This window comes from Neobacillus niacini (genome assembly GCF_000759675.1).
Lineage (GTDB): Bacteria > Bacillota > Bacilli > Bacillales > Cytobacillaceae > Neobacillus > Neobacillus niacini_A.
Map to the genome: position 1 here is coordinate 230,686 of NZ_BAWM01000004.1, position 57,671 is coordinate 288,356.

58 protein-coding genes, 1 pseudogene and 1 riboswitch (2 of these 60 only partly in view) are annotated in these 57,671 nt (G+C 36.7%); of the genes and pseudogenes, 14 read left to right on the plus strand and 45 right to left on the minus strand.

Annotation, left to right across the window (positions count from 1 at the left end; all coding sequences use genetic code 11):
• A protein-coding gene (gene rnjA, locus TR08_RS02210; RefSeq protein WP_045515447.1) for a ribonuclease J1 crosses the window boundary here: on the plus strand, positions 1–467 show its final stretch. It extends 1,201 nt beyond the left edge of the window; only the last 467 of its 1,668 coding nucleotides appear in the window; the start codon falls outside the window, past its left edge; it ends in the stop codon at positions 465–467.
• 259 nt (positions 468–726) lie between these two features.
• Here the strand turns inward: rnjA and TR08_RS02215 are convergent, their stop codons facing one another.
• From TR08_RS02215 to TR08_RS02285, 15 genes are all read right to left on the minus strand, one after another.
• Positions 727–1,386 (minus strand): potassium channel family protein, encoded by a 660-nt coding sequence (locus TR08_RS02215; RefSeq protein ID WP_045515448.1) that lies wholly within the window; start codon positions 1,384–1,386, stop codon positions 727–729.
• A gap of 70 nt (positions 1,387–1,456) precedes the next feature.
• A complete protein-coding gene (locus TR08_RS02220) occupies positions 1,457–2,362 on the minus strand; it encodes a DUF4349 domain-containing protein (protein WP_045515449.1) in 906 nt (301 codons plus the stop codon).
• Between the two features lie 284 nt (positions 2,363–2,646).
• On the minus strand, positions 2,647–4,467 hold the full coding sequence (locus tag TR08_RS02225; protein WP_045515450.1) for an ABC transporter ATP-binding protein: 1,821 nt from the start codon (positions 4,465–4,467) through the stop codon (positions 2,647–2,649).
• A gap of 11 nt (positions 4,468–4,478) precedes the next feature.
• A complete protein-coding gene (locus tag TR08_RS02230) occupies positions 4,479–6,233 on the minus strand; it encodes an ABC transporter ATP-binding protein (RefSeq protein WP_045515451.1) in 1,755 nt (584 codons plus the stop codon).
• Between the two features lie 155 nt (positions 6,234–6,388).
• Positions 6,389–6,844 carry a TlpA family protein disulfide reductase gene (locus tag TR08_RS02235; protein WP_045515452.1) on the minus strand — a complete coding sequence of 152 codons (456 nt, stop codon included), beginning with the start codon at positions 6,842–6,844 and terminating at the stop codon, positions 6,389–6,391.
• A 68-nt stretch (positions 6,845–6,912) separates the two neighbouring features.
• The gene (locus tag TR08_RS02240; RefSeq protein ID WP_045515453.1) at positions 6,913–7,461 is read right to left on the minus strand and encodes a peroxiredoxin; all 549 of its coding nucleotides are present in this window, start codon (positions 7,459–7,461) and stop codon (positions 6,913–6,915) included.
• 277 nt (positions 7,462–7,738) lie between these two features.
• The gene (locus TR08_RS02245; protein ID WP_045515454.1) at positions 7,739–8,857 is read right to left on the minus strand and encodes an N-acetyldiaminopimelate deacetylase; all 1,119 of its coding nucleotides are present in this window, start codon (positions 8,855–8,857) and stop codon (positions 7,739–7,741) included.
• 65 nt (positions 8,858–8,922) lie between these two features.
• Positions 8,923–9,633 carry a 2,3,4,5-tetrahydropyridine-2,6-dicarboxylate N-acetyltransferase gene (gene dapD / locus TR08_RS02250; protein WP_045515455.1) on the minus strand — a complete coding sequence of 237 codons (711 nt, stop codon included), beginning with the start codon at positions 9,631–9,633 and terminating at the stop codon, positions 8,923–8,925.
• 77 nt (positions 9,634–9,710) lie between these two features.
• On the minus strand, positions 9,711–10,592 hold the full coding sequence (locus TR08_RS02255) for a LysR family transcriptional regulator (protein WP_045515456.1): 882 nt from the start codon (positions 10,590–10,592) through the stop codon (positions 9,711–9,713).
• A gap of 111 nt (positions 10,593–10,703) precedes the next feature.
• Positions 10,704–12,212: an MDR family MFS transporter gene (locus TR08_RS02260; RefSeq protein ID WP_045515457.1), complete on the minus strand. Its 1,509-nt coding sequence runs from the start codon at positions 12,210–12,212 to the stop codon at positions 10,704–10,706.
• 51 nt (positions 12,213–12,263) lie between these two features.
• The gene (cbpB, locus tag TR08_RS02265) at positions 12,264–12,716 is read right to left on the minus strand and encodes a cyclic-di-AMP-binding protein CbpB (RefSeq protein ID WP_045515458.1); all 453 of its coding nucleotides are present in this window, start codon (positions 12,714–12,716) and stop codon (positions 12,264–12,266) included.
• 112 nt (positions 12,717–12,828) lie between these two features.
• Positions 12,829–13,065 (minus strand): YkuJ family protein, encoded by a 237-nt coding sequence (locus tag TR08_RS02270; protein ID WP_045515459.1) that lies wholly within the window; start codon positions 13,063–13,065, stop codon positions 12,829–12,831.
• A gap of 196 nt (positions 13,066–13,261) precedes the next feature.
• Positions 13,262–13,765 (minus strand): DUF3993 domain-containing protein, encoded by a 504-nt coding sequence (locus TR08_RS02275; RefSeq protein ID WP_052427320.1) that lies wholly within the window; start codon positions 13,763–13,765, stop codon positions 13,262–13,264.
• Between the two features lie 152 nt (positions 13,766–13,917).
• Entirely contained in the window at positions 13,918–14,157 is a 240-nt protein-coding gene (locus tag TR08_RS02280; RefSeq protein ID WP_045515460.1) for a hypothetical protein, read from the minus strand.
• A gap of 68 nt (positions 14,158–14,225) precedes the next feature.
• Entirely contained in the window at positions 14,226–15,437 is a 1,212-nt protein-coding gene (locus tag TR08_RS02285; RefSeq protein ID WP_045515461.1) for an EAL domain-containing protein, read from the minus strand.
• Positions 15,438–15,594: 157 nt separating this feature from the next.
• Between TR08_RS02285 and TR08_RS02290 the strand changes: the two genes are divergently transcribed.
• The 5 genes from TR08_RS02290 to TR08_RS02310 all read left to right on the plus strand — a co-directional run bounded on the left by TR08_RS02290 (position 15,595) and on the right by TR08_RS02310 (position 19,890).
• Entirely contained in the window at positions 15,595–16,380 is a 786-nt protein-coding gene (locus TR08_RS02290; RefSeq protein WP_045515462.1) for a C39 family peptidase, read from the plus strand.
• 314 nt (positions 16,381–16,694) lie between these two features.
• Positions 16,695–17,573: a metallophosphoesterase gene (locus TR08_RS02295; RefSeq protein ID WP_045515463.1), complete on the plus strand. Its 879-nt coding sequence runs from the start codon at positions 16,695–16,697 to the stop codon at positions 17,571–17,573.
• Positions 17,574–17,722: 149 nt separating this feature from the next.
• Positions 17,723–18,199, plus strand: a complete 477-nt coding sequence (locus TR08_RS02300) for a YkyB family protein (protein ID WP_045515464.1) — start codon at positions 17,723–17,725, stop codon at positions 18,197–18,199.
• 164 nt (positions 18,200–18,363) lie between these two features.
• Positions 18,364–18,564: a hypothetical protein gene (locus TR08_RS02305; RefSeq protein ID WP_045515465.1), complete on the plus strand. Its 201-nt coding sequence runs from the start codon at positions 18,364–18,366 to the stop codon at positions 18,562–18,564.
• 171 nt (positions 18,565–18,735) lie between these two features.
• Positions 18,736–19,890 (plus strand): aminotransferase A, encoded by a 1,155-nt coding sequence (locus TR08_RS02310; protein ID WP_045515466.1) that lies wholly within the window; start codon positions 18,736–18,738, stop codon positions 19,888–19,890.
• A 36-nt stretch (positions 19,891–19,926) separates the two neighbouring features.
• On the opposite strand, the gene TR08_RS02315 is transcribed toward TR08_RS02310, so the two are convergent.
• The 7 genes from TR08_RS02315 to TR08_RS02345 form a co-directional block, all read right to left on the minus strand.
• The gene (locus tag TR08_RS02315; RefSeq protein WP_045515467.1) at positions 19,927–20,106 is read right to left on the minus strand and encodes a hypothetical protein; all 180 of its coding nucleotides are present in this window, start codon (positions 20,104–20,106) and stop codon (positions 19,927–19,929) included.
• Positions 20,107–20,173: 67 nt separating this feature from the next.
• Positions 20,174–21,052, minus strand: coding sequence for an NAD(P)-dependent oxidoreductase (locus TR08_RS02320; protein WP_045515468.1), 879 nt, complete (start codon positions 21,050–21,052; stop codon positions 20,174–20,176).
• Positions 21,053–21,209: 157 nt separating this feature from the next.
• A complete protein-coding gene (locus TR08_RS02325; protein WP_045515469.1) occupies positions 21,210–21,683 on the minus strand; it encodes a hypothetical protein in 474 nt (157 codons plus the stop codon).
• Positions 21,684–21,772: 89 nt separating this feature from the next.
• Positions 21,773–22,558: an SDR family oxidoreductase gene (locus TR08_RS02330; RefSeq protein ID WP_045515470.1), complete on the minus strand. Its 786-nt coding sequence runs from the start codon at positions 22,556–22,558 to the stop codon at positions 21,773–21,775.
• A 114-nt stretch (positions 22,559–22,672) separates the two neighbouring features.
• Entirely contained in the window at positions 22,673–24,385 is a 1,713-nt protein-coding gene (gene ptsP, locus TR08_RS02335; RefSeq protein ID WP_045515471.1) for a phosphoenolpyruvate--protein phosphotransferase, read from the minus strand.
• Entirely contained in the window at positions 24,385–24,651 is a 267-nt protein-coding gene (locus tag TR08_RS02340; RefSeq protein ID WP_045515472.1) for a phosphocarrier protein HPr, read from the minus strand. Before TR08_RS02340 ends, ptsP begins: the two co-directional genes overlap by 1 nt.
• A gap of 311 nt (positions 24,652–24,962) precedes the next feature.
• The gene (locus TR08_RS02345) at positions 24,963–25,157 is read right to left on the minus strand and encodes a hypothetical protein (protein WP_045515473.1); all 195 of its coding nucleotides are present in this window, start codon (positions 25,155–25,157) and stop codon (positions 24,963–24,965) included.
• Between the two features lie 230 nt (positions 25,158–25,387).
• Here TR08_RS02345 and TR08_RS02350 point away from each other — a divergent pair, with 230 nt between their 5' ends.
• Positions 25,388–25,576 (plus strand): YkvS family protein, encoded by a 189-nt coding sequence (locus TR08_RS02350; protein WP_045515474.1) that lies wholly within the window; start codon positions 25,388–25,390, stop codon positions 25,574–25,576.
• A 45-nt stretch (positions 25,577–25,621) separates the two neighbouring features.
• Here the strand turns inward: TR08_RS02350 and TR08_RS33015 are convergent, their stop codons facing one another.
• On the minus strand, positions 25,622–25,735 hold the full coding sequence (locus TR08_RS33015) for a DUF6254 family protein (RefSeq protein WP_238579055.1): 114 nt from the start codon (positions 25,733–25,735) through the stop codon (positions 25,622–25,624).
• Between the two features lie 150 nt (positions 25,736–25,885).
• Between TR08_RS33015 and TR08_RS02355 the strand changes: the two genes are divergently transcribed.
• The gene (locus tag TR08_RS02355) at positions 25,886–26,497 is read left to right on the plus strand and encodes a CPBP family intramembrane glutamic endopeptidase (protein ID WP_045515475.1); all 612 of its coding nucleotides are present in this window, start codon (positions 25,886–25,888) and stop codon (positions 26,495–26,497) included.
• Positions 26,498–26,539: 42 nt separating this feature from the next.
• Here the strand turns inward: TR08_RS02355 and TR08_RS02360 are convergent, their stop codons facing one another.
• The gene (locus tag TR08_RS02360; RefSeq protein ID WP_045515476.1) at positions 26,540–27,592 is read right to left on the minus strand and encodes a YkvI family membrane protein; all 1,053 of its coding nucleotides are present in this window, start codon (positions 27,590–27,592) and stop codon (positions 26,540–26,542) included.
• A 202-nt stretch (positions 27,593–27,794) separates the two neighbouring features.
• On the opposite strand from TR08_RS02360, the gene TR08_RS02365 reads away from it, so the two are divergent.
• Entirely contained in the window at positions 27,795–29,939 is a 2,145-nt protein-coding gene (locus TR08_RS02365; RefSeq protein WP_045515477.1) for an ATP-dependent Clp protease ATP-binding subunit, read from the plus strand.
• 42 nt (positions 29,940–29,981) lie between these two features.
• Here the strand turns inward: TR08_RS02365 and TR08_RS02370 are convergent, their stop codons facing one another.
• The 3 genes from TR08_RS02370 to TR08_RS02380 form a co-directional block, all read right to left on the minus strand.
• On the minus strand, positions 29,982–31,676 hold the full coding sequence (locus TR08_RS02370) for a M3 family oligoendopeptidase (RefSeq protein WP_045515478.1): 1,695 nt from the start codon (positions 31,674–31,676) through the stop codon (positions 29,982–29,984).
• Positions 31,677–31,772: 96 nt separating this feature from the next.
• Positions 31,773–32,213: a MarR family winged helix-turn-helix transcriptional regulator gene (locus TR08_RS02375; RefSeq protein ID WP_045515479.1), complete on the minus strand. Its 441-nt coding sequence runs from the start codon at positions 32,211–32,213 to the stop codon at positions 31,773–31,775.
• Positions 32,214–32,494: 281 nt separating this feature from the next.
• A complete protein-coding gene (locus TR08_RS02380) occupies positions 32,495–33,484 on the minus strand; it encodes a phosphotransferase enzyme family protein (RefSeq protein ID WP_045515530.1) in 990 nt (329 codons plus the stop codon).
• A gap of 148 nt (positions 33,485–33,632) precedes the next feature.
• Between TR08_RS02380 and TR08_RS02385 the strand changes: the two genes are divergently transcribed.
• Positions 33,633–34,871: an MFS transporter gene (locus TR08_RS02385; RefSeq protein ID WP_045515480.1), complete on the plus strand. Its 1,239-nt coding sequence runs from the start codon at positions 33,633–33,635 to the stop codon at positions 34,869–34,871.
• 25 nt (positions 34,872–34,896) lie between these two features.
• Here the strand turns inward: TR08_RS02385 and TR08_RS02390 are convergent, their stop codons facing one another.
• Positions 34,897–35,415, minus strand: a complete 519-nt coding sequence (locus TR08_RS02390; protein ID WP_238579056.1) for a hemerythrin domain-containing protein — start codon at positions 35,413–35,415, stop codon at positions 34,897–34,899.
• A gap of 202 nt (positions 35,416–35,617) precedes the next feature.
• Here TR08_RS02390 and TR08_RS02395 point away from each other — a divergent pair, with 202 nt between their 5' ends.
• Complete coding sequence (locus TR08_RS02395; protein WP_052427321.1) at positions 35,618–35,965, plus strand: hypothetical protein; 348 nt, start codon at positions 35,618–35,620, stop codon at positions 35,963–35,965.
• A gap of 181 nt (positions 35,966–36,146) precedes the next feature.
• On the opposite strand, the gene pdxK is transcribed toward TR08_RS02395, so the two are convergent.
• The 8 genes from pdxK to TR08_RS02435 all read right to left on the minus strand — a co-directional run bounded on the left by pdxK (position 36,147) and on the right by TR08_RS02435 (position 44,630).
• The gene (pdxK, locus tag TR08_RS02400; protein ID WP_370576253.1) at positions 36,147–36,980 is read right to left on the minus strand and encodes a pyridoxine/pyridoxal/pyridoxamine kinase; all 834 of its coding nucleotides are present in this window, start codon (positions 36,978–36,980) and stop codon (positions 36,147–36,149) included.
• A gap of 5 nt (positions 36,981–36,985) precedes the next feature.
• Positions 36,986–38,374: an amino acid permease gene (locus TR08_RS02405; protein ID WP_081954320.1), complete on the minus strand. Its 1,389-nt coding sequence runs from the start codon at positions 38,372–38,374 to the stop codon at positions 36,986–36,988.
• A gap of 213 nt (positions 38,375–38,587) precedes the next feature.
• Positions 38,588–38,956 (minus strand): RidA family protein, encoded by a 369-nt coding sequence (locus tag TR08_RS02410; RefSeq protein ID WP_045515483.1) that lies wholly within the window; start codon positions 38,954–38,956, stop codon positions 38,588–38,590.
• Between the two features lie 177 nt (positions 38,957–39,133).
• Entirely contained in the window at positions 39,134–40,570 is a 1,437-nt protein-coding gene (locus tag TR08_RS02415) for a tryptophanase (protein WP_045515484.1), read from the minus strand.
• A gap of 595 nt (positions 40,571–41,165) precedes the next feature.
• Entirely contained in the window at positions 41,166–41,450 is a 285-nt protein-coding gene (locus TR08_RS02420) for a ferredoxin family protein (RefSeq protein ID WP_045515485.1), read from the minus strand.
• Complete coding sequence (locus tag TR08_RS02425; RefSeq protein WP_045515486.1) at positions 41,450–42,745, minus strand: FAD-dependent oxidoreductase; 1,296 nt, start codon at positions 42,743–42,745, stop codon at positions 41,450–41,452. The genes TR08_RS02420 and TR08_RS02425 overlap by 1 nt, the downstream gene beginning before the upstream one ends.
• Positions 42,729–43,769, minus strand: coding sequence for an electron transfer flavoprotein subunit alpha/FixB family protein (locus tag TR08_RS02430; RefSeq protein WP_045515487.1), 1,041 nt, complete (start codon positions 43,767–43,769; stop codon positions 42,729–42,731). The genes TR08_RS02425 and TR08_RS02430 overlap by 17 nt, the downstream gene beginning before the upstream one ends.
• 33 nt (positions 43,770–43,802) lie before the next feature.
• On the minus strand, positions 43,803–44,630 hold the full coding sequence (locus TR08_RS02435; RefSeq protein ID WP_045515488.1) for an electron transfer flavoprotein subunit beta/FixA family protein: 828 nt from the start codon (positions 44,628–44,630) through the stop codon (positions 43,803–43,805).
• 343 nt (positions 44,631–44,973) lie between these two features.
• On the opposite strand from TR08_RS02435, the pseudogene TR08_RS02440 reads away from it, so the two are divergent.
• A pseudogene (locus tag TR08_RS02440) lies at positions 44,974–45,701 on the plus strand (ZIP family metal transporter).
• Positions 45,702–45,716: 15 nt separating this feature from the next.
• On the opposite strand, the gene TR08_RS02445 reads toward TR08_RS02440, so the two are convergent.
• From TR08_RS02445 to TR08_RS02470, 6 genes are all read right to left on the minus strand, one after another.
• Entirely contained in the window at positions 45,717–45,953 is a 237-nt protein-coding gene (locus tag TR08_RS02445; RefSeq protein WP_045515489.1) for an aspartyl-phosphate phosphatase Spo0E family protein, read from the minus strand.
• 252 nt (positions 45,954–46,205) lie between these two features.
• Positions 46,206–46,739 carry a 1,2-dihydroxy-3-keto-5-methylthiopentene dioxygenase gene (locus TR08_RS02450; protein WP_045515490.1) on the minus strand — a complete coding sequence of 178 codons (534 nt, stop codon included), beginning with the start codon at positions 46,737–46,739 and terminating at the stop codon, positions 46,206–46,208.
• A 25-nt stretch (positions 46,740–46,764) separates the two neighbouring features.
• Positions 46,765–47,394 (minus strand): methylthioribulose 1-phosphate dehydratase, encoded by a 630-nt coding sequence (locus tag TR08_RS02455; protein ID WP_045515491.1) that lies wholly within the window; start codon positions 47,392–47,394, stop codon positions 46,765–46,767.
• 8 nt (positions 47,395–47,402) lie between these two features.
• Positions 47,403–48,062 (minus strand): 2-hydroxy-3-keto-5-methylthiopentenyl-1-phosphate phosphatase, encoded by a 660-nt coding sequence (locus TR08_RS02460; protein WP_045515492.1) that lies wholly within the window; start codon positions 48,060–48,062, stop codon positions 47,403–47,405.
• A complete protein-coding gene (gene mtnW / locus TR08_RS02465; protein WP_045515534.1) occupies positions 48,063–49,265 on the minus strand; it encodes a 2,3-diketo-5-methylthiopentyl-1-phosphate enolase in 1,203 nt (400 codons plus the stop codon).
• A gap of 72 nt (positions 49,266–49,337) precedes the next feature.
• Positions 49,338–49,446, minus strand: a riboswitch (SAM riboswitch).
• A 76-nt stretch (positions 49,447–49,522) separates the two neighbouring features.
• Positions 49,523–50,701 carry a pyridoxal phosphate-dependent aminotransferase gene (locus TR08_RS02470; RefSeq protein WP_045515493.1) on the minus strand — a complete coding sequence of 393 codons (1,179 nt, stop codon included), beginning with the start codon at positions 50,699–50,701 and terminating at the stop codon, positions 49,523–49,525.
• Positions 50,702–50,817: 116 nt separating this feature from the next.
• On the opposite strand from TR08_RS02470, the gene TR08_RS02475 reads away from it, so the two are divergent.
• Entirely contained in the window at positions 50,818–51,600 is a 783-nt protein-coding gene (locus TR08_RS02475; RefSeq protein WP_045515494.1) for a carbon-nitrogen family hydrolase, read from the plus strand.
• Positions 51,601–51,639: 39 nt separating this feature from the next.
• Here the strand turns inward: TR08_RS02475 and TR08_RS02480 are convergent, their stop codons facing one another.
• The 3 genes from TR08_RS02480 to TR08_RS02490 all read right to left on the minus strand — a co-directional run bounded on the left by TR08_RS02480 (position 51,640) and on the right by TR08_RS02490 (position 56,291).
• On the minus strand, positions 51,640–52,800 hold the full coding sequence (locus TR08_RS02480; protein ID WP_238579057.1) for a PAS domain-containing sensor histidine kinase: 1,161 nt from the start codon (positions 52,798–52,800) through the stop codon (positions 51,640–51,642).
• A 183-nt stretch (positions 52,801–52,983) separates the two neighbouring features.
• Positions 52,984–55,278, minus strand: a complete 2,295-nt coding sequence (locus tag TR08_RS02485; protein WP_045515495.1) for a thiamine pyrophosphate-dependent enzyme — start codon at positions 55,276–55,278, stop codon at positions 52,984–52,986.
• The gene (locus TR08_RS02490) at positions 55,278–56,291 is read right to left on the minus strand and encodes a 2-oxoacid:acceptor oxidoreductase family protein (RefSeq protein ID WP_045515496.1); all 1,014 of its coding nucleotides are present in this window, start codon (positions 56,289–56,291) and stop codon (positions 55,278–55,280) included. The genes TR08_RS02485 and TR08_RS02490 overlap by 1 nt, the downstream gene beginning before the upstream one ends.
• A 306-nt stretch (positions 56,292–56,597) precedes the next feature.
• Here TR08_RS02490 and TR08_RS02495 point away from each other — a divergent pair, with 306 nt between their 5' ends.
• Positions 56,598–57,671, plus strand: the 5' portion of a protein-coding gene (locus TR08_RS02495) for a B12-binding domain-containing radical SAM protein (protein ID WP_045515497.1). 669 nt of this gene lie beyond the right edge of the window; only the first 1,074 of its 1,743 coding nucleotides appear in the window; it begins with the start codon at positions 56,598–56,600; its stop codon lies beyond the right edge, outside the window.

Genomic DNA, 57,671 nt, shown 5'->3' on the forward strand with positions numbered 1-57,671 from the left:
AACTTGCAGTTGACTGTGGTGTTGATGAAGAAAATTGTTTTATTATGGACAACGGTGAAGTATTAGCTCTTTCCGAAAACAGTGCGCAAGTAGCAGGGAAAATACCTTCTGGTTCTGTTTATATTGATGGAAGCGGTATTGGCGACATCGGAAATATTGTTTTACGTGACAGAAGGATCCTTTCTGAAGAAGGATTGGTTGTTGTCGTGGTTAGCATTAACATGAAAGATTTCAAAATAGCTTCAGGTCCTGACCTTATTTCCAGAGGATTTGTCTATATGAGAGAATCAGGTGATTTAATTAACGATGCTCAAAACCTGATTACTAAGCACTTAAATAAAGTTATGGAACGAAAAACAAGTCAATGGTCAGAAATTAAAAATGAAATTACGGATACATTAGCACCATTCCTTTACGAAAAAACAAAACGCAGACCGATGATTTTACCAATCATTATGGAAGTATAAGAAAAGGAAGCGACTCTTTGAGCGCTTCCTTTTTCTATTGTCTAGCTTCAGCGCCTAGGGGCTCGGGGTCATAAGACAATCCGTCAAGAAGGTAAAGAGCAACCTTCTCGCCGGCTCGTCGTATGCCTGTCGCCCTTGGGCAAGGCGCTTCCGCTTTTCTTATTGTCTAGCTTCACAAGAATAAGCTTCGGAAGCATTAAATCGCACGAAAGAAAAGCGTTAGCTTTTCTGAGGAGCGCCTAGGGGCTTCCGCTTTTCCTTATTGCATAACCTTCCGCTCAAAACGATCGATGTCTTCATCTGTACCAATAACAATCAATACATCGTTCGGTCGGATATCTTCATTTGCCTTTGGAGAAACGATGATATCCATACCTCTTTTAATGGCTACAATATTTAATCCATATTTCTTTCGAATGTCTAAATCAATGATTGTATTACCGCTTATCTTACTATTAGCTCCGATTTCAACAATACTATGTTCATCAGACAACTCTAGATAATCTAACACACTGCTTGAAGCCATATTGTGAGCAATTCTTCTTCCCATATCCCTCTCAGGATGTACCACCTTGTCAGCGCCAATTTTCACAAGCACTTTCTCATGATAATCATTTTGCGCTTTAACGGTAATATGTTTAACTCCTAGCTCCTTTAAAATCAAGGTGGTTAATATACTAGATTGAATATCATCACCAATTGCCACAATCACGTGATCGAAGTTACGTATGCCAAGACTCTTTAGCACTGCCTCATCCGTTGTATCTCCCACAGCAGCATGAGAGGCAATCATGGCATATGCATTGACTCTTTCTTCGTTCTTATCTATTGCCAGTACCTCAAAACCTTCATCAGAAAGAGTACGACAAATACTCCCGCCAAAACGACCCAGTCCTATTACTGCAAAATTTTTCCTCACTAAAACTCCCCCAGCAAAATCAATTAACCATTTTCATTTTAGCATATCCAAATTAGATGAATATACTTATTTATTGGTTGCCATTCCTTTTAAGCACCTTCTTGATAAAGAGGTAAATAAAAACGGCAGCCAAGGCTAGGATTACTAAAATAGGCAAATTACCGACCAGAAATACAACTAACCCTGAAATTGCTGCTAATAGCATGTTTATGCTATTCATGAATTGTTTTTTAGTTTTATCCCAAGTATTAAAATCTTTATCTTCAAGATTTGGTACAATGACTTTATTTTCAAAAAGTGATATATGAATCGTCGATAGTGAGGTCTGATTTTCTAAATATTTCATTCTTCCTTGAATTCTTTCAATTTCCTCTTGTACTGCAGCGAGATCAGCTGAAATTTTTAAAAGATCTTCTGTTTTCAGAGCAGATTGCATAAATGAAGTTAATCGTTCTTCCACTACTCTTTTTGACTTTAGTCTTGAGTCAAGGTCGACATACTCTTCCGTAACATCTGTTCCAGTAATATTTCTTTGCAGAACCTCAGCTGCCTGACCCTCTGCGTCATGCATAAAGGCTTGGAAATTCTTTTGGGGAATTCGAACAGTGATTCGTCCACTTACTTGTTCAATTCCATCCTTAGATACATTGGACTCAGAGATATAGCCTCCATATTTGACTATTTGTTCTTCTAGCTTTTGTAAGGTTTTTTCAAATCTCTTAACACGTAGCTGTAAATCTGCTTGATAAATAACCATTTGGTTAGGGACTTCTAATTCCGTTGGAGCAGCTTCCTCCTGTTTAGTATTATTATCCAAAAAATTTTGCGACTTTTCTACTATACCAACCTGACCTGAATCCAATCCAGCACTACTGTCACTGCTCATTTTCGCTTCTTCACTTTTACTGTTTGAACTGCAAGCAGCTAGAAAAAGAATCAGTGATATCAAAGTAATTAATCTGACCACTTTTTTCATAACGCTAACCCCCTAATTTCTATTTATTAATACCGACGATAAAAATTTAGGATGGTTACAAAAAAAATAGGCTCTGTTAAACTTAGTTATTGATTTCCGTTCCAGGCACTTCGCTTTCCGCGGGCGACCGCCGAGCCTCCTCGACACTGCGCGTCTGCGGGGTCTCGCCTGTCTCGCTTCTCCCACAGGAGTCTTCGTGCCTTCCACTGCAATCAACGAGTGGTCAAAAATCAATATTATTCTTTAACAAAGCCAAAAAATAAAAAACAGTCTAAGACTGTTTTTTACCCAGCGTTTAACATATTGAATTGAGCTTTAACCAGCCTGTAATAATAACCGTTTTGCTCCATCAACTGTGAATGGCTGCCTCTTTCTAAGATTTCGCCATGTTCTAAGACAATAATTTGTTCAGCATCCCGAATGGTCGAGAGTCGGTGGGCGATAATAATTGCCGTTCTGTCGTTTAAAAGGGTCTTTAATGCGTGTTGTATTTGCATTTCAGTCTCCGTATCAATGCTCGCGGTTGCTTCATCCAATATTAGGATTCGTGGGTTCGCAAGCAAAGCTCTGGCGAAGGATAGGAGCTGTCGCTCTCCAACTGATAGGATATTCCCCCGCTCTTCAACCTCAGTATGATAACCATTTGGCAGCTTTTCAATAAACTTATGTGCTCCTACTGACTTTGCTGCCTCCATTACTTCTTCATCTGTTGCATCTGGTCTTCCAAAGCGGATATTTTCGATTATGGTACCGGAAAAAATAAATGTATCTTGTAAAACAACACTAATTTGTTGTCGTAAGCTTTTAAGTGAAATATCTTTAATATTATGATGATCAATGATTACCTCGCCTGAGGTTGTGTCATAAAATCGACTGATAAGGTTAGCAATGGTAGACTTTCCTGAACCTGTATGGCCGACAAGAGCCGCAGTTTGACCTGCTTTAATTTCAAAATTTATTGCATTTAGTGCTGTCCTGTTTTCATCATAAGAGAAGGACACATTTTTAAAGATTATTTCTCCTCTGATTTCTCCAATATCGGTCGCCTTTTCACCTTCCGATACAATTGGCTTCTCATCAAGAAATTCAAAAATACGCTCTGATGAAGCCATCCCCATTAATAACTGATTATAAACCTGACCAAGACGAGATATCGGTTCCCAAAACATTCCTAGATAAAAAGCAAAGGAAACAAAAACTCCGATGGTGATGGTTTCATTTTGAATTAAATGAGCACCATACCAAATTAATACTGACGTTCCAACGGCGTTGGTTACTTCCACAAGAGGTCTGAACACCGCATTCTTTTGCGAAGCAACTCTCCAGCTCTCAAAATTCTCATAATTTACTCCTTCAAAAAAAGACATGTTTTCTTTTTCCTGAGTAAACGACTGAGTAACGCGGATTCCCTGAATACTTTCATTTAAATGGGAATTTAGCTTCGACTGCTTCAATCGAACGGTTTGCCATGAACGACGGATATTACGGCGTAAACTTGTAGAAATAAAGAACATGATTGGTAAAATTATCATTACAGCTAACGTAAGCGATGGGCTCAATGAAAATAATACGGCAAATATCCCCATCAACAATAATGTATCCATTAAAGAATTGATAACACCATTTGTAAATAACTCCTGCAGGGAATTAATATCGTTCATTATTCGAACAAGGATTGAGCCTGCGGACCGCTGGTCAAAAAAACGATGAGAAAGGCTCTGTACATGTGTAAATAGGTGCTTTCTAATATCGTATATAACACCTTGCCCTAGTTCATTCATCCAGCGAATACGGAAGATATTGGCTGTGTATGAAATGATGTATAGAAAGCCAATGATGCAGACTAATAAAGTCAATAGTTTTGTATCTTTATTTCCAATTGCTTTATCTAAGGTGTACACCCCAATTAAAATCGGAATAATTAATCGAACGGTTGTTGTGATAATTACCATTAGAATGGAAAGTGGCAGCAGCTTTTTCTGATATGGTTTTAGATAGCCAAACAGTCGTGTCATTTGTGCCCAGTTAAAGGGCATATCTATCACTTGATCAACTGAGTAATGAAATCTTTTTGAGACTTTTTGTCCTTTAATATTCTTGTACATATGTTGCCCCCTTAACGGTTATTTGAGGTAAGGACAGTCTTCTGGTCTTTAAATTGAATATCGTAAATACGATGATAGGGTCCATTGTTATCAATTAATTCTTCATGTTTCCCTCTTTCAACAATCCTTCCATTTTCAAGGACAAGAATTTCATCAGCATGCTTAAGAGAACTGATCCGATGGGCAATAATGAAAGTTGTACGTCCTTGCATAACCTCTTTTAATGCCTTTTGGATATTTACTTCCGTTTCCATGTCGACTGCACTAGTAGCATCATCTAATATTAATATGCTTGGGTCGATACAAATCGCTCGGGCAATAGCAATCCTTTGCTTTTGACCGCCAGATAACCCCATTCCCCTTTCCCCTAGGATCGTTTCATATCCATTAGGCAGCTCCAAAATAAATTCATGCGCCTGAGCTCGTTTGGCAGCATCGATAACTTGTTCCATAGTTGCTTCGGGTCGACCATATGAGATGTTTTCTTTAATAGTTGTAGAAAATAGAAATGACTCCTGGAGCACAAAACCCACATTTTTTCTTAATGTTCCTAAAGAATAGTGGGTTACTGACTTGCCATCGATTAATACCTCTCCACTACTCGGGTCATAGAATTTTGTCATTAATTGTGTAAGACTTGTTTTCCCTGAACCCGTTGAACCGATTAAACCGATTACTTTTCCTGGTATCGCTTTAAAAGAGATATCTTGTAATGCATCTTTAGAATCTTCATCATAACAAAGCCACACATTCTTAAATTCAACGTCTCCTTTTAGGCGTTCATAATTGTTTAAAGCAGGATTTTCGCCGCTGTCACTTTCTGCTTCTAACACTTCTATTAACCTTTCTCCAGATGCCTTTGCTTGGGAAAATTGATTTATGACAAACCCTAGATTCACAATCGGCCAAATGATATACCAAACCAGGCTATAGAACGCCACAAGCTCACCAGGTTTTAGTGAACCATTCATCACAAGGGAACCACCATATGCTAAAAGGAGGATGACACTAATATTCCCCAGTAGCTCCATTAGAGGAAAATACTTAGCCCATATCTTCGAAGTAAATAAATAATTCTCCTTGTAATCTCCATTAGAATCATTAAATCTACTAATCTCAAAGCTTTCTTTAGACAATGACTTTACTGTGTTTATTCCGCTAATACTTTCCTGTACTTTGGTATTCAATTTTCCAAAGGACTCCCTGATTCCTCTAAATGCTGGGTGCACAGCACGATCAAACTTATATACGACCAAAGCTAAAAAAGGAAGTGTAATTAATGTAACAACTGTTAATGGAACCGAATAATAAAACATGACCGCAACGCTAATGACAATCAATATTAGAAATCGAAGTAATTCAGAAAAACCAAATGAAAGAAAAAAGCGAAAACCTTCAACATCTGCTGTTAATCGGGACATTAAATCGCCTGTTTTGGCATTATCATAATATTTAAATGGCAGGTATTGTAGTTTTTCATATAAGGCATTTCTCATTTTATAAACAGAATTAATACCAAATAGGTCGCCTGAATATTGGTTGATATATGTAGCCACACCTTTCACGCTCATTACGAGGATGAATCCGATCGTTAAGTATGGTATCCAATGATATTTACCCTTTAGAACCACCTCGTCAATTGTAACCTGCAAAATCATCGGATAAACAACAGTGATAGCTGTTACTAATAGTAAAAAAGCAATCGAGTAAAAAAAGTATTTTTTATATGGCCAGTAGTAAGGTTTTAACTTTTTAAATGTCTCCACACGCACCGCTCCTCGACAAACTATTTTAAATTTTTAGAATTAACACGTAATATTAAATATAACGGGTTTCGGAATATTTATCTACCTATTTGCTAATTTTTTCAAAATAAAAAAATGCTGCTCTTTGGAGTACGAGCAGCATTTTTTAAATTTACTTATTCTGTTTTTTCTAATTCATCTAAAACGCGGTTGACTCTTTTTTCTAGCATTTTCATTCCGCTTCCTCCGGCTTGGAAATGGCGAAGTTTCCCCTCACGATCGAATACATAATAGGCAGGAACATATTGATTTTCAAATGCCTCTGCTAGTTTATGTTCACTGTCAACAAAAATTGGCTGATTGATTTCATGTTCTGCAGCAACCTGCTTGATTTGCTCAAGGTTCAAGTCCTCCTCAGACCTCGGCATATGAACTGCAATTACATTTAATTTATCTTTATATTGATCACGGAATTGATTAACTTGCGGCATTGCTTCTTTGCAAAGGTAACAGCTGACAGACCAGAAATGAATGAGAGTTGGTTTTTCACCGACTAAATCCTCTTTGGTAACCTCTCCATTTAACCATTCAACCGCACCTGTTAATTCGGGCATTGGTTCGCGTAATTTCATGACGTATCTCCTTTTTAAAAGAGACCTAACACGTAAGTTAGGTCTCTACTTTTTAAGAATTTTAAGAATTAAACATTAAGAGTAGCTTGTCCTGGCTTCCAGTTAGCTGGGCAAAGACCGCCAGTTTGTAATGCTTGAAGCACACGTAATGTTTCATCTACATCACGACCGATATTGTTGTGGTTAACTACAGAATACATTAGTTCACCTTCAGGGCTGATGATGAATAGGCCGCGAAGTGCAACACCTTCTTCTTCAATTAAAACGCCGTAGTCACGAGCAACGACATGGTTAGTATCTGCAGCTAATGGATAGTTTAGATCACCAAGACCGTTGTTTTTGCGGTCTGTATTAATCCAAGCAAGGTGAGTATGAATTGTATCAGTAGAAGCACCGATAACAACTGCATCAAGATCATCGAATTCTTCATAACGATCTGAAACTGCTGTAATTTCAGTTGGACAAACAAAAGTGAAGTCCATTGGATAGAAGAATAAAACAGTCCATTTGTCGTTTTTCATGTTTTCTTCAAGACTTACTTTTCCAAATTCTTTGTTCGGTAATACTGCGTCCATTTCAAATCTAGGCGCTTGCTTAGCTACCATACGTTCTGGCATGTCTAATCCCTCCAAATAATTAATTAAATCGTTGATAGCCCTACGTGCTATCCTTTTCACAATTTTCATTATAGGACAATCCTAATTTCGAGTCAATATTAAATTATAATTAATTTAAATAAATAATAATTATTAATTATAACCGTATTTCCCCTTAATAGGTTTACCCTATTTACATAAAGAATAAACGACGATATGTAACAATCTTTTCTAATTTTCAGTTTAACATTATTATACAAAAGAATAAAATAAAACGCTTTTTAGATTAAATTTTTTATCAATTCCCTTGAAACGTTATATAGCTGGTGAGAATATTGATTGCAACTTCGATTGCCTCTTCCTTTGGATTTAATTTTGCATGGTGCAGACCAAACGGCGAATCCACTCCGAGCCAAAACATCAAACCGGGGATTTCCTTCAACATATATCCGAAATCTTCACCCGTCATCGCTTCTTTGCATTCAATTACATCAATAGTGGTCTCTTTCTTCATAAATTGAATGAAATCTCTAGTTATTTTCTCATCATTGTATACCTGGTGGTACATTGACCCATAATCAATCACTGCTTCACATTCAAAGCTTGTCTCTATCCCTTTTACCACGGCATTGATTCGTTGTTTAACCTTGTCCATTGAATCATCAGAAAGTGTTCGAATCGTCCCTTCAAGTCTTGCTTTTTCGGCAATAATATTTTGTACTGTTCCACCCGTTATTTTGCCAATTGTAATGACTGCACTATCTAATGGATTCACATTCCTGGATATGATGGTTTGCAGCTGACCAACAAGCGAACAGGCAGCAATAACCATATCATTTGTTAAATGTGGATAAGCCGCATGCCCCCCCTTCCCTTTTAGATCAATAAATAGTTCAGAGGTATTTGCAAATAATAACCCTTCTTTTAGCGCAATTGATCCTACAGGGTATTCTGGTGCGATATGTAAGGCGAAAATAATATCCGGCTTCCATTCCTTCATGATGTCAGATTTTAGCATTGGCTCCGCTCCACCTGGTCCCTCTTCTGCAGGTTGAAAAATAAACAAAAGGTCATCCTCAATTGGATTTTCCACATAATGTGTTAATACTCCAAGAGCGATACTCATATGAAAGTCGTGACCACAAGCATGCATTTGTTCCTTGTGGGTTGAAGAGAATTCTAAACCCGTTTCTTCAACGATTGGAAGACCGTCAATATCTGCGCGATAGCCGATTATTTTCCTTGGATGTAAACCGTTAACTTTGACAAAAAGTCCTGTTTTCCATTCTTTAATGGATATTCTCTCTTGTGATAACGTTTCTAAATACGATAATAAATAAGCTTGTGTTTTATATTCTTGAAATCCTAATTCCGGTATTAGATGAAGATCTCGTCGGATTTTAATAAAAGGGTTCATTTTCTTTTCACTCCTTTACTAGAAAGAAAGCGTGGAAATAATCCACGCTTTGCTTTATCTAAACTCTATAGTTGGCGAAGTTCTTGCATAATTTCAGTTTTTGATTTTGTCTTCTCATCGATATCCTTAATTTTTCTTGCCGGAGTTCCAGCTACAACTGTAAACGGAGGAACATCCTTAGTGACCACTGCACCAGCAGCAACTACTGACCCTTGTCCAACTCTAACACCTTCTAAAACCACTGCATTTGCACCAATTAGCACATCATCTTCGATAATGACAGGCTGTGCGGATGGCGGTTCAATAACACCAGCCAAAACTGTGCCGGCACCAATATGACAGTTCTTCCCAACAGTAGCTCTTCCACCAAGAACAACACCCATATCAATCATGGTTTTTTCGCCGATTACTGCTCCAATATTAATAACAGCACCCATCATGATAACAGCATTATCACCAATTTCGACTTGATCACGAATCGTAACTCCAGGTTCGATACGAGCATTAATATTTTTAGTATTTAATAATGGAATGGCTGAATTGCGGCGATCATTTTCAACTACGTAATCTTCAATCTTTGCTTGGTTTGATTCTAAAGCTGGGTTTATATCAGACCACTCACCAAAGACCACACCAGTATTACCATTTATAAAAGTTTTAGAATTGGTGCCAAAATCAATTCCTTCCAAATCTCCTTTTACATAAACCTTTACTGGCGTTGATTTTTTACTATTTTGAATAAATGAGATAATTTCGTTTGCATCCATCATTTTCATATTACTACCTCCAAATATAATTAAAATTTACTTTACCAAACAAAAAGTTGGAAAACAAGAAAAATGAATATCCATTATTAGCTGCTATGACTGCTATGTTCTTTAATAAGGTCAACAAAGGCCTGTACCTGTTTTAGTTGAAAGGAAGACTCATACCCTAATAACCATGTATCACGTTTAAGAGGATTACCATTCTCATCGAGTAACGGAATTTTATAAATTTCTCTTTCAGCCTTATTTAACGTAATGCCCGGTAAGATTGAATAACCTAAACCATTAAAGGTTAATTGCTTACATGTCTCAATTTGATCAACTACAATCGTTCTTTTAGGAGAGGTTTTGAATTGGCGCATCCACCAATCTTGTATTTCTTGATAATAATTAGAATCACTTTTAAATTGGATGAAAGGTCTGTCTGTTTCCAATAACTGTTCAGTTCTTGTAATGTCTCGGTCAACTAAAAAGAGTGGATCGCTGAATAGTTTAATTTTTACCCCTTTCCAATCTGGCATTCCCCGAATGATACCAATATGTACTTGATCATCATATAAACTTTTCAGTATTTCACTGCTCCATCCAGTTATTAGTGAAATTTTTGCTTGCGGATAGGTATCACTATATTTTTTTAAAACAGGTGGAAGCCAATTTTGCCCTACAATTGAAGCGACTGCTATTTTCAACGTTCCTGATACGCCCGATTGAAGGGAATGTATCGTTTCCCGAACCTTTTCTTCTTTAACAAGAACTTCGTTTACAAATTGAATAACATGCTCGCCGGCTGGGGTAAGAGAAAGTCCTTTTTGTGAGCGGATAAATAATTTAGTTCCCCACTCTTTCTCTATGGTTTGCAGACGTTGTGACAGCGCTGGCTGTGATACGAAAAGCCTCTCAGAAGCTTTACGCATATTCATCTCTTGGGCTAAAACAGATAATAAGTGAAATTCAGATATTGAGGACAAAACCATCCACCTTTATACTTTATTAAACATCCACATTACTTATTATATAGAGAAAATTAAAACTTTTCATTACTTAGCCATATTTTTAATCGAAAAATAGCCCTGCATATATTATGCAGAGCCTTGTTTTTGTTTAGGAATAAAAGTTATCAGTATTAAACTTATAATCGCAAAGGTAAGAACAACATAATACACCCAATGTAATGATTGAGTTAGCCCTTCCTGAAGTAGTTCTTTAACTGATACAGGTAAATTGGTCCGTTCATTTTCCTTTAATAATAGGTTCGCTGAATCTACTGTTAGTTTTTCCTCAGTGTTACCAGCATTTGCACTAAGGTAGTTGCCCAGCCTATTATTAAGAATTCCTCCAAGTAAGGCTGCACCAATTGTGTTTCCAAGATTCCTCATAAACATATTAGCAGCGGTTGCAATTCCTCTTTGCTGCCAGCTTACGGTACTTTGAATGGAAACAATAAAAGCAGTTGAGGTTAAACCCATGCCAAAACCAACTACTAAGGAACCTAACGCCGCCCAAAGAGGTCCTGAGGAGACTGACATGGTCACAAATACAACACTGCCGAGGATTAATGCTACACCTCCAATAAGGGAGGTTTTACGGTATCCCATAGAAATTAACATCTTTCCAGAAAGCGTAGACGCAATTGGCCATCCAATAGACATAGCAGTTAATGTAAATCCTGCAACAATTGGTGTTTGTTCCATTACCCCCTGAACAAAAGTAGGAAGAAAACTCGATATTCCTATTAAGATAATTCCAGTAGTTAAAGAAGTAACATTAGCAACGAAAATAGAGCGTTCCTTCCATAGATTAAACGGCATGACAGGTTCTTTTACCCGACCTTCATGATAGACAAAGAGACTAATCGTTACTATAAATAGGACAATAATGCCGAGTACTTGCCAGGAGTCCCAAGACCATCGTCCACCACCCTCCACTAATAAAAACATTAATGAGGAGATAGACACCGTTAATAAGAATGCACCTATGTAATCAATTTCATGTTTTTTCTTTTCAACGTTTTCGTGCAAGAAGATTCCTATACCAATTAAAGAGAGAATCCCCAGTGGGATATTTATCCAAAATACATAATTCCAGCTTACGTACTGAACGAGTAATCCACCTACTGCTGGTCCCGTTACAGCAGAGATTCCCCATACACTTGCTAGGTAACCCTGGACTTGTGCCCTTTCCTCAGCAGAATAAATATCGCCCACAATAGTTGTGGCAATAGGCGTAACAGCTCCTGCCCCAAACCCTTGGATTAACCGGAAAATAATAAGTGATTCCATCGATGTGGCAAAGCCGCAAAGAATGGATCCAATTAAAAAAATAGTGATCCCAAAAAAGAGAATAGGTTTTCTACCGAATAAATCTGATAATTTACCATAAATCAGGACTGTAACCGCATTCATTAATAGATAAGCTGAAAAAACCCAACTGTAGAGAGTGAAGCCGCCTAAATCAGCAACTATTGCCGGCATGGCCGTTGAAACAATCGTTGCCTCAATCGCTCCCATAAACATTGCAAGCATTACTGCTGCTAGTACAAGCGGTCTATTTGTCTGCCCTCTTTTAGCTTTGGAAATCGGAGCACCCATTTTTACACCTCTACTTTTCCAAGAAAATAATACAGCCCCCTTTTGGGAGCCTTATTTATCACTTTTATTCATCTTATTAACAGCTAAATTTAATTGCGTTAACACTGTACTTCTAGGCAATATACCTTCGAAATAACCATCCTCTGTATCTACACAAAGAAAGGGATGGTTTACTAAGAGCCTTAGACAGGTTTTGATGGAAGCCGTAATCTTAACACGAGGAACAGATACATTCATTACTTCTTCCACTCTTTTTTTTTCAAGTTGTTCAAATTCTATTCTTTCAAGTCCTAGAATTGAATCCATTATTATCGGGGTGCTAATCAGCCCATGTAATTTATAATTCGGATCTAATACAGGTATTGCCGTATATCCACTCTTCGTTAAAACTAACAATGCATGTTCAAGATTATTTCCAACCTGGACATGAGCAACACGCTCAGATGGAATCATTAATTTTCGAATATCTATCTCTAAAAATTCTCCACTGTGAAGACTTATCATCGCCGAAAACTCCTCAATGTTTGTTTTACCACATGTATATTCTACCATAGTTTATGGAGAACTGGGTTTTTTAATAAAAAAACGCAAAAAAGAAAGGAACCGTTACCGGTTCCTATTGGATTAAATCAAAAATTTCGATTGTAATCATGTCTACGTTATCAAATTGATAACGCTTTGGCTTTTCCTTTTCATTATATATTTCCAATTCAAATGTTTCTGTTTTTGGATGAAATGTTACCTGACACTTTCTTTCGCCATTCACTTCGAAATAGCGTTGTGCAGGTTCACCTCCATTAGACTGTTCCTGAAGGTTTTTTAACCGGGTTAATATCCCTTGAAGCTGTGACATATGCTCCTTCTCCTTTCAAACACAAGCAAACTTTCTACTGTTATGTTTCTCTTTTAGCATATTTCTATCCTTATGGATTATTATTTCCAGAATATTATCCACTGGTGAATATGCCAATATTAAAAGAATAAAATAACAGACAGCAGATGTCTATGTATAAATGAAAAAAATGGGATATTTTTTTACACAAGCATATTTAGTCCTTTTGAAATGCTTCCTTCAAAATTGAATTTGGAACGTTATTATATAAATATTGATCTATTTTCCAAGCCCCATCAACCTTTTTTAACAATATGCCTTCATAATGGTCATCATAGCCCACCGGTCCTTCGGAAGAAGCTGGAAAATGTTCGATAATGTAAATATCTTCAGGAGTCATGATTACTTTAGTGTCATCTGTATATTGAAAAAAAGGAATATAGTATAAGGCAAAATCGGAACCATATGTAACAAATTTTCCTTCTTCTTCAAAAATATTCTCATCCCAAAACAGTTTTTGATAGTTCTTAGAAAAGTAAGGATTAAATAAATCAATAATTTCTTCTTTTGTTCTTGTTTGTTCACTTAATGAGACCTGAACTTTAAATGCTTCGTTTAAAAACTTAAAAACCTCATCTTTAGTGTTTATATCCACATTTGCATTTGGATACAAAGGCATAATTAATATAAGTGCCAGAAGTATTAGTAATGATTTCTTCATTTCCCTTTCCCCCTTAGTCTTTTGAAAACTTCGCTTTTATTCATTTTAACAATAAACATTCTTCGCAATTGCAAAAATAAATCGTAAAAAATCCGCATAAAAAGACATTTATCCACAATTTTACTTATAAAAAATAGGCCTCCAAGGAGGCCCTATCGTAAAAAGGTGATTGCAACGAAAAGGATGATAAAAAGAACCAAAACGAAAAATATTACATATGACAAAAATATCGGATTGCTTAGATAAACATGTTTTTGTACTGGTTTAGGTATTTTTGTATCAATTTCTCCTTCAACAGCTTTTTGTTGCCTGGCAACAAACAATGTATACACAAGCGAAACCGCAAGAATACCAACAATAACGATAGATAGTGCATTTACAAAAAGGTTCATAAGCGATTTCTCCTTTAATAAAGTTACTACTAAATTTCCACTGTATGAACCATTCTATACTATTTAAGTTATAACAAATGGTCGTTCTCAAATAAGTATTGATAGGTAATATCAATAAACAAATAATCATCCCCATTTATTGGAATAGAAAACGTCCGTATGGTTTCTCCTGTCTCAATATCACAATATAAATCAGAAAGTATCCCCTTACGTTCATTTCTCATTTTGATGATATTTTCTAAAAAATATGGACGCCAGCTCCAATTTTTTTGGATATATTCCTTTTGAGTATACCAACCACTTTCACCCTTAAAAATATTTGAAGATTTTTGAAAACCATCTTCATCACATACATACATCCGAAATGCAATTTCATTCATTTCCTTACTAAGCGAAATAAATAAATCTTCATAATTTGCCTTTTTATTCTTTACTAAGATATCTTGTACCTTATTTTGAAAATACTCAGCAGCTGAATAAATTGCTTCCAGTTTTCTTTTCTCATAGGCTATAAATTCATGAAATTTTCCTTTTAAACGCTCTTTTAGCAATTCCCGCTCAATAAACTGCGGTGCAGGTGGATGTAGATAAAACCCTTGGTAATATCTTCCACCATTTTTCCAAGCAAACTGAAGCTGATAACTCATTTCTATGTTTTCGAAATGTAGTGTAGCCCCAATTTTCCTCGCTAATAATGACAAAGAGAATAAGACATCAGTAAAGCTTGCAGCCGTCGCATTGGATTTTAAAGCCTGTAAATTTATTTTTATGATTTCAGGATTTAACTGCCCGATACGTTCAAAGTAATTTGTATTACTATCAATACTTGCAATAGCAACTTTTATGCCATACGTACGATAGTATTGTAATAAATGATCTAATTGAGCAAAATCACCCTTATAATTACCTTCAGAAATTTCAAGGACTATTCTCTTTAAATTCAATCCTCTTTTTTCAAAAGCCAGAAGTTCTTGTAGAAATGGCTCTCCATGTCGATACATGAGTAAATCGGCATTACGATTCAAATAGATACTGACATCATCTTCTAGATCGAATGCAAGTTCTAGTGCTTTCTGAACTAACAATAGATCAACTTCATATTTATATTCGTCTGGAATTTGGTCATCAAGAAAAAATTGGCCCAAACTAATGATGTTTCCTTCTGATTGATATCTGCCCAATACCTCATATGCTATTACCCGTTGTTCATCGGCACTAAAAATTGGTTGAAAATAAGGAATGACATTTTCAAGATCCGTTAGGATATCCAATGCATCCATTCAAGTACCCTCCAGAAAAAGATTTTCCTCATTATACCATACCCTAATATACAATACGCTTTACTTGCATATCTTGTTCTTTTCCAAAGGATACCATCATAGCAAATCTGAAACAATCAAATGATAATACCAAGTCCATATGATTGGAGGATATCTTTTGAAAAAGCTTTGCTTGATTGTCTCTATTCTTCCTCAATTTGGATTTAATAACTCTGACAATACCGTTTCACAACAACCAGAAAAACAAAACTACACACAAATATATGAACAAGTACCGAGTCCGACAATTCAAAAAACTGGAAATCCCACTACCGTTAACCCGCCAGTAAATCAGCCAGCTAAAAAGGATTCAGTTATGTTGGATATTGTTTTAATTAAGCAAAATCCTGAGCTCAGATATGGTTGCGAAGTGACGAGCCTCGCGATGGTATTAAATCATGCGGGTGTGAAGACAGACAAAATGGATCTGTATCGTTCCATACAAAAAGATCCAGATCCTATCAAAAAGTCCGGTAACGGCGATATTTTAAATTGGGGTAACCCAGCAGATGGTTTTGTCGGGGATATGACAGGAAAACAGGCTGGTTATGCAGTTTTTGATAAACCAATGGAAGCATTGGTACACCAAAAGCTGCCGGGTAGAGCGGTAAATTTAACAAACCAGCCGTTTGAACGTGTTCTTGAACATGTTTCTTCTGGGTATCCCGTTGTGGTTTGGACTACCGGAGATTATCGTTTACCCGATCGCTGGGAGTCATGGTATCATGGTCAGCAAGTTATTAAAACACCGCTAGATTTACATGCCGTTGTTCTTGTAGGTTATGATGACAACTTTGTTTATTTGAATGATCCGCTTTCTGGCAGAAAACAAGTTAAAGTGGAAAAAGAGCAATTTATTGCTTCATGGAAGGCCCTCCAGAGCCGGGCAGTAAGTTATAAATAGAAAAGCAGAAGCGCCTTCAGAACAAGCGTAGCTTGTTCCTGCGAGGATTAATCTAAGGAGCTTTCCCTTAATGCTCAGGGGCTTATGACCCCGAGCCCCTAGGCGCTGGAGCTAGACAAGTAATTGAAAAAGCAGCCAATTTGGCTGCTTTTATGTATTTTTTGTCCAATTTAGAATATGAACTATTATATACCTTTTTTATATAAATTTTTTCCTTTCATATTACTTGCAAAATTGACCAATTTTAAAGAAAATACGAATGACTCTCTTTTTATTAACAGACAAAAAATCGGAGATAGGTTGGTAGAATAAATATGCCAAAAAAAATGAAAAGGAGAACTTTTTTGAAAAGTACATTTGGTACATTTCTCACAGTTCTCGGTCTTGGTTCAGGCGGTTATTTCTATGCCAATCGAATTGAACCATCACTTCTTGAAATTAATAAACTTGAAATCAAGCATTCCTTAATTCCTACTAGTTTCAACGGATTGAAAATTGTCCAATTTAGCGATACTCATTTAGGTTTCCATTATAATGCAAACCAATTAATGAAATTAGTAGAAAAAATTAATCAACTTGAACCTGACTTAATTTTTTTTACAGGGGACTTATTGGACGAGCCAAATAAATATGATGAAATTAATAAAGTAGCTCCAATCTTACAGCAATTAAAGGCAAATATCGGGAAATATTGCATTTATGGAAACCATGACCATGGAGGTTATGGTTCAGAAATTTATAAGAACCTTATGGAATTATCTAACTTCACTGTGCTGCTAAACGAATCTCTCCTTATTAAACAAAAAGATGGCAGTTCTATTTCGCTAATAGGTATTGATGATCGTATGCTGGGAAAACCCAATTTAGGTCAAGCAATGAAACTGGTTCCTGAGGAATCATTTAAACTTCTTTTATCACATGCTCCCGACGTTGCCGATGAGGCAGCAACCTATCGAATACATTGGCAATTAAGCGGGCATAGTCATGGAGGGCAGGTAAAAATACCTTTTGTAGGTGCACTCGTAATACCGCCGTTCGCACAAAATTACCCTGAGGGTTTATATTCTATTGGTGAAAACAATCCTTTGTTGTTATATGTAAATCGAGGAATTGGCACCACCCGCCTCCCTTTTCGCTTCATGGCAAAACCTGAATTAACTGTATTTACCCTGATTTCATCGGAATCTGATTAAAAAATCCTTACCATTGATTGGATAAGGATTTTTTAATTAAAAAAAGTTCTCATTTTTTACAATAATGTTTTTACTTTCTTGCATTTCTATTTTACAATTAAATAATAATAAAGTTAGGCAATTTAAAGAAATTAAAAGGAGAACCTATTTTGACTCACGAAAGAAAAGTCCCCCACCCAAAAACTAAGCTAACGATCGATAACCTCTCACAAGCTCTCTTTATTGTTAATCGCCATGCAAAAACTGCTCCAAACCCCAAATTTTTATACAAATTAAAGCATGAATCATTAAAAAAATTAATTGAAGAAGGAAAAGCAAAAAAAATTGGACTTCATTTTTCGCAAAATCCACGAAATAGTAAACAGCAATCTGATGTTCTCGTCGAATGTGGTCATTATACTTTTCATATTCCTCCTACAAAGTCTGATTTTACTGAACTCCCTCATTTAGGGAAATTAGATGGAAGTGTGAGAAATCCAAAAACCTCACTGTCGCTCAGCCAAGCAAAAACTGTATTAAAGACATATACCGGAATTACAGAAATCGAGCAGCCACCTTCAAGCCCACGAAAAAACCGTCCATATCAAAAACCAATTTTTAAAAAGTTGGGAGAAAGATATACGTAAAAAGCCCGATTAAGCAGGCTTTTTACGTATTTTTATTTTGTACATATTTTTGCTACAGCTTATTGATAATTTTGTGAACTCTCTCACTAAGTATAGACCCTTTTAAACAACCAGTTTACAATACAATCATAAGAAGAATAAATCATAAAAGAGGTGCCTTAGCCATGAAGGGGACAGCGATTCTTTTTCAGGAGAAGAGTATTACATTTATTGAAGAGGTTGAACAATCAGTATTCGAAGAAATAAAAAACCAATGTGGCTGTGAACAATGTAGCTGTAAGCTAGATAATAAAATTGTATCTTTCGGTTCGGTTTCACCCGTTTTCTGGCATGAAGACGAAGTTGATTGGGACTATGGTTATTAGAAAAACTCTATAGTTTTCATATAAACTCCCCCTCCCTTTTAAAACAGCCTGAATGAATTTCCAGGCTGTTTTTACATTCTCTGCTAATTAGCTTGTCCATAATTGTAGAATATTTCTTTAAATCTGTTTATAATCAGAGTATTCATGAACGCAATGGAAGGATGAACAAGGGTGGAGCATTTAATTAATACCAAAGTTCAACAAATAGAGGTTTCTGGAATCAGAAAATTTTATAATATGGTATCTCACATAGATGATGTTATTTCATTAACAATTGGTCAGCCAGATTTTCAAACACCAGAGCATGTGAAGCAGGCTGGCATACATGCAATAGAGGAAAATTTCACTTCCTATACACACAATGCTGGTATCAGTGAATTACGAACAGCCGCCTGCCATTTTGTTGAAAAGAAATATGGACTTTCCTATAAACCAGAATCTGAAGTAATTGTCACAATGGGCGCAAGTGAAGCCATTGATATATCCTTTAGAACAATTCTAACAGAAGGTACCGAAGTCATCCTGCCTGGACCTATTTATCCAGGATATGAACCTATCATTCGTATGTGTGGAGCAGTACCGGTTCATGTCGATATTAGGCATAATCAATTCCGATTTACGTTAGAAATGATTAAACCTTATATTACCGATAAAACACGCTGCATTGTTTTGCCATACCCATCTAATCCTACAGGAGTAAGCCTCACTGAGATCGAGTTAATAGAAATTGCTGATTACTTGAAAGAGAGAGAAATCTTTGTACTCGCAGACGAAATATACAGCGAGCTGGCTTATGATCAGCCCCATCTTTCGATTGCTTCCTTTTTAAAGGAGAAAACAATCGTAATTAATGGATTATCAAAATCTCATGCGATGACTGGCTGGAGAATTGGCTTCCTATTTGCACCTGAAACTATTACAAAGCACCTATTAAAGGTGCACCAATACAATGTATCCTGTGCCAATTCAATTGCCCAGAAAGCAGCTTTAGCAGCTTTAACAACAGGAATGGATGATGCCATTCCTATGAAAAAGGAATATATCGAAAGACGCAACTATGTTTACAACCGGCTTACCGCGATGGGTCTAAATGTAGTCAAGCCAGATGGGGCATTTTATTTCTTTGTTAAAATCCCTGATACAATTCCTTCTAATAGTTTTGATTTTGCTCTCGAGATGGTACATCAAGCAAAAGTAGCTGTGGTTCCTGGAAGTGCATTCTCTGAATATGGTGAAGGTTATTTTAGACTATCCTTTGCCTGTTCACTTGAAACATTAGAAACCGGCTTAAATCGAATCGAGAAATTTATTAATTTGAAAAAATAAAAAATACCCTCACTGCTAAAAGTGAGGGTATTTTTGTCATTGACCTTTGTATTCCCCATTATTTTTGGGTGCTTTTTCCTTTTTGGCTTTATCTTTATGAATTTTATTTGTTGCTGCTGAGCCCATTTCATGTGCAAATTCTTCATTTAAGACAGCAGAATCAAATCCCTTTTTGTTTTTTTGCTGTGGATCATTCTTTTTTGTTCTTTTAGCCATTTACGTTTCCTCCTATTTCAGCTTCTTTCCTAGTTTCTGAAAGCAAGAGGAATTTATACAAGCAGTATTAGGACTTCCAATATTTATAAAGAGCCTGTGTTCCACTATTTTCCTCGCCCATTTCAGCAAGTTGATCATAAAGCGATTTGGCCAAAGCTAAACCAGGAACTTTCATTTCCAGGTGCTCTGCTTCATCTAAGGCAATTTTCATATCCTTAATAAAATGCTTTATGTAAAATCCAGGTTCAAAATTCCCGTTAAGCATTCTTGGGGCAAGATTGCTTAATGACCAGCTTCCTGCTGCCCCAGTGGTAATACTTTTTAAAACTGATTCTGGATTTAATCCTGCCTTTTCAGCATAAATAATCGCCTCGCATACACCAATCATATTAGAAGCAATCGCAATTTGATTGCACATTTTTGTATGCTGTCCTGCACCCGCTTCTCCCTGATAAACGATATTTGTTCCCAGCAGATTTAGGAGAGGTCTTACTGCTTCAACGTCTTCTTCTTCTCCGCCCACCATAATGGACAGCTTTGCTTCCTTTGCACCAACATCCCCGCCAGATACAGGTGCATCAATGGTATGAATATCTCTTTCTTTTGCAGCTTTATATATTTTTACTGCCAGTGATGGAGCTGAAGTCGTCATATCGATGAGATAACTGCCTGATTTAACATGATTAACCAATCCATTTTCCCCTAAATAGATCTCTTCCACGTCAGAGGGATAGCCAACCATCGTAATAATAACATTAGCCTTGGAAGCTACATCTCTTGGTGTTTCCGCCCAATCCGCCCCTTTTGCTAAAAGGTCGCCCGCCTTTTCCTTTGTTCTTGAATAAATAATTAATGGATAACCTGCTGTCATTAAATGTCCTGCCATACTTTTTCCCATAACGCCTGTTCCAATAAAACCGATTACTGTATTTTCTGGAGTAAACAAATTTATCAATCCTCCGATTACGAATTTTTCACTTCTCAATTATATAATTATTAACGCAAAAAAACCGGAACTAAGTACTTTCCGGTTATCGTGCTCAATCTCCAAATTTATGCACCTTTTAAGTCTCTCCTAGTTGAAAAAGTGATAAACTACTTTTTCATAGTTCTGACGAAAAATTTGTTAAATAGACCCTTCCAAAAACTTCTTGATTGTTATAGATTTCTATCGAAACTGCTTGGTTTTTTTCGATCATAGTTTGTAGTTCATGAATGTGTAAGTCATCTTTTAAAGGAAGAGGATCCATGAAAATATATTTTTCACTTTTGCCTTTTACCTCTAAATATTCTCCATTAAGAACTTGTTCTTCACCATATATGATTTCACGTTTACCAATTGCTGAAGCCAAGCGATCATCATGGATGGTGACCTTCACTTTATATAATTCATGTCTATCTAATATTTCATTATTAATTCTAAACCGAAATTGAAGTTCGTTATTCTTTGTCAACAAGGCGTCTGCGTAACGATTGACGATCAGTTCTTTTGATAGAGGAAATCCACATCCAGTAAGTGTTGTACCTAAAAGTATCATACTTACAATAACAAAAACCATTTTTATACTTCTCCGCATCTTAAACACTCCTTTATGTTTTTACCTTAACCATATATTATTGGTAATAAACGTAAAATGAGGTTGATTATTGGAATATTCCAGAGATGCTAAATAGCTTTAATCATACCCCCATCAACTAAAAAAGAACTTCCTGTCATATAGGTATTGGCATCTGAAAGGAGAAAAACGGCTACGTTGGCAAATTCCTCGGGAGTTCCATATCTTTTAAGAGGAATAGCTGCTTTCATAGTTGATTCAACCGTTTCTAAATCAACGCCCTGTTTATTTGCATTAAATTGATCTAAGTGCCTCACCCGGTCGGTAGCAATTCGTCCAGGTGCTATCGTATTAATTAAGATATTATGCGAAGCCAATTCTGAAGCCAAAGTCTTTGAGAGTCCTACGATTCCCGTTCGAAAGGTGTTGGAGAGTATTAATCCTGGTATTGGTTCCTTTATCGAAGAAGATGCGATATTAAGAATCTTACCACCTTGCTGTTTTAAATATGGTAATGCTTCTCGAATGATACGTACATATGACAATAAATTTAATTCAAATGAAGTCTGCCAATCATCATCTGTTAAATCCTCAAAACTACCAGCTGGCGGACCTCCTGCATTATTAATTAGTAAATGAAGATTGCCAAATACTTCAATTGTTTTTGATACTAATCTTTTAATATCTTCGGTTTTAGTTATATCTGCTTTCTGAAAAGCAATTTTACCAATGCCAATTGATTCTAATTCAGCAGCCTTGTTTATGAGTTTTTCCTCATCCCGGCCTGAGATCATTACATTAGTACCTTCTCTGACTAATTGTTCTGCAATAGCAAACCCTAAGCCTTGACTAGAAGCAATAACGAGCGCTGTTTTCCCGCTCAAATTCAAATCCATCTAATCCATCCCCCTTGAACTCGTCTACCACCATTATACTAAAAATTCCCTCTAATTCCTAAAACATGTACAAAGAAAAAGAGACAGAATTTTTCTGTCTCATTAAAAGTAATCCTATTTTGTAGCAGCGTTCACAGCTTCAATCACTTGAGCTGTTGTCTGCATATTTAAGACTTTATTGGCAAGGCTCTCCATTTCGGATTTATTCAACTTTTTAATTTGTGAACGTGCTTTTAAAATCGACGTTGCACTCATTGAAAATTCGTCTAATCCAAGACCTAGAAGAAGTGGTATCGCGGTTTCGTCTCCAGCCATTTCACCGCACATCCCAGCCCATTTACCTTCTGCATGCGCTGCATCAATAACCATCTTAACTAATCGTAGAATCGATGGGCTATATGGTTGGTAAAGGTAGGATACTCGCTGATTCATTCGGTCTGCCGCCATAGTATATTGAATTAAATCATTTGTTCCAATACTAAAGAAATCCACCTCTTTAGCAAATTGATCAGCTAAAACTGCCGTTGATGGAATTTCAACCATGATTCCCAACTCAATACTGTCTGAAACTTTTTGATCAGCAGCAATAAGCTTTTGTTTTTCATCTTCAAGAAAAGCCTTAGCTTCACGGAACTCATCCAAAGTTGCAATCATTGGGAACATAATTTTCAAGTTACCATAACTGCTTGCTCGGAGAAGCGCACGAAGCTGGGTACGGAATATATCCTGCTCCTCTAAACATAAACGAATAGCTCTAAAACCTAAAAAAGGATTAAGCTCTTTTGGAAGTTGTAGATATGGAAGCTCTTTATCGCCGCCGATGTCCAATGTACGAACAACAACCGGCTTACCATTCATACCCTCTAAAACGGCCTTATAAGCCTCAAACTGCTCTTCTTCAGTAGGAAGCTGGTCCCTGCCCATATAAAGGAATTCAGTTCGGTAAAGACCTACGCCTTCCCCGCCGTTTTCGATAACTCCCTTTAAATCATTAGGAGTACCAATATTAGCAGCTAATTCAACATGATGGTCGTCCGCTGAAACCGTTTTTTCATTAACAAGTTTTGCCCATTCAGTCTTCTGAGCTTCATATTGCTGATGAATGTTACGGTATTCTTCTATAAGTTCAGGGGTGGGGTTAATATGTACTTCACCTTTTAGACCATCGACAATGACCAAGTCACCATTGATGATTTCTTCTGTAGCAGTTTTTGTACCGACAACTGCTGGAATTTCCATGGAACGAGCCATAATTGCAGAATGAGAAGTACGTCCGCCAATATCAGTAGTAAATCCTAGTACGTACTGTCTGTTTAATTGAGCAGTATCTGAAGGTGTTAAATCCTCTGCAACAATGATTACTTCTTCAGCGATCATGCTTGGATTTACCAATTGTACGCCAAGTAAATGTGATAGAACACGCTTTGTAACATCACGAATATCTGCAGCACGTTCCTTCATATACTCATTGTCCATTTGTTCAAACATCATAACAAACATGTCCGCTGTTTCTTTTAATGCTGTTTCTGCATTTACTTTTTCTGACTTAATCTTATCTTCAATCGGTCCATTTAATTCAGGGTCAGTGAGAACAAGTAAATGTGCTTCAAAGATAGCTGCTTTATCTGCACCAAGTTCAATATGGGCACGATCACGTATTGCCTCAAGTTCCGCTTTCGATTTCTCTATTGCTGCCTTAAAACGATTTACCTCTGATGTTATTTCTTCAACTGTCTTTTTCTCAAATGATAAATTTGGTTCTACTAACCGATAAGCTTTTGCAATGGCAATGCCATTAGAAGCAGCAATTCCCTGTAAAAATGTCATTACTCAGCCAGTCCTTCTTTTTTCAATAATTCTTCTAGGCTTCTTAATGCTTCTTCACTATCACTGCCTTCTGCAGTAATAGAAATATCTGCACCTTGTCCAATTCCTAAAGACATAACACCCATAATCGATTTCAAATTAACTTTTTTACCCTTATATTCTAAATTGATTTCTGAATCAAATTTGCTTGCTGTTTGTACAAGTAGTGTTGCTGGTCTAGCGTGAATCCCTGTATCAGCTGTTACTTTAAATTGTTTTTCTGCCATGTTAAATCAAACTCCTTCTCATTAATATAAAATGATGCTGGCTATTACATATCTAACAGCTTATAGTCAGATAAGACAAATGAGCTAATTGTTATATTTTCTCCAAAAGGAAATGAAGTATGTAAGCTACGAGCCTCATTTTATTATTAGAAATTCATACAATTGCTAGGATACCATTTTCGAACAGTACAGACAACCTATTTCACTTTATGTAAGCGCATTAAAAAATCGACAAATCGTTTTTTATTAAAAGTTCACAAATTATTCAAAAATACAAACCATTATTTAGAAAAAATCAGGATTATTCCGATTTAGCTTCTAGGCTCCTCCAAGTATTGATATAATACATCTCCACCCCGCTGACCTATGCCACGAAAATGTTTAAAGTCATCCCTTTTGACAAGGACTTGACGAAATTCCATAAAATCTTCTTTCTTAACATAGAATTCTGATAGCTCACCTATTTTTAACTTTTCCAACACTTCTTTTACAAACTGTTCGTTCATAAATGACACCACCTTTATTTTCATTTTATAGTAAAGACCATTATCGTAGTCAATAATTGTGCTTAATTCTGTAGTTTACAAGCTTTAAATGTAAACGATTGCATTTTTTATTGTTTTTTACGAAAAATTAACAAAATTGTCCAAAAAAACCCTTTACGAAACTTGTAAAGTAGTGCAAACTGTTACTTAAATGAATTTATATAGATTATCAGGTAAAGGAGAGAGACTAATTGAAAAAAGCAGAAGTAGGAAATGTCATTGAATTCCGCGACGGATTAAAAGGGATTGTAGAAAAGGTCAATGAAAACTCTGTCATAGTCGACCTAACACTTATGGATAATTATCGTGACTTGGAATTAGATCAGCGAACTGTTGTAAATCATAAAAATTATAAGATTGTAAAAGAAAGCGCTTATTAATTTTATAGCTTCGTAGAAAAGGCAGACATTCGCTGCCTTTTCTTTTTATTTTTCAGTTTCTTTTGAAATCTGTTTTAATGATTTTACTTTTCCATGAGGGTTTTGGTCTTGTTTACGAACAGTCCATTCTCGCTCTTGTTGGCTTTGGGATTTACTCATTGTTTATCCTCCTTTCCTTTCACCCTCATATTTTTTGCAATTTCTTCATTCTTATTATTGGATTCGTACAAAAGTGTGATGTAATAATTTCCTTTCATAAATATTTTTTGTTAAAATAAATTCTATTGTTAGAAAGGAGGTAATAGATACATGAAGAATCGCTTTTTTGATCTTCGGCTAATCAGTGGGTTAATAATCTCTCATGCACTTATGTATTTCACCTTTTACGACCGAGCAATATTCTGGTATATATTCACTGGTTCACTTCTTATTTTAATCACTTATGCGATGTTTCAAGAAGATGTGGAAGATGAAGCATCATTTTTCAAATATATCTCCATAGGTACTTTATCTGGATTAATCCTCTATTTACTCTTTTGGCTTGGGGTTCAAGCCTTTGACTTACTAAATCTGCCTTTTGAAAATAGTATTAAAAAACTCTATCGCTGGTTTGCCCCTGCATTATTTTGGCAATACCTTGCTCTAATTTTAGTTGCAGCGCCTGGAGAAGAACTCTTTTGGCGTGGATTTATTCAAAAAAGACTGCTCCGCTATTTCGGTCCTTTCAGGAGTATTTTTATTGGTGCACTGCTTTATGCTTCTGTTCATATTTATTCAGGAACACTAATCTTAATGCTTGCAGCATTCCTTTCTGGTCTAATCTGGGGTGCACTATATCTGTGGAAAAAAAGCATGCCATTAGTAATTGTTTCACATATTATTTTTGACATCATGATTTTTATTATTTTACCTTTAAAATAGGAAAAGCACCTGTCTATGTTGTGGACAATGCTTTTCCTATTTTTATGATTTATTCACTTTATTATTTAGAGGCTTCCTCCATAGCAGGATAAAAAAGATAAGGCTAATATAACCAAACAGAGGATAAAGATTAGACAAAAGCTTGCTATAGTCAATAAGACTTATGATATAAGAAACGATGAAAATAGCTGAAATCGTAATGAAAGTAGGAACCGTAACAAATTGCTTTAACTGACGGTCTAGACCAAAAACGTTTCCAATGACGGAAGTGAATATTTCACCGTAAATAACAAGGACAAATATCCAATAAAAAAAAGGGGCTATTTGCTTCATAATAATAGCCATCGGGATCTCATAAAGCTCAACATTTGGCAGCATAATCAAGGTAAAGTGGCTAGATATTAGAATGACAGTTAATGCTGCCCCCCCTAAAATACCTCCCCACTTAATGGTCCAATCATCTTTTATTTCATTTGCAATTGGAACGAGCACAGCTTGTGCTAATGCTAGGTTTAATGCTGTATAAGAAAAGGGTGCTAGGATACTTTTCCAGCTATCCTCTGTATGTGGTACAAATAATAAGTGACTCACAAAATCAGGCTGTTTAATAGAAAGTGACATTAACATAAGACTAAAGCAAACCATAATCGGAACAACAAACGAATTAACGGCAAATAATCCCTTTGTACCAATAAGCATAACTAAAAAGGACAAAAAGATTGTAATAAAAACACCTAAATTCTTTGAAAGTCCTATTTGTTCCTCAAACACTGCTCCTGCTCCTGCAAGCATTACGGCACTTACTCCAAGAAGCATAAAAAGCATGATTATATTAATACCCCTGCCTGCCCATTTCCCAAACAAGTGTACATTAAACTCTTGATACGAAACCGCGTTAATTTGAGCAGCAATTCTCATTAACTTTGATCCTAATACGATAAGGAGGTAGCCGCTCAATAAAATAGCTAAAAAACCGATGAAGCCAAACCGCGAGAAAAACTCAACGATTTCTCTTCCTGTAGCAAATCCCGCACCGACAACTGTACCAACGTAGACTGCGGCGATTTGGAAAGCTGCTGACCAATTCTTTTTCACCTCATCTCCCCCTCAAATTAAATATATGAGCAAGTGGACAAACAAAGACGAGCTTTTTTTAATGAAGGTTAATTTTGTTTTTACAAGAAATTACCACAAGCACACTACTTGAAAGTCAAAAAAGGTCAAAGTATACTAAATGCGTAAGGTCAAATATAGTCAAAGTCAAAAAATACTAAGTTTTTTAAGGAGGTTTTATTTTATGCTTTGTCAATTGTGTAAAGTAAACCAAGCCAATGTCCAACTAAATTTAAACATTAACGGACAACACAGTGATATGAAGCTGTGTCATGAATGTTATTCAAAAAATAAAAATACCATTAATACTGGTTTTGGACCTAAAATGAATGCCTTTCCTGGTTTTTCACTTGATGATTTATTTTTCAACATGAAAGGCAGTGAAAATAAGCATGTGAATTCCCAGTCACCTTCTCGACAAAAGGAAGGTTTTATAGATCAATTGGGTCGTAATTTAACACATATGGCCAAAGCTGGTCTGATTGACCCTGTTATTGGTCGTGATGAAGAAGTTAAAAGGATTATTGAAATATTGAATCGTCGTAATAAAAATAATCCTGTGTTAATTGGTGAACCTGGTGTTGGGAAAACAGCTATTGCCGAAGGACTAGCAATGAAAATTGCTGCTGGACAAGTGCCAGTTAAATTAAGTAATAAAGAAGTGTATTTGCTTGATGTTGCATCATTAGTTGCCAACACTGGTATTCGCGGTCAATTCGAAGAAAGATTGAAGCAATTGATTGCAGAATTACAAGAGCGGAAAAATATTATTCTTTTCATTGATGAAATCCATCTCCTGGTAGGAGCGGGTTCTGCTGAAGGCTCAATGGATGCAGGAAACATTTTAAAACCAGCCCTTGCACGTGGAGAACTTCAACTTGTTGGAGCGACCACTTTAAAAGAATACCGGCAAATAGAAAAAGACTCGGCACTAGAACGTCGATTCCAGCCCGTTCAGGTAGCAGAACCTACCCCTGACGCGGCAATTAAAATCTTAAAAGGAATTAAGAATAAGTATGAGGACTATCATGAAGTAATTTATTCTGACGCGGCTATTAAAGCATGTGTTCAGTTGTCACACCGTTATATCCAGGATCGTTTCTTACCGGATAAGGCTATTGATTTACTTGATGAAGCAGGATCTAAATTAAATCTTACTTCAGATGGACATAGCAAGGACCAGATTGAGAACCGATTAAAAGAATTGGCTGTTCAAAAGGATTCAGCTCTTAAAAATGAAAATTATGAATTAGCTGCATCACTTCGTGATGAAGAAGCTTTGCTTGAAATATCATTAAATGAAACTTCAAAAATCAGTAGACCGGTTGTAGAGCTATCACATATTCAAGAAATTATTGAACAAAAGACCGGTATTCCTGTTGGTAAATTACAAGAGGATGAGCAGCAAAAACTGAAGCACCTTGAAGAAAACTTAAATACAAAAGTCATTGGTCAGAAGAAAGCTGTCGAAAAGGTTGCAAAGGCCATCCGACGAAGCCGTGCCGGCTTAAAATCAAAGAATCGTCCAATTGGCACTTTCCTTTTTGTCGGACCGACAGGAGTTGGTAAAACCGAACTTACTAAAACACTTGCAGACGAATTGTTTGGTTCAACTGAATCGATGATTCGTCTCGATATGAGTGAATATATGGAAAAACACAGTATTTCGAAATTAATTGGTTCTCCTCCTGGATATGTAGGTCATGATGAAGCTGGACAACTAACTGAAAAAGTACGCAGGAATCCATACAGCATTATTTTATTGGATGAGATTGAGAAAGCTCATCCCGATGTGCAGCATATGTTTTTGCAGATTCTTGAAGATGGACGACTAACTGATAGTCAAGGAAGAACTGTTAGCTTCAAGGATTCAGTTATCATTATGACAAGCAATGCTGGTGTTGGACACAAAACGATTCATGTAGGTTTTGGTACAAATGAAGCGATAGAAGAAGCTTCTATTTTAAATTCCCTGGGGAGCTTCTTCAAGCCAGAGTTTTTGAACCGTTTTGATAGTATTATTGAATTTCACTCACTTGATAAAGAACATATCATGCAAATTGTTGAGTTAATGGTAGCTGAACTACAAGGAACCTTAAAAGAGCAAGATATTGAGTTTACTATTACACTAGAGGCAAAAGAAAAACTAGCAGAGCTGGGCTATCATCCTGCATTTGGTGCACGTCCACTTCGAAGGGTTATTCAAGAGCATATAGAAGATAAGATTGCAGACTTTATTCTAGAGCAGCCAGAGGCATATAAATTATCTGCTATTATAGAAGATGACCATTTGAAGGTAACAGCAGCAGAAAGGTTAACGGTTCATTAATTGGAAAAGCGAAGCCTTGCGGCTTCGCTTTTCGTTTAGATATTATAACTGTTGGTCTTCAACAGAATTTAACCAAGCTTCTATTTCGCCAACTACTGATTCCACACAGCCATCCTCAAAAGGTGAAATTAGTTTAGATTCTTTAACCAGCTTAGTAAATGACATACTTCCACCAAGTTTGCAAAGTTTTACATAATCAGCCCAAGCATCTTTTTGATTTTCTCTTGAACGCTTCCAGAATTGAAAGGCACAGATTTGAGCTAAAGTGTAATCAATATAATAGAATGGTGAGTTAAAAATATGTCCTTGACGTTGCCAGAAACCGCCATTCTCTAAATAAGTATTCCCGTCATAATCTTTATGCGGCAAATACTTTCTCTCAATTTCACGCCACTGCTGCTTACGTTCTTGAGGTGTTGCTTCCCAATTTTCGTAAACCCAGTGTTGGAATTCATCCACGGAAACACCATATGGCAGAAATAATAAAGCAGAGCTTAAGTGTGAGAATTTATACTTATCAGTATCTTCCTTAAAGAATAAGTCCATCCATGGCCAAGTGAAAAATTCCATACTCATCGAATGAATTTCACAAGCTTCGTACGTAGGCCAATTATATTCAGGGATTTCAAAATTTCTGCTGGAATAAACCTGGAATGCATGTCCTGCTTCATGTGTCAGTACATCAATATCCCCAGAGGTTCCATTAAAATTTGAAAAGATAAACGGTGCTTTATAGTTTTCAATATAAGTACAATAACCGCCGCCTGCTTTTCCTTTTTTCGCTACCAGGTCCATTAAGTTATTATCCTGCATGAATCGGAAAAACTCGCCTGTTTCCGTTGATAATTCTTGGTACATCTTTTGTCCATTTTCAATAATCCATTCAGGACTTCCCTTTGGTGCAGCATTTCCTGTTTTGTAGTTAAAGCCCTCATCGAAGTATTTTAACTGTTCAACACCTATTCTGTTCTGCTGCCTTGCTTTTAATTTTGTCGCAATTGGAACAATAAAGTCCTTCACCTGTTGACGGAAATTTGCGACCATTTCTGAATTGTAATCCGTTCTCATCATCCGGTAGTAACCTAATTCAACAAAGTTCTTATACCCCAAAGATTGGGCTATTTCTGTTCTTACTTTGACAAGGTCATCATAAATTCGATCAAACTCTGGTTCATGCTCAGCTAAAAAACCAAATTTTGCTTCAGTTGCACGCTTTCTCATTTCTCTATCGGTTGATTCAGTGAAAGGCTCTAATTGAGCAAGAGTCCGCTCTTCCCCTTCAAAATTTATTTTTGCAGAAGCTATTAGTTTCGTATACTCTGTTGAAAGTCGATTTTCTTTTTGAAGTAAAGGCACAATTTCGGGTTTGAAGGTTTTTAATTGTCCCTCCGCTAAGGCAAATAATTGCTTACCCCATTTTTCTTCAAGTTCAGTACGATATTTTGAAGTAACTAGGGCCTGATAATATTTCGTAACCAGCCCTTCAATTTCGGGCTGAACTTCATCCATATAATCCTGCTCTGCTTTATAGAACTCGTCATTGGTGTCAACAGAATGACGAATATAGCAAAGATTAAACATCGTCCCAATATCATTTCTTAGTTCATTTACTTCGTTCATAGCCAAACCTTGCTCTTCTATAGAAGAAGCATTCTTACACTTTTCAATGGCTGCCTCAAATCCTGCTTTTACTTCGTCAAGGTTTGGGCGGGTATATGTATACTCTTCAAATCTCATAGAAACATCCCCTTTATATCAAACTTTTCCAACTTTATCTTTCGACACTATCCATTAATATTCCTTTATGTAAAAAAAAATACGGCAAGTGCCGTATTAAAATTTTCCTGCTGGCAATCCAAGTTTTTTCAACAACTCAATCGCTTCTTGTTTTTCAGGATCTGTCAAACTAGACATGAGTGTATGAATCTGTTGTGCGTGTTCAGGAAATATCTCTCGAATAAACTCTTTCCCTTTATCTGTAATTTGAGCATAGGTAACGCGTCTATCATTTGGGCAGGCGATTCTTATCAGCATTCCTTTTTGCTCGAGCTTATCCACAACATATGTGATACTGCCGCTGGCAAGTAATATTTTTCCGCCAATTTGCTGCATAGGCTGATCACCTTTGTGATATAGAAGTTCTAATACGGCAAATTCCGTTGGGTTTAATCCATTTGCTTGAATAACTTTATTAACATGTTCATTAATCGCTTTATATGCTCTCGATAGAACAATATAGAGCTTCAACGATTTAGATACAGAATCATTTTCCATAAAGACTCATCCTTTTTATTAATGTCCAGCTCCAGCGCCTAGGGGCTCGGGGGCATAAGCCCCTGAGCAAGGCGCTTCCGCTTTTCTTTTTGTCTAGCTGCAGCGCCTAGGGGCTCGGGGTCATAAGCCAATCCGTCAAGAAGGTTAAAGAACAACCTTCTCGCCGGCTCGTCTTATGCCTGTCGCCCCTAAGCAAGGCGCTTCCGCTTTTCTATTTATCTCGACTTCAAGATTATTATAAAAAACTTTTGATTATGTGTCAATTTACCTCTCGAAGACTGTCATCCTAATCTCACAATCGGTTCTTTATTTATTATTCTCCATTTCAACGCTTCTAGCATTTGATTTAGATTCTCATCTCTGCCTTCTGGTAAGATTTTCTTATGTAATACCGCATAAAGCGTAATATCTCTGAGCTTAAAGAATAGGGGCAGTTGTTCCTTCCAGCCTTCTGGTAATTCATTGTATTTTTCATACCCCTCAATAAACTGTGTAAGGAATTTTATTGCAAACTGCTCCCTCTCTCCAACACTGGCACTTTGGTAGCCATAGAAAATGGAATAATAAAGGGGAATCGCGATATCAGAAGCATACCAATGATAACTACAATCATCAAAATCAAACACATGGACTGATTCACCATCATAAAAAAAGTTGCCTGAATGGATATCACTGTGGATAAGTCCAAAATTTTCTTTGCTTCTTGGCAGCGATTTCAATTCACTAATTAACAGTTTAGTATTATTAATAATTTCCATTTCATTTGGAACATAGGCTTCAATATTAAGTAATTCCTCTTCCTCCCAAGAAGGACGAAGCTTTAATCGTTCGCTTGGTTGGTAATTCTTCGTGACAGAGTGCATCTGACCAATCGCTTTCCCCCATGCAGTAAATAATTGGTCATTGAATTCTGTTGAATTAATTTTTACAGGATACCCATTTACTTTTGAAAATAGACATGCATAAAATAATGAACCATCACCTGCTGGAAGAACTTCAATTAATTGATTCTTTGTTGATTTGAATGCTGTTGGGCAATTTACATTTTGGTCATATAAATAATTCATCCAATCAAGTTCTGCAAGTATTTCATCTGCACTTCGATGTGAACTATGCGTAATTCTTAAAATATAGGGTTGTTCTTCACGATAAACCTCAAAAACATAATTCTCAAAATCTCCAAGCTTCTTAATCTCCGATTCCAAACGGAAGCTTTCTAAAAAAAACTTCAATATTTTTTCGGTAAATAATATTTCAACTGCGTTCTCCATATAATTCCCCATTTCATTCATAAATCATATTCCACTTAATTATATTTAATTATTTCGAAATTTGAAACATTCCATTTCTCATTTGATCTCAAATTATGTAAGATAGGTTTATTATAAGATTAATACTTTCATAAGTGAGGTGTATATTATGAGTCAACCAGCCGTAATGTCTGCAAAGACTCCAAAAACATCTGATGCGACGATGTTTAATATTCTATTTATTATTGGGCTTTGCCATTTACTTAATGATGCCATTCAATCAGTGATTCCGGCAATGTTTCCAATCCTTGAAAAATCAATGGGTTTATCATTCACACAATTAGGAATAATTGCCTTTTCCCTAAATATAGTATCCTCTGTTCTTCAACCAGTAGTGGGAATAGTAACAGATAAAAAGCCTATGCCTTTCGCTTTACCTATAGGACTAACCTTAACAATGGGTGGTGTTATGGGATTAGCATTTGCCCCTTCATTTGGCTTAATCGTTCTATCAGTCATTTTCATCGGGCTTGGCTCCGCGGTGTTTCATCCTGAAGGCTCTAGAGTAGCCTATATGGCAGCAGGCAGTAGAAGAGGGTTAGCACAATCTATTTATCAAGTAGGTGGTAACACTGGCCAGGCTTTGGCTCCACTGATTACAGCACTTATCCTGGTACCTCTTGGACAAAAAGGTGCTTCGTGGTTTTCGATTGTTGCATTATTGGCTGTTTTGTTATTAATTTACATTGCCAATTGGTATAAGCAAAGATTAGTCCAAGACCTGCCATTAATAAAAAAGAAAAATACTATGTCAGCAAAAAACACTGGTCTTTCAAAGAAGGTAAAACAGTCACTGTTTTTAATTCTTCTGCTAATTTTTGCACGGTCGTGGTATATTTCGGGGATGACTAATTTTTACGCTTTCTTTGCAATTGAAGAATACTCCCTGACGATTAAGGAATCACAGCTTTACCTATTTGCCTTTTTAATTGCTGGTGCATTTGGTACTTTTTTTGGCGGACCGCTGGCTGACCGGTTCGGGAAGAAAAAATTAATATCTATTTCGATGTTACTGACTATACCATTTTCCATACTCATTCCATTTGTACCATCTTTTATTGCGTTTATCTTTCTAACTCTTACAGGATTTATTTTAATGACCAATTTTTCCGTTACTGTGGTTTTTGCACAAGAGCTTGTACCTGGAAAAATCGGGACAATGTCGGGGTTAACCGTGGGACTCGCCTTTGGTATGGGGGCTATCGGTTCAGTAGGACTTGGCTACATAGCTGATTTATTTAGTATGTCAGCCATGGTTTCTTCGATTGGATTTCTGCCATTGCTTGGATTATTGGCCTTCCTCCTTCCAAGTGATCAAATGGTTCAAAAATGGAATCAAGAAGATTAGAAAAAGGATGGGCATGAACCCATCCTTATTTTATTTCCTGAATTTTTTGGTATAGTTCTTCTTTTTCATCATCTGAAAGCATACGCTCTGCCATAGGGAAGAGGACATTTTCTTCTTTAGCAAAGTGCTCTGTTAAAATGTAGTAAGCATCCTTTACTAATTCAGCTGAGTTTTTCTTTTCCTCCACTATTTGGGTGCTGTCAGCTTTTTCTAGAAATTCGTGAATTTTTGCCTTAGCTTGATCATGTTCATATTCCATAACAGCAATTGGTCCAGACGTTGTGCCAATATATACACCCATCATTGGAAATAGAACTCCCTCTTCACGTTCAGAATGGGGGTCAAGTGCTTCCTTAAATTCATTAACCTTACTAATCAACTCTTCAAAGTTTTTTTCAATTTCATCTGCTTCTATTCGCTGTGTTAATGTGAATAATCCCTCTAATTGTGCTAATAACGAAGGATGCTCGGACTTTAGTTGATTAAGTCCTTTACTTAATTCTACTGGAGACATACCTCCAAAACTGCTCATACAGCCACTCATCTGCATACACCTCATCTTAATTAACTTGTATTTAGTATAAAAGTTTCCTACCTTTTTTGTTGTGACACCAATCACATATAAAGAAATAAAAGCTTCAAAATGAAAACGTTTTAAGATTTCAAAAAATTTTAACATTTATACTCAAAAAAACTAAAAAACTATCATATAATATAGTTAGAACATAATAGGGAGGGCTAAAATCATGAAAACACCTAATTATCATGACTTTTATCAAAAGGCATTAATACCAATTGGTTTCAATGATCTGCTGGTACTAAAGGAATTCGAGTCTTATAACTTTGATTCACCTTTCACCCATTGGCTCATTGCTATTGAAGGAGAGCAGCTCCCTCAGCCAAAGATATACTTTCATTGGAAAGTGAGTATCTATCCGTCAAATGTTGATGGTGATTTTAATTGGAAGAAACCATTTTATTGTTCTCCAATAATGGAATCTATGGATAGTGCGCATGGGCTAGCCTGCTCAGTGGTTACGTCAAGTAAACTAGATCAACTCTCCACCTTAAACCTACAAGAAAAAATTAGTTAGTCCGCAAAAAATATTCCTTTCTGCTTCACCTTCTTTTTACCCTCACTTGTGAAAAAACCTACATATAGGAAAAAGCCATCAAAAAAGAGGAAGCACCATGATTGCTTCCTCTTTTTTACGTTAGACGAAAAGACAACTACATGTCCGCCTTTAGGATATTGGTACCCTGTCATTCAAGTTCTTATCCTGTTACGAGATTCACAACCGGACGACTTATATGGAATTGATGATATGCTCCATGCATGACTGGACCTACAAATTCATTTAATTTCCATCCATGATTAATTGCGGCTGCAACAAATTCCTTTGCATGTACTACTGCGTCAAGAACGGATTTTCCATTTGCTAAGTTTGCAGTAATAGCTGCAGCGAAAGTACAACCAGCACCATGATTATAAGTGGTATCTATTTTTCCTGTTTCTAATTGAATAAATTCGTTCCCATCATAGAATAAGTCGACCGCTTTTTCGTGTTGCAGTGATCTTCCACCCTTAATAACGATATGTTTTGCACCTAAATCATAAATTTTTTCTGCAACTCTTTTCATATCATCAACCGATTTAATCGGACCCATTCGTGATAGTTGTCCAGCTTCGAAAAGATTTGGTGTTACAACCATGGCTCTTGGCAAAAGAAGCTCGCGACAAGAAGCTACCGTTTCCGGAAGAAGTACTTCATCTTCACCCTTGCATACCATAACAGGGTCTATCACAACATTTTCTAATTTGTATTGATCAATATATTTTGCACCAAGTTCTACAATTTCAACTGAACCTAGCATACCTGCTTTCATTGCATCCAATCCAACAGAAAAGGCACATTGAAGCTGACTATCGACAACATCTGTTGCAATTGGAAAAACATTATGTTTCCAGCTAGCACTTGGATCCATCGTTACAATTGAGGTATGTGCTGTCATTCCATATGTCCCAAGTTCCTGGAATGTTTTCAAGTCTGCATGTATCCCCGCACCACCACTGGTGTCTGAACCTGCGAGTGTCAAAGTCTTTCTCATTATTATTAGTTAGCCTCCTTGAGATATTGGGTAGTGTCCTTTGCTTTGCCGCGTTTCTTCATTTTATAGGCTAAGAATAATATTCCTAACCAAACCGGCGCAAGGTAAAGTGATAATCGAAAATCTGGCAGAAATGCCATCAAGATGACAAGCATTACTAGGTAGCCCATTGTTACATAATTAGATATTGGATAAAAAGGCATTTTAAACTTTAATTTTGCAACTTCCAGAGGGCCAATAATTCTTCTAAATTTGTTATGAGTTATTAGAATCATAACCCAGTTGATGATAATAGCTAGAATCGCAATAGACATTACAATACCAAATACTTGTCCCGGTAGGAATGCGTTTAAAATAACAGAAACACCTACGATACCAGATGAAAATAATACGCAATAGGTTGGAACACCTGTTTTACCAATTTTTCTTAGGAACTTAGGTGCATTTCCTTGCTCTGCAAGACCAAATAGCATACGAGCATTACTATATAAGCAGCTGTTATAAGCAGAAAATGTTGCCGTTAGTACAATTAGATTGAGAATGGTTGCAGCAGCCGGAATACCTAACTGATCAAAAATGAGAACGAATGGGCTTCCAGATAACCCTACTTTATCCCAAGGGAATAAAGTTACTAAAACAAGCATTGATCCTACATAGAAAATGAGAATTCGATAAAGAACCTGGTTAATAGCTTTAGGAATCGTTTTATCTGGATTTTCTGCTTCACCAGCAGTAATACCAATTAGTTCAACGCCGCCAAACGCAAAGGTTACGACTACCAAGGATAGTATTAACCCAGAAAATCCTTTTGGTAAAAATCCACCATGTTTCCATAAATTTTCAAACCCAATAGCTTCTCCACCATTCCCGAAACCAAAGAAAATGATAGCTAGACCGAAGAGGATCATACAAATAACTGCTAAAACTTTAATAATAGCTCCCCAAAATTCAATTTCTCCAAATGCTTTTACTCCAATTAAGTTAATGCCAGTAATAATCAAGAACATCACGAATCCAGATACCCATTGCGGAATATCAGGGAACCAATAATTCACATAAATTCCAACTGCTGTTATTTCAGCCATCGAGACTGCCACATAACAGAACCAATAGTTCCAACCAGAAATAAAACCGGCCATTTCTCCCCAGTATTTGTATGCAAATGTACTAAACGCACCAGAAACAGGTGTATGTACAGTCATTTCACCCATACAGCGCATCACGAGGAATATAAAAAATCCACCAAGTGCATAGGATATCATTACTCCTGGTCCCACAAGCCCTATTGTTGCTGCGGATCCATAAAATAATCCTGTCCCGATCGCTCCTCCTAGAGCTATCATTTGGATATGCCTATTTTTAAGACCTCTTTTCAATTCTTGGTTTTCTTGCATACTTCTCACTCTCCAATTAGAATTGCATATTATTATATATATTTTTCAAAGCAAATTTGATCTGGAATATTAATGAGAACAAGATAGGACAAACTGAAAGAGTTTCCTAAAAATAGACATCCTTGTAAAGATGAATGACTGTGGGGAATGTTGGCTGCCATTTCATTTCGACCTCTTTCAACAGGAGACAAAATATTAAAAAAATTTACATTATTATTTAACAGCTATTGCCTCAATTTCGCACAAAACTCCCTGTGGAAGTTGTTTCACAGCCACACAGCTGCGTGCAGGTTTTGATACAAAGTACTTTGCATAAACCTCGTTAAATGCAGCAAAATCATTCATATCCGTTAAAAAGCAAGTAGTTTTATAAACGCTTTCAAAATTAAGTCCAGCTGCTTCTAAGATGGCACCAACATTACTACAAGACTGTTCTGCCTGCGCACTAATACCTTCTGGAATTTGTCCATTTTCAGGATTAATTGGTATTTGTCCAGATGTATATACAAATCCATTTACTTCAAAACCTTGTGAATATGGTCCAATTGCCCCTGGTGCTTTAATAGTTTCAAGTTTTTTCATATATTTTTCCTCCTATAATAAGTGGTTTGTGATAGCAGCCATTTTGAATTAGGAACAAAACAGTGAACTTTCAATTTAGAAACCCACTGTCTTGTCCTTTAAACAACTTACAAACTGGACTGACAATTTCAACAAAAACAAATTTTTTTCTGAAGCTTGAATACAAGATTCATTCAATTAAATAGAAACAAGCTCTATATCTTTTTCAGTATTTTCGGCACCAACTTCTACAATCGGCTCTAAGCTTGCTTGGAAGTGGCGAAGAATTGGCGGCTCCCAAGTGATTTTATAACCGCGTTTAATTTCATGTGCTCTATCTTTAATAGCAATCAATGCATCTACCACGACATCTAAATGGGCCTGTGTATAAACTCTTCTTGGAATAGCCAGACGTGTAAATTCAAAGTCAGCTTTCAATTGTTCTTGTGTGTCTGGGTCATTCCCGAGCATATAAGAACCAATATCACACGTACGAATTCCTGCTTCTTTGTACAGTTCAATTGCTAAAACTTGTCCTGGATATTCATTATATGGAATATGTGGGAACAAAGCTGCTGCATCAACAAACACTCCATGCCCACCTACTGGTGCTTGATACTGAATTCCTGCTTCATCTAAACGAGCTGCAATGTACTCACTTTGACCAATTCGATAGGCTAAATAAGATTCATCTATACCTTCATATAAACCAATAGCAAGTGCTTCTAAATCACGTCCTGCTAACCCGCCATAAGTATAGAAACCTTCATATGAAATACAATTAGCTTTTATTTTTAAGATTAATGGAGAATTGCCATCTTTAACCCCTATTAAGCCACCCATGTTTACAATCGTATCTTTCTTAGCAGACATAGTGAACATATCACCATAACTAAACATCTTTGCAATTATTTCTTTGATTGACATGTTTTTGCATTCTTCTTCTCTTTGTTTAATAAAGTAAGCGTTCTCGGCATAGCGTGCGGCATCAATATCTAGAGGAATATTGTACTTTTTACATACTTCAAAAACTTCCCTCATATTTTGCATTGAAACTGGTTGCCCACCGGCTGAATTGTTTGTAATTGTCATAACAACAAGCCCTATATTTTCTGGACCGTACTCATTGATAATTCTCTTCATTTTTTCAACATCCATATTTCCTTTAAAAGGACAACGAATAGATGGATCTTTTGCTTCCTCTACTACACAGTCAATTGCTCTTGCACCAGCAAGTTCAACATGTGCACGAGTAGTATCAAAGAACATATTGGAGATTGCATATTTTCCATCACTTAAAAATGTCGGAAATAATACTTTCTCAGCAGCACGACCTTGATGAACAGGCTGTATGTATTCATAGCCAAAGATATCTATACCAGCATTACGAAGTTTAAAGAAACTTGAAGCGCCTGCATATGCTTCATCTCCTCTCATAACTCCAGCCCATTGTTCAACACTCATTGCACCAGTTCCGCTATCAGTTAGAAGATCGATATATACGTCTTCTCCTCTTAAACCAAATAAATTGTATTTCGCTTCCTCAATTTTTTGTTCTCTTTCTTCTCTAGTTAAAATTTTAATCGGTTCAACTGATTTAATTCTAAATGGTTCTGCAACATATTTAATAGCCATAATCAATTTCCTCCCTAAAGGTATATGTTAGATTTATTAATTACTAGAATCCTATTGTACTGGGATCAATTCCTGAAACCCCTTATGACTCGCAGTAATAGAAATAAACACTGCTAAAGTATTTTCATCCAATTCACTTAAGTAAGGTTCTTCTCCTCCTTTATGGATCTTTAATATTGATGTAAAGCAAAATTTAAGTTGATATATAGATAATAATTTTTTATCAAATTGATAAATTATTATCCTGATAACAATTTATCATACATAGTAACCGCTTTCAATTGTTTTAAATGTTCAATTTTGACAAATTCGTTAACATTTTGAGCTCACAAAAATTGTTATTTAAATAAAAAATTTTATTACATGGGAGGATATAAAAATGGATGAAGAATTGTTACGTCATTATAAATCTCTAGTTGAATTTTTGGGGAAAGTTTTAGGTTCCGACTCTAAAAATAATGGCTATTAAATTCAGAGTAATATAATACAAGAACTCGCCAAAAATTGACGAGTTCTTGTATCTTATACAAACAAAAAGAGGATTTTTTGTGGTCACATGTGATCACATTTTGCTATTAAAGTGACCACAACTTCTTTATGCTAATCTAAAGACAATTCCATGTCCGCCTTTAGGATATTCCCATTTTATATTTTGGTACGGGCAGCCAATCCTGCAGCTGCCGCATTCGTGACAGCCCTCATAACCAACCTGCATCCGTAATCCTTCCCATTTGTACACTTCAGCTGGACAGAAAATGGTACAAATTTTATCAGGGCATTTTGTGGCACAAATATCATCGTCCATTACGGTTAAATGTGACTTTGTATCAGCTTTAAAACGAAGAAGATACTGTTTTTCTTCGATATTATTAGTTGACATTATTTCACCGCCTTCCAAGCACGATAAATATCTTGTATTACTTTAATCGTTCCTCTTTCAGCTGTTACACTCTTCATAATTTCTTTTTGTTTTTCCCGTTTTGGTGTTCCATCTACTGTGAAGAACTTGCTCATTGCTTTGTTCATCATTGGTACATATTCTTTAAAATATTGCGGGTGATTTTCAAATGTGTGTGTAGCATCTTTATATTTCTCTAAATCTTTGATTATGAAGCTATCATAAAGTTTCTGACGATAAAGATTTAAACTAGATTCCGAATAGTCTCCACGGTGCTTCGCCTCAATAACAGTTTCAGCAGCCAGTAAGCCTGAGTGCATTGCCATGTTCGAACCTTCACGATGAATAGCATTAACAAGCTGTGCAGCGTCTCCAACAACCACTACACCATTACCTGCTACTTTTGGTACGGAACGGTATCCTCCCTCTGGGATAAGGTGCGCTAGATACTCTGCGGATTCCCCGCCAGCAAGCATCGGTTTAACCATTGGGTGTGTTTTTAAATAGTCTAGGAGGTCATACGGCTTCATTTTGGACTTAATCATACTTGATAGTGTTGTACCTACCCCAATATTCAAACTATCCTTATTTGTGTATAAAAAAGCTGTTCCTAGGTTTCCTTTTGTTGAATCACCAAAAATTTCAATCGTACAACCTTGATTATCTTCAAGATTAAATCGATCATTAATTTTTTCCTTTGGCAGGTTGATAACTTCCATTACCGTTAAAGCAACTTCATCTGGACGGAATTCCTTATGGAATCCCAACTGTTTGGATAGAAGGGAGTTTACTCCATCTGCCAGTACAACAACATCTGCATATACTTCGCCATTTGGTCGGTCAGTCCGTATCCCAATAACCTTTCCGTTTTCAACAATACATTCTGTTACTACCGTTTCATTAATAAGCAGGGCACCCGCATCAACTGCTTTTTTGGCAAACCATTGGTCAAATTGAGCTCTTAGTACTGTAAAGTTATTATATGGTTCAACACCCCATTCAAGACCTTTGTAGCCAAATTGAACGACTGACTCCGTATCCATCATCCAAAAACGTTGTTCAATAACTGGTCTTTCAAGCGGTGCTTCTTTCCAGAATTCAGGAATTAACTCTTCCATTTGCTTCCGATATAACACGCCGCCCATTACGTTTTTACTTCCAGGATATTCTCCTCTTTCAATAAGCAAGACGTTTAAGCCGTTTTGGGCACATACAAGTGCACATGAAGTCCCTGCAGGACCAGCCCCAACGACGATGACATCAAATTTTTCCGGCATAGCTCATTTCACCGCCTTTTTCATTTCTCAGCTGCTTAAATTGCTCAATTAATTTAGGTAAAATTTCCATTGCATCTCCTACAATTCCATATGTTGCAACATCAAAAATTGGTGCATTGGGATCTTTATTAATGGCGATGATCAAATCTGAATTTTTCATTCCAACAACATGCTGAATGGCTCCAGACAATGCAATTGCGAAATAAATTTTTGGTGTTACTGTTTCCCCTGTTTGACCAATTTGAAGCTCGTGGGGAAGCCAGCCAGCTTCTACCACATCACGTGTACCTCCAACGGTGGCACCAATGGTGTCTGCTAGCTCATATAGGATTTGGAAGTTTTGCACATCCCCCATCCCTTTCCCGCCGCATACAATCACATGAGCGTCAGCCAAATTCGCCTTTTTTGTTACATCATTCACAATTTGAAGCACTTTTGTGCGCATATTTTCTTCCTTAAGATCTATGCTTTCTTCAATTATCTTACCAATCTTACTTGGATCTGGCTCAAGTGCCTTCATTACTTTTGGTCTAACAGTTGCCATTTGAGGCCGGTGCTTTTTACAAAGAATCGTTGCCATGATATTACCACCAAATGCTGGACGGCTCGCTTCAAGCAAGCGGCTATCTATATCGACGTCTAGCATAGTTGTGTCCGCCGTCAAACCGGTGACTAAATCGGTTGCAACAGCGCTTGCTAAATCTTTGCCATTTGGTGTTGCTCCGTAAAGTATAATTTCAGGTTTGTATTTCTCCACTAATAGCATTACACCCTGCATATATGATTCTGTCCGATATTGCTTTAACACTGGATGGTCTACCATATAAACTTCATCAGCACCGAAAGCAATCACTTTCTTTGCTAATGGTTTAACACCACTTCCTAGTAAAAAACCTGCTAGCGGAACTTGTAACTTGTCAGCAAGCTTTCGTCCAGCACCTAAGAGTTCTAAAGAAACTCCTTCGATTTTTCCGTCATTTTGCTCAATGAATATCCAGACACCACGGTATTCATCAAAATTCATGTAAACCCCTCCTCACATCAACAAGAGTAATCTTTATTGTTTAGATGACTGTAACGTTAATACTTCTTTTTTCTCCATCAAGATTTCCATGAGTTGATTCACTTGCTCGTCCGCAGAACCCTCGATTTTCTTTCCGCCTTCAGGTCGTGGAGGCGTAAACATTTTTCCAACTATTGTTGGTGATCCTTTTAGACCAAGCTGAGAACGGTCAACATTTTCAAAATCACTTACAGCCCAAATTACAGGTTCATATTTTGCAGCTTTAATCATATTCGGCATTGGTGAGTACTCAATTTGATTTATTTCCTTTTCAACGGTTAACAAACATGGTAATTCAGCTTGAATTAATTCATATCCATTAGATAATTTTCTTTTTATTAAAACCGTTTTTTCTGCTAAGTTAACCTCGGATACTTCTATAACATTCGTAACAGGCGGTATATCCATCCTTCTTGCAATACCGGGACCTACCTGACCAGTGTCGCCATCAATGGCATGCTTGCCGCAAATGATCATATCAACTGGAAGTTCCTTATTAATTTTTTCTAATGCTTTGGATAAGGCATAGCTCGTCGCAAGTGTATCTGCACCTGCAAAGGCACGGTCAGAAATCAAATATCCCCGATCTGCACCAATCTCAATACTTTTTTTAATGACAGCTGTAGCTTGCGGTGGTCCCATCGACAAAACCGAAATCGTACCGCCAGTCTTTTCACGAATGCCTACAGCTTCTTGTACAGCGTGAGCATCATAAGGATTTAAAATGGCTGGTGCGCTTCGTCGGTCGAGTGTGTTTGTTTTGGGATTGATTTTTATGATTTTTGTATCTGGTACTTGTTTTACACATACGACAATGTGCATGTAGTACTTTCCCTCCCCCATATTAGCTATGTTAGTTTTGAAAGCGTTTGCCTTCCTTGGTTATAAAAAATGCCATATTACGATATATGAATCGCAACACAAGCATAGTACCAAACATTGATAGATTTCTTTTTTTAGAAGTGATAAATTTAAGAATGAGGTAAATCTAGAAGTATAAGATCTTGTTGGAGTTCTTGATGTGAGTGAATTTATATTAAAATAGCACTAATATAACTATAAGAAATATTCAGATATAAACAATGATAAAAATCACAGTTTCTGTCTAAATATGTAGATAATTTATTTAGCACTATTCTTAATAGATGAAAGGTTTGAGGCTGGCATGATGGAAGTTTTTGTAGGAAGCATTCTTTCTGCTTTATCAACTGGTGCAGGTGTTCTAATCGTTCTTGTTATTAATCAATCACTTACCCGCCGGTGGATGACATACTATTAGCTTTTAGTGCTGGGATCATGATGGCTGCCTCGACAATCGGGCTTATACCGGAAGCTTTAAAACTGGGTGGTTTTGTTTCACTTTCAATCGGAGTATTCTTAGGGGTTTTAGCATTAACAACTCTCGAAAAAAAATACCACATATTGACCTTGAACATAATCAGTATGGAATTCAATTTGATGAAGAAGCATTGTTAATCATCGCAGCCATTACACTCCATAATATTCCAGAAGGTTTGTCGGTCGGTGTGAGCTATGCTTCGCAAACAGAGGATACAGGGAATTTAATCGCATTGGCGATTGGGTTTCAAAATGCTCCAGCAGGCCTTCTTGTTGCCCTTTTTTTAATCAATCAAAAAACAAGCAAATTCAAGGCCTTTTTACTGGCAACTCTAACGGGTGCAATTGAAATTGTCACATCATTTATTGGGTTTTATTTAACATCATTTGTTCAAGGGCTTGTCCCATATGGTCTTTCTTTTGCAGCTGGTGCAATGTTGTTTATTATCTATAAAGAGCTAATTCCAGAAAGCCATGGAGATGGCAATGAACGGGTTTCAACCTGCATTTATAACCGGTCTCTTAGTAATGGTTTTTTTAATTGATATTTTTTAAACACTCATGTAAATCTTATACAAAAACTTTCGGCCAAATCATAACCATTTGATTAAATGCAAATTTCACTTCTTCGGTTGGCCGCGAAAATTGCTGAGATGCTTTTTGATACTCATTTATTAAAACATCTAGCTCTTGGCTGTATTTTATCGTTTCTTCACTTGTGAACCCTTTTGTATTTGCACAATTTATCATCATTGCTCGTTTAACTTTTATTGCGTTAAGCATCTCAGAAGAGTTATAACTATCCATGTACACTTTCTCCACCTACTCCTTACTCTTTAACTTCAAACCGCTAAATACTTTGTTTACTTGATGAATTATGACAAGGTTTAAGTCAAAAGTAAATACTTTCGCAAAAGTAGACAAAACAAGCATTTTACTACATTTTTCGACATGTTTCTCCAGTCAATTCTAGCAATTACGACATTGTTTTCTTCATCGACACATCTATTTTTTATGAAAAATCAATAAAACTGGCAAAAATCTGCCAGTTTTCAACCATTATTGATTAACTTCTTCCTTCTCGTAAATTGGTACCCAGCCCTCTGTAGTTACGAAAATACGAACAGCGACTACTTTACGATCTTCTTCTAATGTAAAATAGTGTCTAGTGTTTTCAGGTACAGAAATTAAATCACCAGGATTCAGGTGAACCTCGAAAAATTCGCCATCCTTTCCTTGAATAACAAAGACACCGTGTCCGCTAACGATAAATCTAACTTCGTCATCAGTATGATGATGTTCGTTTTTAAAGTTTGTAAGCAAGACATCCAGATTTGGAGTATGATCTGATAATGAAATTACATCCTGAGTTTTGTATCCACGGCGTGCAGAAATATCTGAAATCTCGGCTGCAAACACATTTAGAATCTCATTTTTCTCTTCATCACTTAAAAGATACTTTTCAACTAGTGATTCAGGAAGTTTTGTTATGTCCCAATTTTCATAAATAACCTCTTCAGATGCTAGAAAGCTTGCTACTTCTTCTTGATTAAGAATTTGTTCTTCTCTACTTTGAAATGTAATATATGCCATAATAAATCTTCCTCTCCTAAAAAATTTAAACTACTTTAGTTAATTGTAATTGCTTGTGTTCTAATAGGCGTAATTGGTATTGGAATAAAAACTCAGAGGCTTCAAGGATTTTTTTTGCCTCGAAAGCATTTCTGCCCCAAACAGTTATTCCGTGATTACGAATTAATACAGCGCCAGAATCTTCTTTGATATGCTCTGAAAATGCCTGAGAAAGAGTTGGAATATGGGCATAGTTTTTGATGATTGGAATCGTCAACACTGCGTCCTCTTCCCACTTATTAAAAGCCTTAATCAGCTCTTGCCCCTTAAATGTTACCTCACCTTGGTTCCCATATACCTCTGAAATCACGTTATTATTAATTGTGTGAACATGGAGACTGCATCCCGCATTGGTTTTTCGATATATTTCGACATGAAGCAGCGTTTCTGCTGAAGGTTTCAAGTGGGTTTCTTCAACTGCATGACCAAATTCGTCTACTAGCAAAAAGTCCTCTTCAGTTCGTTTCCGTTTATCCTTCCCACTTGCAGTCACCAGAAATTGCAGAGGATCATCACTTACCTTAATAGCAAGGTTTCCGCTTGTGCCCATAAACCAATCCCGCTCAGCCAATTCATCTTTTATGTCTGCTAACTCCAGCCATTTTTCCTTTAACATGATGTCCTCTACACCTCAATCCGATTTTTAATTTCTTCTATACAGTCATAGAAGGTAGTAAATCCTTTATAATTTAATCCCCATTCAGAACATTTTTCCTCTAGGAGATCTCGAGCCAGCACAAAATCTGCCTGTTTAGCTGCCTCAAGATCTGTGACTGAGTCACCGATTACTATAGTAAAGCTTTTTTCAGCCTGGTTTAACTTCCGTATAATACTAGGTTTACAGCATCCACATTCATTTTGACAGAAAGAATCACATGTATATGGCCAAAGTATTTTTATGTTTTCCCCTGAAAAATCACTGTGGTTACAATAAATCCCTTCAAATGGACCGTATTTTTCAAGAATTGGATACACAAAGAAATCAATTCCACCGCTAACAATATAAAGAGGTATATCTTCTTTTCTTGCAAATTCAACAAATTCAGAAAATCCTTCGCGAATCTTAGCATTTTCTATAGCAAACTTTGTAATTTCATCTTTTTGGTTACTTGGTAATGCCGAGAATAATTTCCCTACACCCTCACTAATTGAAATCTTTTGCGATAATATTTGATCTTTAATTTCCTCCCAATTGGGAGGTGCAAATTTTTTCATGATTGCGATGATGTTATCACTTTCAGTAATCGTTCCATCAAAATCACAGTAGATGACATGCTTGTTCATTTATATTGACACCTCTGCATTTCCCCATAACTGCAATGCAGTTTTTAGCTCAGGATACCTTTCTGCACCCTCTGCTAATGTCTTTCCTTCAAGATTAACTTCAATCGCTTGTCTGAATGCAATTCCGCCGCCGCGAGCACCATTTGGATGACCATGTACACCGCCTCCAGCATTAATGACAGATTCTATCCCGAAATCCCGAATCAAAAATGGCACCAATCCAGGATGTATTCCTGCGGAAGGGACTGGAAACGAACGCTTTAAAGTGTCTGTTTTTAATAATTCCTCTGCGATTGAAATAGCAGAGGATTTCTCCAATGCCACTGTTCCATATGGTGATGGGAATAATGACAAATCTGCTCCAGCAAGTCTGAGCAGCTTACCTAATAACAAGGAATGAGAGAGACCATAATGGGAAGATGATGTTAAAGCTCCACTTACTGCCGGATGAGCCATTAATGGTAAGGAAATTTGATCGTCCTCACGTAACTCCTGTAGCACATCCAATCCATAGGCAAAAACGTTAAAAAGTAACAGGTCTGCACCAAGCTCCTTAGCTTTCCTTGCTTTGTCCTTCAACTGTGATGTTCTGCCTGTTAGGTTTACCGCATACAAAGTACGATGTCCTGTTTCCTCATATACTTCTTGTAAAATCTTTTTACCTTGAGTAATTCTTTTTTCAAAGGGAGTTAGCTCATTATCAAAAAGAATTTCGTCATCCTTTACAAAATCAACACCACCAAGAGCTTGTTGCTTTAACTGTTCTGTTAGGAATTTTAAATCCTTCCCAAGAACTCCCTTAAAGATGCTCATTAATAACGGACGGTTAAACACCCCAAGCTTTTCTCTTAATCCTTCAATACCAAATCTAGGACCAGGAAATTTATTTTTTAATTCATCCTCAAACTGTAAATCAAGTAATTTTATTTTTCCGTCTAATGAAAGTTTTCCAAAAACGGTCGTCAGGATTGCAGGAATGTCATTTGAAAAATTGATTGTTGGATAGGCAATATGGATGATTGGCTGATCCTCATGTAAACCTTCAGTCGAAACTACCCTGCCTTTGTGCTTACGTAATTGACTCTGTTCGAGTTCTGGTAAGTTCGTCCATGAACCGACAGTCAAACCTAAAGCAATTTCCTCAGCTTTTTTTTCAAGATTCTTTTCACCGTGGACTAGGTAAGTCGCTATTAATTCAGACAATTTTAATCTCCCTTTCTCGAAAAACATAAAAACCTCTTCAAAAAGAAGAGGTTAGCATCGCAAACTAACATCTTCTCATCTTTCAGCGATTTGCTGCAAGATTTAGCACCGTGCCTAACAATGTGTTAAGTCGGTTGCCGGGCTTCATTGGGCTTTTCCCTCCGCCTGCTCTTGATAAGAAAACGATCGTATTATTTACTTTTATCACGTTGATAAACTATATTTTGCATTATCCTAAAATTTAGATTTTTTGTCAATCATTTTTCGAAAATTTCTAACTTACTAATTCTTCTAACTGCTTCTCCTAAACGTTCCTCCGTTGTAAGCAAACCAACTCGTACATATCCTTCACCTAGTTCACCAAATGCAATCCCAGGTGCAACAGCAATATGCGCTTGTTCTAGAAGGATATCAGCAAATTCAGTAGAAGTAAGTCCTTCAGGTACCTTTAGCCAAGCAAAAAACGATCCCTTTGGTGCCGTCACATTCCAGCCCAGTGAACGAAGACCATCTATCAACACATTTCTTCTACGCTCATAAAGGTTATTTAATTCTCGAGCACAGTCCTGTGGACCTGTTAATGCTTCTGCTGCTGCTTCCTGAATGCCGCCAAATATGCTGCAATATAGATGGTCTTGTATAAGCTCAATAGCTGAAATAACACTTCTATTGCCTACTGCGAATCCGACACGCCAGCCGGCCATATTGTAGGTTTTTGAAAGGGTATATATTTCAATGCCAACTTCCTTCGCCCCCTCAATCTGTAGAAAGCTCAACGGCTTTTCTTCATCAAAACCTATTGCACCATAAGCAAAATCGTGAACAACACAAATATCATTTTGGCAGGCAAGTTGGACCGTTTTCTCAAAAAATTCCTTTGTTGCCACAGCCCCTGTTGGGTTGTTTGGATAATTAAGGAACATTAATTTTGCTTTATCAATAGCCTCAGAAGGTAAATCATTATAGTCTGGCAAAAAATTATTTGTTTCTCGGAGCGGCATCGTTACCATTTCCGCCTTTGCCAGCGCTACTCCAGATAAGTAATCTGGATATCCAGGATCTGGTACAAGCATTATATCACCTGGATTTAATAGGCATTGTGGAATTTCTACTAATCCAGCCTTACCACCAAATAATATCGCTACTTCATTATCAGGATCAATCGTTACATTATATTCTCTTTTATAAAAATCTGCTGCTGCCTGCTTTAAATATCGATGTCCCTGAAAAGGGGAATACTTATGGTTCGCAGGATTAGCCGCCGCTTCCTGCATTTTTTTTACGATATGCTGTGGGGTTGCCTGATCGGGATTCCCCTGCCCTAAATTAATTACATCATAGCCTTCTTCAATGTATCTCCCTACTTTTTTTACTAAAGAAGCAAAAAACTGTTTCGGGAGATTATTTAATATTTGGGATGTTGGAAATACTTTCATCATTTCACCTGCTTTAATTATTTCATTTTTGTTGTTAAATTCTAGTCACAAATGATATAACTTTTAAGACGGCTTGTAAAGAAAAAATTCTGAAATTTCAAATGAGGTGAAGTTTGGTGAAAGTTAAAATAACTTGTGTGCAAATGGATATTGCCTTTGGGGATCCTAATAAAAACTATGAAATTGCAGAGAAACGAATCGAAGAAGCAATGAGGGAAAATCCTGATATTATTGTTTTTCCAGAGTTATGGACAACAGGGTATGATTTGACACGTCTTGACACAATCGCTGACAAAAATGCTGGAACAACGATTGAATTTTTTAAAAACGCAGCTAAAAAATATCATGTTCACTTTGTCGGAGGTTCAGTCGCTAATCGTGGTGACAAGGGCGTAAAAAATACCCTCCTTATCATCAATAATGAAGGACAGCTTGTTCATTCATATAGTAAACTGCATCTTTTCAAATTGATGGATGAACATCTTTATCTCGATGCAGGAGAGGAGAAAGGGTTATTTGAATTGGTTAATCGAACTTTTGGCGGGGTAATCTGCTATGATATTCGTTTTCCAGAATGGATTCGTGCACATACAGCTAACGGAGCTGAAGCATTATTCGTTGTTGCAGAATGGCCAGCTACCCGTTTATCGCACTGGAGATCGCTGCTTATTGCAAGAGCAATAGAAAACCAATGTTTCGTCATTGCTTGCAACCGCTCAGGTCATGATCCAAATAATCAATTTGCCGGCCACTCCATGATTATTGACCCATGGGGGGAAGTCCTGGCTGAAGCTGGGGCTAATGAGGAATTATTGTCTGCAGAAATCGAGTTAGATCTCGTTAAGGATATCCGTAAGCAAATCCCAATTTTTGAAGATAGAAGACCAGATTTGTACTAACAAACAGAAAAACCACTTCCAATTATCGGTAGTGGTTTTCTAACTTTTAGCGATATGACTAAATGGTAAAGTAATCCGAAATCTAGTTCCTATTCCCTCTTCACTTTCTACCTTGATACTCCCTTTATGTTCCTCAATAATTCGATAACTGACCATCAATCCAAGCCCAGTACCCTTTTCTTTTGTGGTATAAAAGGGTTCTCCTAGTTTTTTTATTTTATCCTTAGGAATCCCGAATCCCTCATCTTTGATTGATATCTGTATATATTGTTCCTCAAGTGAATTTATCGCAATATTAATTTTTCCTCCGCTAGGCATGACTTCAATTGCGTTTTTAATAAGATTTATAAAGACCTTCTTTAATTGGTTCGGTTCACAATAAAGCAATGGCAATTTTGCTTCATAATAAGTATCGAATTGAACATTATATAGTACTGCTTGTGCACTTAATAAATCTACTGTTTCCCTCATAATTTGGCAAATGTCTTTCTCTTGAAATCTAATTTCCTGAGGTTTAGCAAGGATTAGAAACTCATTAATAATAGAGTCAATTCTCGCTAACTCAGAGGTAATCACATCATAATACATTGAGTGTTGAGCTTTAATACTTGACTCAAGTAATTGAATAAATCCTTTCAAAGCGGTCATTGGATTTCTTATTTCATGTGCAATTCCAGCAGCAAGCTCACCAATAATATTTAACCGATCTGACTTACGGAGCTGCTCCTGCATTTCTGCCTTTTCAGTTACATCAATAATAACCGTAAGATTTAGACCATCAGCAATTCCGCTCTTAGTGGAGTAATCAAAATGCTTCACTTTTCCGTCCATCATTTCTATTATCATGGATGAACATTTCTTGCCTATCTGCGTTACTTGCTGGATATGACTTATAATTTCCTGTTTTTTCTCTTCTACACTACTAAATAAATCGAGTAAGGACCGTCCTACCAGTCTATCTTTTGAAAGACCAAACACTCTCATTGCAGAACAATTGATATCGACAATTCGATACTTGTCATTCCATAAAATCAAGCCGTCCATGGAATCTTCAAATACTCTTTGGAATTTTTGTTCACTTTCCCGCAATTCCTTTTCCATCAAAGATGGGTTAGTAAATTCATGAGAGGTTCCGCCTTTTCCTTCGATTTTTTCATTGTCGCTTGCAATAAAAGGTAAATGTTTTGCTGTATTTTCCACTTACTCCACCTGCCTCACGAAGCCCAAAATATGGTAATCTAATTTATCTAATATTCTACATTATAATATAAAATCCTTTTTACTTGACAATAAAATAAAAATATTGTTTGTATTTCAGATTGGGAAAATTCAAATAAAAAAGGTAAAGCGCAATTTAATTTTCCGCTTTACCTTTTATTTCACTTAAAGGAATGGATTTTCGTGCTTTGCTTTAAGACGCAGCCATCTCTTTTCAACTTCTGCCTCAAATTCTTCTAAGATTGATTTGTTTTCTTCTTTTAGAAGATGTTTTGTTTTACCCATGTATTTTAGCCATTCAGAAATAGCCACACGTTTGTTTTTATCTTCTGGGTTATACGTAATGCTGGTAACACCTTGTTCTACCTCATATAACGGGAAGAAACAAGAATTTACAGCTCTATCCAATATAGTTGCCCCGTAGCGGTCTTCAGATTTCCAGTTTAACGGACATGTTATCAAAATTTTACCATAAACGGTTCCTACATTTTGTGCGTACCATTGGGCTTTTGCACCCTTTTTTATTAAGTCTTGCGGGAAGGCTTCAGCACCTGTAAATACATAAGGAATATTGGTTGCCGCCATAATTTGGGCCGTGTCTTTATGATGGAATCCTTTTCCCTTTTGCGCTTTTCCAACACCTGATGTGCTTGTCATATGCCCGATTGGTGTTGAATAAGACATTTGAGAGCCTGTATTCATGTACCCTTCATTATCATATTCAAGCATGATGAGCTTATGTCCACGAAGGGCTGTACCTATAGCAGAGCCCATACCAATGTCCATTCCTCCATCTCCGGTAATCATAACAAATGTTGCATCATCAGAAACTTCTATTTCACCACGTCGTTTTAATTCTAAAAATGCTTCAAGTGTTCCCGATAGGGTTGCAGCACCATTTTGGAATAGGTTATGGATCATCGTTTGTTTATGAGAGCTATGCGGATATGAAGTTGTTGTTACATATGCACATCCTGTTTGGAATAATGTGACAATATCACCTTCTATTCCCTTAAAGAACAGTTCCAATCCTGCAAAAATACCGCAGCCCGGACATGCACCATGACCTGAAGCAATTCGCTTCGGTTTGGTTGTTAGCGCACGAAGTGGCGGTATTTTTACCTTTAGTTTATTTGTTTCTTCATCCATTTTCACATCTATTAATCCAGATTTATACACATCACCGTGTTGTGGTGTAATGACAGGCTTAAGATATTTTTCAGGATTACCTGGTACATGACCATAATAATCAAATGGCTTTTCAGCAAATCCTTTTTCCAACGCTTCGATGGTCATAGTGAAGAAATTTTGAGCATCACTTGCGTAGAAATCCTTACCCCCAAGACCAAAAACACGGCTTAGGACGATAGTTTGATTATTTCTGTCTTCTTGAAGTGCTGATTTTACTTCATGGGTTAAATTCGGACCATTAGCACCATACGAGTCCGCCCGCTCACCCACCAATAATGCTTTCACATTTTTTAGCGCTTCACGGATTTCCTTTGCCGGGAATGGACGAATGATATTTGGGCTAATAACCCCAGCCTTAATTCCTTGAGCACGTAATTGGTCGACAACATCTTTGGATGATTCAGCTGCAGAGTTTAATAAGAATAAGGCAACTTCTGCATCTTCCATTTTGTATAAATCTAATACAGGATATTCACGACCAGAAATACGGGAATATTCTGATGCCACCTCTCTAAATACCTCACCGGCAGCATAAATAGCTTCAGATTGTTGGAAATGGTTATTGATTAAATCATCACCATTCATATGTGCACCAATCGTAACTGGTTTTTTCGGATCTCTAGCAAAATGATAATCTGTTGGACACTCACCAACAAATTGTTGAACAACTTTTCTATCTTTAAAGTATTCCACTCGACGTTTCTGATGGGAAGTAAAGAATCCATCATAGGCTACGATAACTGGCAAACGTACTTTCGAGTGTTCTGCAATTTTTAGTGCCATAATATTCATATCATAGACAGCCTGTGGAGTTCTAGCTGTTAAGATAACCCACCCTGTATTCAACGCAAAGTAAAGGTCAGAGTGATCTCCTCTAATATCAAGAGGTCCGCTGACTGCACGCGTTACAAGATTCATCACCATAGGAAAACGAGTTCCCGCTTGAACAGGAAGTTGTTCAATCATATATAGAAGACCATTCGCACTTGTTGCATTAAATACCCTGGCACCAGTGGCAGCTGCACCATAGCAAATACCTGCGGAACCATGCTCACCATCTGCTGGGATCAACTTAATATCATGTTCGCCTCGGGCCTTCATTTGGTCTAAAAATTGCGCTACTTCAGTAGAAGGCGTAATCGGAAAATACCCCATAATATGGTAATTAATTTGTGCCGCAGCCATTGCAGCCATTTCATTTCCTGATTCAAAGGTTGAAAGCTGTTCAGCTATCGTCTGTCTAGTGATTTTATCTTCTAACATTGCCATTACGAAATCCCCCCTGCTAGATACGGAAAGTTCTGTTTCTCGCGGTTAGCTTCTGCATATCCAATCATTTCACGAAGATCTCCTAGTGCGTCAGTTGGACAAGCTTCTACGCATTTTAAACAGCCCTTACAATATTGATAATCAATCCCTTTGAGGAACATTTGCTTTCTGCCCTTTTTATCCTCGCCAGCATCCCAAACGAAGCAATAATCCGGACAGACATTATCGCAAGCAGCACAGTGGATACATTTATCCTTTTGGAACTGTGGAAGAAACCCTTGTCTTGATCCACTTAAATCTTTTAAAATACTATTAGCCTGTGCGGTCATTACTCCGCCAATTTCTTGTGTCATATAGCCTAATTGTGGCTGTGGACGAGTAAAACTTTTTCCCTTTGCTTCCTCTGGGACTTCGTAAGTTTTAAATTGAACTTCATTATAACCACGATCGAACGTACGTATATTAGGTTCCACTAAATGTGGATATTTCTTTTCAAATGTCCTTCGAATGACGTTTCTCATAGAATTTGGATCTAAAAAGTCACAAATTCGGTACAAAGCACCCAGCATCGCTGTGTTTACTTTTGTTTTTTCCTCAACTGCAATCGTTAAAGCGTCAATTATCGCAAGAGTGCCATATTCCAACTTTAAGTCCCTTCTAACTTCATCAAACTCTCTTGCAGTGTTTACAAGAGCGATACCGTCAGCATTCAATCCGCTTACTACATCAACGGTTTTATAAAGTGCTTCATGAAAAACAGCAACAATATGCGGTTGTTCAATGGGGCTGTGATCTCTTATTTCAACATCTGGTTCACAGTAACGTATAAAGCTTTTAACAGGTGATCCTTTCTTTTCAGAGCCATATGACGAGAAGTTAGATCCATTCAGGCCAAGACCTAGTACCCCCGCTTCTGCTAGCATTTTTCCAGCTAAGTTTGCTCCAAGACCCCCGATTGATTCAAGGCGTATCTCGAAGAACCCAAGCTCATTTTTCTTCGGTAAAATAAACATAATGTCCCTCCCCTTCTTGTTTCAAAAAAGACAGAAAATACTTATAAAATAAATTCCCCTCATTCATTGTAGAACAAATCATTTTTTTACGATGTGACAAAAATCAAACATCCCCAAAAAATTTCTATAACACTTTTAAAAAACTTTCTTAAAACCTTAATTTATATGCGTTTAATTAGGTATTTTAATTATATAACAGGGTGACAACTGTATTATAACAGTTGTTTATTATTGTATCGATTATCGTTTTTTTCAAAATTAGGATATAATATACTATTGTTTTTAATTTGTCGAAGGAGTTTTATTATGAACGTTATTTGCAGTACCTTAAATGCTAAATATATACATACGAATCTGGCGATTCGTTATTTAAAAGCTTTTGCAGCTCCAGAGTTTAACATCCAGCTTAAGGAATATACGATAAAGGATCCAGTCATGAACATTGTGTCTGACCTCTATCAGCAAAAACCAAAAGTAATTGGCTTTAGCTGTTATATCTGGAACATTGAAGAAACGATTAAGGTTGTCAATATGATCAAAAAAATTGATCCTTCCATCCAGATCGTATTTGGTGGTCCTGAAGTAACGTATGATGTTGTTGAATGGATGGAAAAAGTTTCAAGTATCGACTTTATTGTTATCGGGGAGGGAGAATATACATTTAAACAGTTACTTTCTGAACTGAATGGAGAAAGAAACTATAAAAATGTCCATGGAATTGCATACCGTGAAAATGATCAAGTAAAAGTCACTCCTCAAATGAATAAACTTGACCTTAAGGAACTTCCATCTCCCTATCGATTTCCTGAAGATATAGACCATTTAGGCAAGCGTGTCACTTATATTGAAACAAGCAGAGGCTGTCCGTTTAGTTGTCAATTTTGTCTATCCTCCATTGAAGTAGGCGTACGTTATTTTGACAGAGAGAAAATTAAGGATGATATCCGTTATTTAATGGCGAACGGTGCGAAGACCATAAAGTTTGTTGACCGCACCTTTAACATAAGCAGAAGCTATGCGATGGAAATGTTCCGATTTTTGATTGATGAACATCTTCCTGGAACTGTTTTTCAGTTTGAAATTACTGCTGACATCATGAGACCTGAAGTAATAGAATTTTTGAATAATGAAGCACCGCAAGGACTATTCCGGTTTGAAATTGGCGTTCAATCAACAAATGATTATACGAATGAGCTTGTCATGCGAAAACAAAATTTTGCAAAACTGACAAGAACGGTCACGATGGTGAAGGATGGCGGGAAAATTGACCAGCACCTTGATTTAATCGCTGGTCTGCCAGAGGAAGACTACTCCTCATTTCGAAAAACGTTTAATGATGTATTTGAACTTCGTCCAGAAGAACTGCAGTTAGGATTTTTA

Bases quoted from the DNA above. Each gene is read 5' to 3' on its own strand.
- TR08_RS02220 (WP_045515449.1), bottom strand. From the start codon at position 2,362: ATGAAAAAAGTGGTCAGATTAATTACTTTGATATCACTGATTCTTTTT.
- TR08_RS02225 (WP_045515450.1), bottom strand. From the start codon at position 4,467: ATGTACAAGAATATTAAAGGACAAAAAGTCTCAAAAAGATTTCATTAC.
- TR08_RS02235 (WP_045515452.1), bottom strand. From the start codon at position 6,844: ATGAAATTACGCGAACCAATGCCCGAATTAACAGGTGCGGTTGAATGG.
- TR08_RS02240 (WP_045515453.1), bottom strand. From the start codon at position 7,461: ATGCCAGAACGTATGGTAGCTAAGCAAGCGCCTAGATTTGAAATGGAC.
- TR08_RS02245 (WP_045515454.1), bottom strand. From the start codon at position 8,857: ATGAACCCTTTTATTAAAATCCGACGAGATCTTCATCTAATACCGGAA.
- dapD (WP_045515455.1), bottom strand. From the start codon at position 9,633: ATGAAAATGATGGATGCAAACGAAATTATCTCATTTATTCAAAATAGT.
- TR08_RS02260 (WP_045515457.1), bottom strand. From the start codon at position 12,212: ATGGGTGCTCCGATTTCCAAAGCTAAAAGAGGGCAGACAAATAGACCG.
- cbpB (WP_045515458.1), bottom strand. From the start codon at position 12,716: ATGATAAGTCTTCACAGTGGAGAATTTTTAGAGATAGATATTCGAAAA.
- TR08_RS02270 (WP_045515459.1), bottom strand. From the start codon at position 13,065: ATGTCACAGCTTCAAGGGATATTAACCCGGTTAAAAAACCTTCAGGAA.
- TR08_RS02275 (WP_052427320.1), bottom strand. From the start codon at position 13,765: ATGAAGAAATCATTACTAATACTTCTGGCACTTATATTAATTATGCCT.
- TR08_RS02280 (WP_045515460.1), bottom strand. From the start codon at position 14,157: ATGAACCTTTTTGTAAATGCACTATCTATCGTTATTGTTGGTATTCTT.
- TR08_RS02285 (WP_045515461.1), bottom strand. From the start codon at position 15,437: ATGGATGCATTGGATATCCTAACGGATCTTGAAAATGTCATTCCTTAT.
- TR08_RS02295 (WP_045515463.1), top strand. From the start codon at position 16,695: ATGCCAAAAAAAATGAAAAGGAGAACTTTTTTGAAAAGTACATTTGGT.
- TR08_RS02305 (WP_045515465.1), top strand. From the start codon at position 18,364: ATGAAGGGGACAGCGATTCTTTTTCAGGAGAAGAGTATTACATTTATT.
- TR08_RS02315 (WP_045515467.1), bottom strand. From the start codon at position 20,106: ATGGCTAAAAGAACAAAAAAGAATGATCCACAGCAAAAAAACAAAAAG.
- TR08_RS02325 (WP_045515469.1), bottom strand. From the start codon at position 21,683: ATGCGGAGAAGTATAAAAATGGTTTTTGTTATTGTAAGTATGATACTT.
- TR08_RS02330 (WP_045515470.1), bottom strand. From the start codon at position 22,558: ATGGATTTGAATTTGAGCGGGAAAACAGCGCTCGTTATTGCTTCTAGT.
- ptsP (WP_045515471.1), bottom strand. From the start codon at position 24,385: ATGACATTTTTACAGGGAATTGCTGCTTCTAATGGCATTGCCATTGCA.
- TR08_RS02340 (WP_045515472.1), bottom strand. From the start codon at position 24,651: ATGGCAGAAAAACAATTTAAAGTAACAGCTGATACAGGGATTCACGCT.
- TR08_RS02345 (WP_045515473.1), bottom strand. From the start codon at position 25,157: ATGAACGAACAGTTTGTAAAAGAAGTGTTGGAAAAGTTAAAAATAGGT.
- TR08_RS33015 (WP_238579055.1), bottom strand. From the start codon at position 25,735: ATGAGTAAATCCCAAAGCCAACAAGAGCGAGAATGGACTGTTCGTAAA.
- TR08_RS02355 (WP_045515475.1), top strand. From the start codon at position 25,886: ATGAAGAATCGCTTTTTTGATCTTCGGCTAATCAGTGGGTTAATAATC.
- TR08_RS02365 (WP_045515477.1), top strand. From the start codon at position 27,795: ATGCTTTGTCAATTGTGTAAAGTAAACCAAGCCAATGTCCAACTAAAT.
- TR08_RS02370 (WP_045515478.1), bottom strand. From the start codon at position 31,676: ATGAGATTTGAAGAGTATACATATACCCGCCCAAACCTTGACGAAGTA.
- TR08_RS02375 (WP_045515479.1), bottom strand. From the start codon at position 32,213: ATGGAAAATGATTCTGTATCTAAATCGTTGAAGCTCTATATTGTTCTA.
- TR08_RS02380 (WP_045515530.1), bottom strand. From the start codon at position 33,484: ATGGAGAACGCAGTTGAAATATTATTTACCGAAAAAATATTGAAGTTT.
- TR08_RS02385 (WP_045515480.1), top strand. From the start codon at position 33,633: ATGAGTCAACCAGCCGTAATGTCTGCAAAGACTCCAAAAACATCTGAT.
- TR08_RS02390 (WP_238579056.1), bottom strand. From the start codon at position 35,415: ATGAGTGGCTGTATGAGCAGTTTTGGAGGTATGTCTCCAGTAGAATTA.
- TR08_RS02395 (WP_052427321.1), top strand. From the start codon at position 35,618: ATGAAAACACCTAATTATCATGACTTTTATCAAAAGGCATTAATACCA.
- pdxK (WP_370576253.1), bottom strand. From the start codon at position 36,980: ATGAGAAAGACTTTGACACTCGCAGGTTCAGACACCAGTGGTGGTGCG.
- TR08_RS02405 (WP_081954320.1), bottom strand. From the start codon at position 38,374: ATGCAAGAAAACCAAGAATTGAAAAGAGGTCTTAAAAATAGGCATATC.
- TR08_RS02410 (WP_045515483.1), bottom strand. From the start codon at position 38,956: ATGAAAAAACTTGAAACTATTAAAGCACCAGGGGCAATTGGACCATAT.
- TR08_RS02415 (WP_045515484.1), bottom strand. From the start codon at position 40,570: ATGGCTATTAAATATGTTGCAGAACCATTTAGAATTAAATCAGTTGAA.
- TR08_RS02420 (WP_045515485.1), bottom strand. From the start codon at position 41,450: ATGTCAACTAATAATATCGAAGAAAAACAGTATCTTCTTCGTTTTAAA.
- TR08_RS02425 (WP_045515486.1), bottom strand. From the start codon at position 42,745: ATGCCGGAAAAATTTGATGTCATCGTCGTTGGGGCTGGTCCTGCAGGG.
- TR08_RS02430 (WP_045515487.1), bottom strand. From the start codon at position 43,769: ATGAATTTTGATGAATACCGTGGTGTCTGGATATTCATTGAGCAAAAT.
- TR08_RS02435 (WP_045515488.1), bottom strand. From the start codon at position 44,630: ATGCACATTGTCGTATGTGTAAAACAAGTACCAGATACAAAAATCATA.
- TR08_RS02445 (WP_045515489.1), bottom strand. From the start codon at position 45,953: ATGGATAGTTATAACTCTTCTGAGATGCTTAACGCAATAAAAGTTAAA.
- TR08_RS02450 (WP_045515490.1), bottom strand. From the start codon at position 46,739: ATGGCATATATTACATTTCAAAGTAGAGAAGAACAAATTCTTAATCAA.
- TR08_RS02455 (WP_045515491.1), bottom strand. From the start codon at position 47,394: ATGTTAAAGGAAAAATGGCTGGAGTTAGCAGACATAAAAGATGAATTG.
- TR08_RS02460 (WP_045515492.1), bottom strand. From the start codon at position 48,062: ATGAACAAGCATGTCATCTACTGTGATTTTGATGGAACGATTACTGAA.
- TR08_RS02470 (WP_045515493.1), bottom strand. From the start codon at position 50,701: ATGAAAGTATTTCCAACATCCCAAATATTAAATAATCTCCCGAAACAG.
- TR08_RS02485 (WP_045515495.1), bottom strand. From the start codon at position 55,278: ATGGCAATGTTAGAAGATAAAATCACTAGACAGACGATAGCTGAACAG.
- TR08_RS02490 (WP_045515496.1), bottom strand. From the start codon at position 56,291: ATGTTTATTTTACCGAAGAAAAATGAGCTTGGGTTCTTCGAGATACGC.